The organism is Micromonospora sp. NPDC005686 (genome assembly GCF_042871665.1).
GTDB lineage: Bacteria > Actinomycetota > Actinomycetes > Mycobacteriales > Micromonosporaceae > Micromonospora.
In genome coordinates, this window is record NZ_JBIAIY010000002.1 from 111887 (window position 1) to 169557 (window position 57671).

A 57671-nucleotide genomic window follows, 5' to 3' on the forward strand; every position below is an offset into this window, starting at 1 on the left:
CTCGTCGGCCCGCGCCGTCTGAACAAGGCCAAGCTCGAGGCGTACGAGTGTGGCATCGAACCGAGCCCGCAGCCGGTCGGCGGCGGCCGGTTCCCGATCAAGTTCTACCTGACGGCGATGCTCTTCATCGTCTTCGACATCGAGATCATCTTCCTCTACCCCTGGGCGGTCTCCTTCGACGCCCTGCCGATCTTCGGCTTTGTGGAGATGGTCCTGTTCATCGTCGCGGTCTTCGTCGCATACGCCTATGTCTGGCGTCGCGGCGGCCTGGACTGGGACTGAGGAGGTAGCAGATGGGCATCGAGGAGAAGCTTCCCTCCGGCGTCCTGCTCACCAGCGTCGAGAAGCTGGTCAACTGGACGCGGAAGACCTCGGTCTGGGGCGCCACGTTCGGTCTGGCCTGCTGCGCCATCGAGATGATGGCGGCGGGCGGCCCGCACTACGACATGGGCCGCTGGGGCATGGAGGTCTTCCGGGCCTCGCCCCGGCAGGCGGACCTGATGATCGTGGCCGGCCGGGTCAGCCAGAAGATGGCCCCGGTCCTGCGCCAGATCTACGACCAGATGGCCGAGCCCCGCTGGGTCATCTCGATGGGCGTCTGCGCCAGCAGCGGCGGCATGTTCAACAACTACGCCATCGTGCAGGGCGTCGACCACGTCGTACCGGTCGACATGTACCTCCCCGGCTGCCCGCCCCGGCCGGAGATGCTCATCGACGCGGTGCTCAAGCTGCGCGAGAAGATCATGTACGAGCCGCTGGGCCCGAACGGCCGCAAGATGCTGGAGGCCCGCCAGGCGCGCGGTGACGTGCCGGCCGTGCCGTACGGCTCGATGCCCTCGTCGTACCGCAGCGACAAGGCCCGGCGTGCCGAGTGGACGAAGGCCGTCCGCGAGGGGCGCGAGGAGCAGCTGCGGATCGAGAACTGGATGAAGGCGCAGAACCACCTTCAGGCGTCGCATAGGGGCCCGAAATGACCGCACCGAACGACAAGACCAACGACGGCGGGGTGCCGGTACCCACCACCCCGGTCGGCGCCAGCTCCACCGCACCGGCGGAGTACCCCCCGGCCAGCCCGGCCGGCCGGGGCATGTTCGGCAACCAGGGCACCGGCGACGTCTCCGGCTACGGCGGCCTGGTCCGCCAGCGCAAGCCGATCGAGGAGGCGACCCGCCCGTACGGCAGCTACTTCGACGAGGTGCGGGACGCGCTGGAGGAGGCGTACCCGGACTTCGGCGACGCGATCGAGAAGGTCGTGGTCGACCGGGGCGAGCTGACCCTGCACATCCGCCCGGAGCGGATCGCCGAGGTCTGCCAGGTGATGCGCGACGACCTCGCGCTGCGCTTCGAGCTGCTCTCCTCGGTGTCCGGCGTGGACTACCTGGGCGCGGAGCGTCGCCTGCACGTGGTCTACCAGCTGACCTCGATGACCTACCGCCGCATGGTCCGGCTGGAGGTGGCCGTCTCCGCCGAGCAGCCGCACGTCCCGAGCGTCACCGCCGTCTACCCGACCGCCGACTGGCAGGAGCGGGAGGCGTACGACATGTTCGGCGTCGTCTTCGACGGCCACCCCAACCTGACCCGGATCCTCATGCCGGACGACTGGGAGGGCCACCCGCAGCGCAAGGACTACCCGCTCGGTGGCGTGCCGGTCGAGTACAAGGGTGCGGAGATCCCGCCGCCGGACAAGCGGCGGTCGTACCAGTGAGCGCGAGGAGTGCAGCGAAGCGGAGCCCCGCAGTCGCGAACGGAGGGTTGGCACTGTGACCACGTCGAACTACGCGACCGAGCGCGAGACGACCGAGGGCAAGGTCTTCACCGTCACCGGCGGGGACTGGGACGAGGTCGTCTCCGGCACGGACCCGATCAACGACGAGCGGATCGTCGTCAACATGGGTCCGCAGCACCCGTCCACCCACGGCGTGCTCCGGCTGGTCCTGGAGCTGGAGGGCGAGACGGTCCGCGAAGCCCGCTCGGTCGTCGGCTACCTGCACACCGGCATCGAGAAGAACCTGGAGTACCGCAACTGGGTCCAGGGCTCGACGTTCGTGACCAGGATGGACTACCTCGCCCCGCTGTTCAACGAGACGGCGTACGCGCTCGCGGTGGAGAAGCTGCTCGGGATCACCGACGACATCACCGAGCGCGCGAACACCATCCGCGTGCTGATGATGGAGCTCAACCGGATCTCGTCGCACCTGGTCTGGCTGGCGACCACCGCCATGGAGCTGGGCGCGATCAACATGATGCTGTACGGCTTCCGCGAGCGGGAGTACGTCCTCGACATCTTCGAGACCATCACCGGCCTGCGGATGAACCACGCGTACGTGCGGCCGGGCGGTGTCGCACAGGACGTGCCGGACGACGCGATCCGCAAGATCCGCGACTTCCTCGTGCTGATGCCGAAGCGGCTCAAGGAGTACGAGAACCTGCTCTCCGGCCAGCCGATCTGGCTGGAGCGCACGCAGCAGGTGGCGGTGCTCGACGTGAGCGCGTGCATGGCGCTCGGCGTCACCGGCCCGGTGCTGCGCAGCGCGGGCCTCGCCTGGGACCTGCGCAAGACCATGCCGTACTGCGGTTACGAGACGTACGAGTTCGACGTGCCGACCCACACCGACGGTGACGTGTGGGGCCGCTACCTGGTCCGGGTGGCGGAGATCCGCGAGTCGCTGAAGCTGGTCGAGCAGGCGCTGGACCGGCTCAAGCCGGGCCCGGTGATGGTCTCCGACAAGAAGATCGCCTGGCCGGCGCAGCTCGCCATCGGCGTGGACGGCATGGGTAACTCGCTGGAGCACGTCGCCAAGATCATGGGTCAGTCGATGGAATCGTTGATCCACCACTTCAAGCTCGTCACCGAGGGCTTCCGGGTTCCGCCGGGCCAGGTGTACGTCGGCATCGAGTCGCCCCGCGGCGAGCTGGGCGTGCACGCGGTGTCCGACGGCGGCACCCGGCCCTACCGGGTGCACTACCGGGAGCCGAGCTTCGTCAACCTCCAGGCCCTCCCGGCGATGGCCGAGGGCGGCCTGATCGCCGACGTGATCGCCGGCGGCGCCTCGCTGGACCCCGTGATGGGTGGTTGTGACCGATGAGCACGTTCACTGAAGAGACCCGGCTCCGGGCGCGGGAGATCATCGCCCGGTACCCGGCGGACCGGTCCCGCTCGGCGTTGCTGCCGCTGCTGCACCTGGTCCAGTCCGAGGAGGGCTACGTCTCCCCGGCCGGTGTCGAGTTCTGCGCCGAGGTGCTCGGGCTCAACAAGGCCCAGGTCGGCGCCGTCGCCACCTTCTACACCATGTACAAGCGCAAGCCCACCGGTGACTACCTGGTGAGCGTCTGCACCAACACGATGTGCGACGTGCTCGGCGGGCAGAAGGTCTACGACACCCTGGCCGAGCACCTCGGCGTCGGGCACGAGGAGACCACCGCCGACGGGAAGATCACCCTGGAGCACGCCGAGTGTCTGGCGGCGTGCGACTACGGCCCGGTGATGACCGTCAACTACGACTTCTTCGACAACGTGGAGCCGCAGGCCGCGCTCGACGTGGTCGAGGAACTGCGCGCGGGCGGCCGCCCGATGCCGACCCGTGGCGCGCGGCTGTGCACGCTCAAGGAGATGGCCGTCCAACTCGCCGGTTTCGCCGACGAGCGCGAGGGCGCGGTGGCCGACGGCGGACCGGGCGAGCCGAGCCTGCGCGGTCTGCGCCTGGCCGAGCAGCACGGCGTCTCGGTGCCGGGCTTCGACCCGAAGACTCCGATCCGCAGCAAGGCCGAGGCCGACCGGGCCGCCGCCGAGGCGAAGGCGAAGGCCGAGAAGCCGGCTCCCGCGCCCGAGCCGGCGAAGGCCGTCGAGCCGGCCAAGCCGGAGGCGGCCACCGGCAGCACCGCGCCGGACGTGAAGGCGCCGGACGACAAGTCGCCGCAGGTGCGTACCGCCGAGACCCGGCAGCCGGACGCGCACACGCCGGTGGCGGACGCGCCCGGCACCAAGGTCCCGGTGGACGGCCCGCCGCCGGCGTCGCGCGACGCGCAGGCGGCGGAAGCGGCCGGCGCGGCGGCGAACCCGCCGGCCGGCGACGGCAAGCCCGCCGGCGACGCGGCCGGCGCGCAGGAGCGCAACCTCAAGGAAGCTGAGGCCGGTACGGGCGCGGACGGCGCCGACCCGGCGGACGCGAACGGATCGGGGGTCCGCAAGTGACCACTCCTCGGCCGGAGACGCTGGCCAAGCTCACGCCGGTGCTCACCAAGCGCTGGCTCTCGCCGGACGCCTGGCGGCTCGGCACCTACGAGAAGCTGGACGGCTACGCCGCCCTGCGCAAGGCGCTCAAGGCGCACCCGGACGACCTGATCCAGCTGATCAAGGACTCCGGGCTGCGCGGCCGGGGCGGCGCGGGCTTCCCGACCGGCCTGAAGTGGGGGTTCATCCCGCAGGGCGACGGCAAGCCGCACTACCTGGTGGTGAACGCCGACGAGGGCGAGCCGGGCACCTGCAAGGACCTGCCGCTGATGACCTACGACCCGCACTCGCTGGTCGAGGGCGTCATCATCGCCTCGTACGCGATCCGGGCCAACCGGGCGTACATCTACATCCGCGGTGAGGCCGTGCACGCCGCCCGGCGGCTGCGGAGCGCGGTCGCCGAGGCGTACGCGAAGGGTTATCTCGGCCGGAACGTCCTCGGCTCGGGCTTCGACCTGGACCTGGTGGTGCACTCCGGCGCCGGGGCGTACATCTGCGGTGAGGAGACCGCGCTGCTGGACTCGCTGGAGGGCTTCCGGGGCCAGCCCCGGCTGCGCCCGCCGTTCCCGGCGACCCACGGCCTGTACGCCAGCCCGACGGTGGTCAACAACGTCGGCACCATCGCCAGCGTGCCGTACATCGTGCTCGGTGGCGCGGACTGGTGGAAGACGATGGGCACGGAGAAGTCGTCCGGCCCGATGATCTACTCGCTGTCCGGCCGGATCGCCAACCCCGGCCAGTACGAGTGCTCGATGGGCATCACGCTGCGCGAGCTGATCGAGCTGGCCGGCGGCATGACGCCCGGGCACAACCTGAAGTTCTGGACGCCGGGTGGCTCGTCGACGCCGCTGCTGACCGCCGAGCACCTGGACGTGCCGCTGGACTTCGAGGGGGTGGCGGGGGCCGGCTCGATCCTGGGCACCACCGCCACGCAGATCTTCTCCGACCAGGACTGCCCGGTGTACGCGACCTACCGGTGGCTGGAGTTCTACCACCACGAGTCGTGCGGCAAGTGCACCCCGTGCCGGGAGGGCAACTACTGGATGGTCCGGGTCTACCGGCGCATCCTGTCCGGCCAGGGCACCCACGAGGACCTGGACACCCTGCTCGACACCTGCGACAACATCCTCGGCCGCTCGTTCTGCGGTCTGGGTGACGGCGCGACCAGCTCGGTCACCTCGTCGCTGAAGTACTTCAAGCAGGACTACCTCGACTACATCGAGGGACGTACCGCGCCGAAGCTGTCGGACAAGCAGCTGGTGGGAGCCCACTAATGACCGACGTAGCCAAGCAGACCGAGACCGTCACGCTGACCATCGACGGCGTCGAGGTCACCGCGCCCAAGGGTGCGCTGCTGATCCGCGTCGCCGAGCAGCTCGGCACCGAGATCCCGCGTTTCTGCGACCACCCGCTGCTGGCCCCGGCCGGCGCCTGCCGGCAGTGCCTGGTGGAGGTGGAGGGCCAGCGCAAGCCGGTCGCCTCCTGCACCCAGACCGTCGCCGACGGCATGGTGGTGCGGACGCAGCTCACCTCCCCGGTCGCCAAGAAGGCCCAGGAGGGGGTGATGGAGCTGCTGCTCCTCAACCACCCCCTGGACTGCCCGATGTGCGACAAGGGCGGCGAGTGCCCGCTGCAGAACCAGGCGATGTCCACCGGCCGGACGGACTCGCGGTTCCACGAGCACAAGCGGGAGTACCCGAAGCCGCTGCCGATCAGCACCCAGGTGCTGCTCGACCGCGAGCGCTGCGTGCTCTGCCAGCGGTGCACCCGGTTCTCCGAGGAGATCGCCGGAGACAAGTTCATCGACCTGATGGGACGCTCCTCGCACGAGGAGATCAACATCTACCGGGACGAGGAGTACGGGGAGGACGGCGACGCCGGTGACGTCCCGTTCAACTCGTACTTCTCCGGCAACACCGTGCAGATCTGCCCGGTGGGCGCGCTGACCGGCGCCCAGTACCGGTTCCGGGCCCGCCCGTTCGACCTGGTCTCCACGCCCAGCGTCTGCGAGCACTGCTCGGCCGGCTGCGCCCAGCGCACCGACTGGCGGCGCGGCAAGGTGCTGCGCCGGCTGGCCGGCGACGACCCGGCGGTGAACGAGGAGTGGAACTGCGACAAGGGCCGCTGGGGCTTCCAGTACACCCGCGCGTTCGACCGGATCAGCACGCCGATGGTGCGCGACGAGAAGACCGGTGAGCTGCGCGAGGCGTCCTGGAGCGAGGCGCTGACCCGGGCCGCCGAAGGGCTGCGCGCGGCCCGCGACGGCGCGACCGGCACGGCGGTGCTGACCGGCGGCCGGCTCACCGTCGAGGACGCCTACGCGTACGCGAAGTTCGCCCGCATCGCGCTGCGTACGAACGACATCGACTTCCGGGCCCGCCCGGCCTCCCGCGAGGAGGCCGACTTCCTGGCCAGCAGCGTCGCCGGGGTCACCGACGTGACCTACACGGACGTGGAGAACGCGCCCGCGGTGGTGCTGGTCGGCCTGGAGCCGGAGGAGGAGTGCCCGATCCTCTTCCTGCGGCTGCGCAAGGCGTACCTGAAGAAGAAGCTCACCGTGTACGCGATCGCGCCGTTCGCGACCCGCGGCCTGGAGAAGCTCGGGGCGAAGCTGGCCCGCGTGGTGCCCGGCGAGGAGGCCGGCGTGCTGGCCGAGCACGCCACTGTGGCCGAGGCGCTGGGTCGGCCCGGCGCGATCCTGGTCGTCGGCGAGCGGCTGGCCGAGGTTCCCGGCGGGCTGTCGGCGGCGGCGGACGTCGCCCGGCGTACCGGCGCCCGGCTGGTCTGGGTGCCGCGGCGCGCGGGTGACCGCGGCGCCGTCGACGCGGGCTGCCTGCCCAACCTGCTCCCCGGCGGCCGGGTCGTCACCGAGCCGGCCGCGCGCGCGGAGCTGGGCGAGGCGTGGGACATCCCGGCCGGGGTGATCCCGAGCCAGGCCGGCCGCGACACCGACGGCATCCTCGCCGCCGCCGCGAACGGCCAGCTCGGCGCCCTGGTGGTGGCCGGCGTCGACCCGGCCGACCTGGCCGACCCGCGCCTGGCCGAGGCGGCCCTGGACGCGGTGCCGTTCCTGGTCAGCCTGGAACTGCGGATGAGCGCGGTGTCCCGCCGCGCCGACGTGGTCCTGCCGGTCGCGCCGGTGGTCGAGAAGGCCGGCAGTTTCCTGGACTGGGAGGGCCGGCTGCGCACGTTCGAGAAGGTGCTGGACACCGGCGCGATGACCGACGCACGGATCCTCGACGCGCTCGCCGCGCAGCTCGACGTGCGGCTGGGCACCGGCGACGTGCCGAGCATCCGGCGCGAGCTGGGCGCGCTGCCGCGTACCCGGGTCGAGCGGCCGTCGGCGCCCTCGGTCGAGCCGGCCGCCGTGCGGCAGCCCGGACCGGGCGAGGCGGTGCTCGCGACCTGGCACCAGTTGATCGACCTGGGCAGCCTCACCGACGGCGACGAGCACCTCGCCGGCACCGCCCGCCCGCCGGTGGTCCGGCTCGGCAAGGGCACCGCCGAGGCGCTGGGCGTGGCCGACGGCGACCCGGTCACGGTGGGCACCGACCGCGGCGCGATCACGCTGCCGGCGGCGATCACCGAGATGCCCGACGGCGTCGTCTGGCTGCCGACCAACTCACCCGGCTCCACCGTGCGGCGCGGCCTCGGCGCGACGTCCGGCGACGTGGTGAGCGTCTCCGCAGGAGGGAACGAAAGGTGGGTGCAGTGAACCCCGTCATCCTCGCGGCGCAGGACCCGACGCTTGCCGACTTCGGCAGGGACCCGTGGTGGCTGGTCCTCGGCAAGATCCTGTTCGCGTTCGTCGTCGCCGTGGCGGCCACGCTGCTCGGCGTCTGGTTCGAGCGCCGGGTGGTCGGCCGCATGGCGGTGCGGCCCGGCCCCAACCAGGCCGGCCCGTTCGGCCTGCTCCAGACGCTCGCCGACGGCGTGAAGCTGGCCTTCAAGGAGGACATCCTCCCGCGCAAGGCCGACAAGGTCGTCTACTTCTTCGCCCCGGTGATCTCGGTGGTCTGCGCGGTCACCGCGCTGTCGGTGATCCCGTTCGGGCCGATGGTGAGCATCTTCGGGCACCGGACGCCGCTGCAGGTCACCGACGTGTCGGTGGCGGTGCTGGTGGTGCTGGCCTTCTCCTCGCTCGCCGTGTACGGCATCGTGCTCGGCGGCTGGGCCAGCGGCTCCACCTACCCGCTGCTCGGCGGCCTGCGCTCGGCGGCCCAGCTGGTCTCGTACGAGGTCACCATGGGCCTGAGCGTGGTCGCGGTCTTCATGACCGCCGGCACCATGTCGACGAGCGGGATCGTCGCCGCACAGGGCGACGGCACGCGGCTGACCATCGGCGGCTTCGACCTCGCCGCGCCCGGCTGGTACGCGATCCTGCTGCTGCCCAGCTTCATCATGTTCTTCATCGCCATCGTCGGTGAGACGAACCGGGCGCCGTTCGACCTGCCCGAGGCGGAGTCGGAGCTGGTGGCCGGTTTCCAGACCGAGTACAGCTCGCTGAAGTTCGCGCTGTTCATGCTCAGCGAGTACGTCGCGATGGTGACCATGTCGGCGTTCACCGTGACGCTGTTCCTCGGCGGCTGGCACGCACCGTGGCCGATCACGATCTGGTCCGGCGCCAACGAGGGCTGGTGGCCGATGCTGTGGTTCTTCGGCAAGGTCATCATGCTGGTGTTCGTCTTCGTCTGGCTGCGCGGCACGCTGCCCCGGCTCCGGTACGACCAGTTCATGCGCTTCGGCTGGAAGGTGCTGCTGCCGCTGAACCTGGTCTGGATCATGGTGCTCGCCGGGCTGCGCTCGATCGAGGACTGGCAGACCCGGGACCGGCTGCTCGTCACCGCCGTCGGCGCGGGCGTGCTGCTGCTGGCCACGCTCTTCTGGCCGTCGCGCAAGAAGGAGCTGAAGCCGTCGCTCCAGGAGCAGGCGGACACCCGGCCGTACGGCAGCTTCCCGCTGCCGCCGATGGATCTTCAGGTTCCGCCGAGCCCGCGTACCAAGCGCGTGCTCGCCGAGCGGGAGCCGGCCAACGTCGTCGCCGGCCCGGACTCCAGGGAGGTGTGACGTGGGCGCGATCACCGGAACGTTCAAGGGCTTCGGTGTCACCTTCTCGCACATGTTCAAGAAGGTCGTCACCACCGACTACCCGTTCAAGCCGCCGGTCTCGGCGCCGCGCTACCACGGGCGGCACATCCTCAACCGGCACCCGGACGGGCTGGAGAAGTGCATCGGCTGCGAGCTGTGCGCCTGGGCCTGCCCGGCCGACGCGATCTATGTGGAGGGTGGCGACAACACCGAGGAGCAGCGCTTCTCCCCGGGTGAGCGGTACGCCAGCATCTACCAGATCAACTACGCCCGGTGCATCTTCTGCGGGCTCTGCATCGAGGCCTGCCCGACCCGTTCGCTCACCATGAGCAACGAGTACGAGCTGGCCCGGGACAACCGGCAGGACCTGATCTTCACCAAGGAGCAGCTGCTCGCGCCGCTGCTCGAAGGCATGGAGCAGCCGCCGCACCCGATGCGGCTGGGCGACAGCGAGAAGGACTACTACGTCGGCGCGCTCACCAACCCGGGCACCTCGGCCGGCGCCGAGCGCTCGCCGATGGGCCCCGGCCGGTACCAGGTGGACGAGCACCCGGGCGTGACCTTCCCCGGCGCCGAGCAGGCCGAGCAGCGGTCCGCCGCCGCGGCGGGCAAGGGAGGCAAGGCATGACCTCGGCTACGGTGCTCGCCGCCGCGGGCCAGGTGTCCGGCGGCGAGGAGGTCACCTTCTGGATCCTCGCCCCGCTGGCCCTGCTCGGTGCGGTCGGCATGGTGTGGGCCCGCAACGCGGTCCACTCGGCGCTCTGGCTGGTGCTGACCATGCTCTGCCTGGGCGTGTTCTACGTGCTCCAGGCCGGGCCGTTCATCGGCATGGTGCAGATCATCGTCTACACCGGCGCGATCATGATGCTGTTCCTGTTCGTGCTGATGCTGGTCGGCCGGGACGCGTCCGACTCGCTCATCGAGACGCTGCGCGGCCAGCGGGTCGCCGCCGTGGTCCTCGGGCTCGGCTTCGCCGGCCTGGTGGGCACCGGCCTGTACCGCGCGCTCGACGGCGTCCAGGCGGTCGGGCTCGACGAGGCCAACGGCGAGGGCAACGTGCAGGGCATCGCCCGGCTGCTGTTCACCAAGTACGTCTTCGCCTTCGAGCTGACCTCGGCGCTGCTGATCACCGCCGCGGTGGGCGCGATGGTGCTGGCGCACGTGGAGCGGCGCAAGGCGGACCGGATGGACCAGATCGCCACCATGAAGGCGCGGTTCCGCCCCGGCAACTACCCCGGACCGAAGCCCGGCCCGGGTGTCTACGCCACGTCCTCCTCGGTGGCCACCCCGGCCCGTCTGCCCGACGGCCGGCTGACCGACCGCAGCATTCCGGAGATCCTGCCGGTGCGCGAGTTGACGGCCGAGGAGACCGCACCGAAGGGGACTGACAAATGACCCCGGACTACTACCTCATTCTCGCGGCGGTGCTGTTCACCATCGGCGCCGTGGGCGTGCTGGTCCGGCGCAACGCGATCGTGCTGTTCATGTGCATCGAGCTGATGCTCAACGCGGCCAACCTGACCCTGGTCACGTTCAGCCGGATCAACGGCGACCTGAACGGCCAGATCATGGCGTTCTTCGTGATGGTGGTCGCGGCGGCCGAGGTCGTGGTCGGGCTCGCGATCATCATGGCGATCTTCCGGACCCGGCGCTCGGCCAGCGTCGACGACGCCAACCTGCTGAAGTACTGAGGGGCTCGTGGTGGAACAGATTCTGACGATCGCCCAGTCTGAGCCAGCCGAGGCCGTCACCTTCGCCACGGCGGACGGGATGCTGGGCAGCGTCTGGCTGCTGGTGGCGATCCCGCTGGTCAGCGCGGCGATCCTGCTGCTGCTCGGCAAGCGGGCCGACCGCTGGGGCCACTGGCTCGGCGTGGGCGCCATCGGCGCCGCCTTCGTGCTCGGGCTCACCTACTTCTTCCAGCTCCGCGGCTTGGAGAACAAGCAGGTCGAGCTGAGCCTCTGGGACTTCATCGCGGTCGGCGGCCTGCGGGTGGACTTCGGTCTGCTCTTCGACCCCCTGGCGGCGGTGTTCGTCCTGCTGATCACCGGGGTGGGCTTCCTGATCCACCTCTACGCCGTGGAGTACATGGCGCACGACAAGGGTCGGCGGCTGTTCTTCGCGTACTTCAACCTGTTCGTCGCCGCCATGCTGCTGCTGGTGCTCGGCAACAACTACGTGATGCTCTACTTCGGCTGGGAGGGCGTCGGTCTGGCGTCGTACCTGCTGATCTCCTTCTGGTACGGCCGGCCGAGCGCGGCCACCGCCGGCAAGAAGGCGTTCCTGATGAACCGGGTCGGCGACGCCGGCCTGGCCATCGGCATCTTCATCATGTTCGCCATGCTCGGCACCACCCAGTACGACGAGGTGTTCAACGGGGTCGGCTCGCTGACCTCGACCACCGTGCTGGTGCTCGGCCTGCTGCTCCTGCTCGGCGCGGCCGGCAAGTCCGGCCAGTTCCCGCTCCAGGCCTGGCTGCCGGACGCCATGGAGGGTCCGACCCCGGTGTCCGCGCTCATCCACGCGGCCACCATGGTCACCGCCGGCGTCTACCTGATCGCCCGCTCCAACGCGATCTTCTCGGCCAACGAGACGCTCCAGCTCGTGGTGGTCAGCGTCGGCGCGCTCACCCTGCTGATGGGCTGCATCATCGGTGCGGCCAAGGACGACATCAAGCGCGTCCTGGCCTGGTCGACGGTGAGCCAGATCGGCTACATGTTCCTCGGCGTCGGTCTCGGCGGCGGCGCGTACGCGCTGGCCATCGTGCACCTGCTGGCGCACGGCTTCTTCAAGGCCAACATGTTCCTCGGCGCCGGTTCGGTCATGCACGGCATGAACGACCAGGTGGACATCCGCCGCTTCGGCGGGCTGTCCAAGTACATGAAGGTCACCTGGCTGACGTTCATGATGGGCTGGCTCGCCATCATCGGCATGTTCCCGTTCTCCGGCTACTTCTCCAAGGAGCCGATCATCGTGGCCGCGTTCGAGCGGGAGGGCTGGACGGCCTGGCTGTTCGGGCTGGCCGCGCTGCTCGGCGCCGGGCTCACCGCGTTCTACATGACGCGGCTGTTCGTGCTCACGTTCCACGGCCCGAAGCGTTGGACCGAGGACATCGAGCACCCGCACGAGTCGCCGAAGCTGATGACCATCCCGCTGATCCTGCTGGCGATCGGCTCGGTCGGCGCGGGCTTCCTGCTCGCCACCTCCGTGCCGGACTGGCTCACCGCCACCAACGGGCTCGCGTCCGAGAGCGGGGAGCACGCGCCGGTGCTGGCGCACTGGCTGCTCACCGCGCTGTCGCTGCTGGTCACCGTGCTCGGTGCCGGGCTGGCCTGGTTCCTGTTCCGCGCCGGCACGGCCACCGAGCCGCAGCCGGCCGGCGTGGTGGTCACCGCCGCCCGCCGCAACCTCTACACGGACGCCTTCAACGAGGCGGTCTTCGAGAAGCCGGGCATCTTCCTCACCCGGGCGCTGGTGTTCCTCGACAACCGGGGCGTGGACGGGCTGGTGAACGGCCTGGCCGCCGCCGTGGGCGGGGGCTCGGGCCGGCTCCGGCGGCTCCAGACCGGCTTCGTGCGGTCGTACGCGACCTCGATCCTGACCGGCGCGCTGCTCGTGGTGGCGGCGTTCCTGGCGGTGCAGGCGGGGTGGTTGGCGTGATCGACCTCAACGCGGCCGCCCCCGCCGGCGGGCCACGCAGTCACGACGGAGGTAAGGCCGAATAATGTCCAACTTCCCGTTCCTCTCGGTGCTGACCGTGGCGCCGCTGGTCGGCGCCCTGGTGGTGGCACTGCTGCCCCGCAGCCGCCCCGACCTGGCCAAGCTGGTGGCGTTCGGCTGGTCGCTGCTGGTGCTGGTGCTCTCGGTGGTGATGTGGTTCGCCTTCTCCGCCGGTGGTGACCGGTTCCAGTTCCGCGAGTCGTACCCGTGGATCCCGAACTGGGGCGTGAAGTTCACCTTCGAGGTGGACGGCATCGCGCTGGTCATGCTGATGCTGATCGCGATCCTGGTGCCCCTGGTGATCCTGGCGTCCTGGCACGACGCCGAGGCGTCGAAGCGCTCCGTGCCCGCGTACTTCGCTCTGCTGCTCGTCCTCGAATGCACGATGATCGGCGTCTTCGCCGCCGCCGACGTCTTCCTGTTCTACGTGTTCTTCGAGGTCATGCTGGTGCCGATGTACTTCCTGATCGGCAGCTACGGCGGCCACCAGCGGCAGTACGCGGCGGTGAAGTTCTTCCTCTACTCGCTGGTCGGCGGTCTGTTCATGCTGGCCGCGGTGATCGGCCTCTGGGTCGTCGGCGGGAAGACCTTCGACTGGCAGACGCTGAGCCAGGCGGAGTTCGCCACCGACACGGCCCGCTGGCTGTTCCTCGGCTTCTTCGTGGCCTTCGCGATCAAGGCGCCGTTCTTCCCGTTCCACACCTGGCTGCCGGACGCCGGTGGCGCGGCCCCGGCCGGTGCCGCCGCGCTGCTGGTCGGCGTGCTGGACAAGGTCGGCACGTTCGGCATCCTGCGCTACTGCCTCCCGCTGTTCCCGGAGGCGTCGCGGTGGTTCGCGCCGTGGGCGCTGGCGCTGGGCGTCATCGGCATCATCTACGCCGCGCTGCTGGCGGTCGGCCAGAACGACCTGAAGCGTCTGGTGTCGTACACCTCGATCGCGCACTTCGGGTTCATCGGCGTCGGCATCTTCGCGTTCACCACCCAGGCCGGCACCGGCGCGGTGCTCTACATGCTCAACCACGGCCTGGCCACCGGCCTGCTGTTCCTGGTGGTCGGCATGCTGGTCGCCCGGCGCGGATCGGCGCTGATCAGCGACTTCGGCGGCGCGGGCAAACTGGTGCCGGTGCTGGCCGGTGTGCTGTTCTTCGCCGGTCTGGCCTCGCTGGCGCTGCCGGGCACCGCGCCGTTCGTCTCCGAGTTCCTGGTGCTGATCGGCACGTTCACCGTCAACAAACCGGTCGCGGTGATCGCCACGCTCGGCATCATCCTGGCGGCGGCGTACGTGCTGTGGATGGTGCAGCGCACCACGCAGGGCACCCTGAACCCGGCGCTGACCGAGGTCGAGGGCATGCGCCGTGACCTCACCCTGCGCGAGAAGGTGGTCGTCGCGCCGCTGATCGCGCTGATCGTGCTGCTCGGCTTCTACCCGAAGCCGGTCACCGATGTCATCAACCCCGCCGTCCAGGCGACCATGCAGGACGTCGGCAAGTCCGATCCCGCCCCTGAGGTCGGCAGCGTCCAGGAGGCCGCGAAGTGAGTGAACTGAAGCTGCCGTCGATCGACTACGCGGCGCTCGCTCCCATCCTGATCATGCTGGGCGCGGCCCTGCTCGGGGTCCTTGTCGAGGCGTTCGTGCCGCGCCGCCTGCGCAACGCGGTGCAGCTCGGGCTCGCCCTGGTGGCGCTGCTCGCCGCGATCGTCATGGTGATCCTGAACGCCGACGACCGGCTGATCACCATCGGCGGTGCCATCGCGATCGACGGCCCGACGCTGTTCCTCCAGGGCGCCATCCTGGTGCTCGCGGTGATGGCGCTGCTGCTCGTCGGCGACCGGACGGTGGAGCGGGGCGGCGCGTTCGTGGCGCACGCCGCGGTCACCGCCGAGTCGCCGGAGGACCGCCGGCAGGCCGAGGGCGTCGGTGGCGCCACCGAGGTCTACCCGCTGATGTCGTTCGCGATCGGCGGCATGCTGATCTTCGTGGCGGCGAACGACCTGCTGACGATGTTCGTCGCGCTGGAGGTCTTCTCGCTCCCGCTCTACCTGCTCTGCGCGCTGGCCCGCCGCCGGCGTCTGCTGAGCCAGGAGGCGGCGCTGAAGTACTTCATGCTCGGCGCGTACGCCTCGGCGTTCTTCCTGTTCGGGGTGGCCCTGATCTACGGCTTCACCTCCGGGATCCCGGGCCGTGCGGCGGGCGTCGACTTCGCCACCGTGCACGCCGCGGTCACCGACTCCCCGTCCAGCCCGGTGCTGCTGTTCGCCGGCATGGCGCTGCTCTCCATCGGCCTGCTGTTCAAGGCCGCCGCCGCGCCGTTCCACGTCTGGACGCCGGACGTCTACCAGGGCGCGCCGACCCCGGTCACCGGCTTCATGGCGGCCTGCACCAAGGTCGCCGCGTTCGGCGCGCTGCTGCGCGTCTTCCACGTGGCGTTCGCCGGGGCCTCCTGGGACTTCACCCCGGTGCTCGGCGCGATCGCGGTGCTGACCATGCTGGTCGGCGCCGTGCTGGCGGTCACCCAGACCGACATCAAGCGCCTGCTGGCGTACTCGTCGATCGCGAACGCCGGCTACCTGCTCGTCGGTGTGCTGGCGCCGAGCCGCGAAGGGCTCTCCGGCACCATGTTCTACCTGGCCGCGTACGGCTTCTCGGTGCTCGCCGCGTTCGCCGTGGTGACGCTGGTGCGCGACGCCGACGGGGAGGCCACCCACCTGTCCCGCTGGGCCGGGCTGGGCCGCCGCTCGCCGTTCTTCGCGGCGATCTTCACGTTTATCCTGCTGGCCTTCGCCGGTATCCCGTTGACCAGCGGGTTCACCAGCAAGTTCGCGGTCTTCGGTCCGGCCCTGGAGGCGGACCAGGCGTGGCTGGTGATCGCGGGCGTGCTGACCAGCATGGTGCTGGCGTTCCCGTACCTGCGGGTCGTGGTGATGATGTGGCTGTCCGAGCCGGGTGAGTCCACCCCGACGGTGACCGTGCCGGGTGCGCTCACCTCGGCCGCCCTGGTCATCGGCGTGGTGGCCACGCTGGTGCTGGGCGTGGTGCCCGGCCCGCTGCTCGACCTGACGACCGGTGCCGCCGAATTCGTCAGATGACAGAGGTGATCACACCGGGGGCCGGTACGCCGTGGCGTGCCGGCCCTCGGCGTATCCCCGTCGGCGAGCAGGTCGAACGGGTGTGGCATGGTTGAGGATGTGGCGAACCCGGCTGGCGAGCGTTCAGGTCAGTTCGGCGCGCTCGGCCTGCACCTCGCCGACCCGCGCGCCGAAGCCTCAGTGCTGGGCGTACTCGACCGGGTAGAGGCGAGCCTGCGGGCGAGCGTGGCGAGCGCCGATCCGCTGGTCACCGAGGCGTCCCGGCACCTGGTGGAGGCCGGCGGCAAGCGGTTCCGTCCGTTGCTGGTGGCGCTCGGCGCCCAGTTCGGCGAGCCGGACGCACCCCAGGTCGTACCCGCCGCCGTGGTGATGGAGCTCACCCACCTGGCAACGCTCTACCACGACGACGTGATGGACGAGGCGGCCGTGCGGCGTGGCGCCCCGAGCGCCAACTCCCGCTGGACCAACTCGGTCGCCATCCTGGTCGGCGACTACCTCTTCGCCCGGGCCGCGGACATCGCCGCCGACCTGGGTCCCGAGGCGGTACGCCTCCAGGCCCGCACGTTCGCCCGGCTGGTGCACGGCCAGATCGCCGAGACGGTCGGCCCGCGCGACACCGACCCGGTCGCGCACTACCTGCACGTGATCGCCGAGAAGACCGGCTCGCTGATCGCCACGTCGGCCCGCTTCGGCGGCATGTTCGGCGGCGCGTCCCCGGAGCACATCGAGGCCCTGGCCGAGTACGGCGAGATCATCGGCGTCGCGTTCCAGCTCTCCGACGACCTGCTGGACATCGCCAGCGAGTCGGTTCAGTCCGGCAAGACCCCCGGCACGGACCTGCGCGAGGGCGTGCCCACCCTGCCGGTGCTGTACGCGCTGGCCGCCGACGACGCGGACGCGGCGAGCGTACGGCTGCGCGAGATCCTGTCCACCGGCCCGCTGGTGGACGACGCGCTGCACGCCGAGGCGCTCGGCCTGCTGCGGGAGTCCCCGGCGCTCAAGCGCGCCCGGGAGACGGTGCGCAGCTACGCCGAGGACGCGCGCGCCCGGCTGGCCCCGCTCCCCGAGGGTCCGGCCCGCCGCGCGCTGGAGTCGCTCTGCGACTACATCGCCGACCGCACCAGCTGACCTACCCACTGCACTCTCGCCCTCACCCGGCTCACCCCGCCGCCCTGGCCTCGTCGATCACGAGGTTGGCTTGCCGCGTAGCCGGGTGCAGGAGGCGGGCGCCGAGCAGCATCAGGAGGGCGGCGAGGAGCATCGCGGTAGCCGCCGTCAGCCACATCGCCGGGTAGCCGGCCGCGCCGGCCAGCGCGCCCAGGCCGAGCGGGCCCAGGCAGCCGCCCGCGTACACCCCGGTCTGGGTGATCGAGGTGGCGGCGGCCGGCGCCTGCGGGTGGAGCCGGACCACGGCGAAGTTCATCAGCCCCGGCCATGCCCAGCCGAGCCCGAAGCCGAGAACCACGCCCGCGACCAGCGGCGTCGAGCCGGCCACCGCGAGCAGGATCAGGCCGACGGAGCCGGTCAGCAGCATCCCGGCGATCAGCCCGACGTGCCCGCTGGTGCGCCGGTCGGCCAGCCAGCCGACGCCCACCCGGGCGAGCACGCACACCACGCTGCCCAGCGTCAGCGTCAGGCCGGCCAGCCCGGGGGAGAGCCCGCGCGCCGCGGCCGAGTCGACGAGGAACGTGCCGAGGGCGTTCGCGGCGGCCGCGGCGAGCGTCGCGGCCAGCCCGATCACCACGAGCGGGCCTCTGCCGCCGGGACGGCGACCGGAGGCGCTCCGGGCCCGCCCGTCCCGTCCGGCCCGCGGTACGGCCGGCAGCGCGGCCACGGCGGCCACGGCGGCCGCCACGAAGGCCCAGCGCCAGCCGGCGGTGAGCGCGACAGTGGGGACCGCCAGACCGGCCAGCAGCGTGGCGGCGGGTACGGCGGCCTGCTTCACGCCGAACGAGAGGCCCTGCCGGTGGGCGGGCACGTGCTCGGCCAGCGCGGCGTTGCTGGCGAGCTGCCCGAGGGCGTTGGCGGCGGCGCTCAGGGCCAGCAGCGCGACCAGGACCGGGTACGACCGGGCCAGACCGGCCACGGCGAGCAGCGAGGCGGCGGAGAGCACGACGGCGGCCCGGGCGACCGGGGCCGGGCCGAAGCGCTCGACCAGGGCGCCGGAGGGCACCGAGGCGAGCGCGCTCACACCGAAGTAGATCGAGACGGCCAGGCCCAGGCCGGCCGGGCTGAAGCGGAGTTCGTCAGCGAGCTGGACGGCGAGCCCGCCCACCAGGAACACCGGTAGGACGCACACGATCGTGGTGAGGGTGGCGCCCGCGCCGACCGTGACCGCGCGCCGGGACGTCGCAGGGGTGGCACGCGAAACTGTTTCAGTCATCGCGAGCACACCTTACGCCTGCGCGTTTCGGCTGCTCATCGTGTCGGTGGACGTACCGTCTGTGTCCGGTCTTCTGGCATCCTCCATCCGAACAGGCATTTCGCACTCGGCCGGTTTTTCATATGGTGTAAGTCCCCGGCGGCGGAGGTGGTTGTGCGCGACCCCTTGGCGGAACCTTCGGACCTGATCCGTAGCGTCTCCCGCGCGCTTCGCGTGCTCGAGTCGGTCGGCCGTGCGCCGAGAGGGCTCACCGTGAAGCAGATCGCGCGGCGCTGCGAGCTGACCGTCGCCACCACCTACCACCTGGTGCGCACCCTCGCGTACGAGGGCTACGTGATCCGGCGCGAGGACGGGACGTACATCGTGGGGTTGGAGGTGGCCGACCGCTACCGCGAGCTGGTCACCGCGTTCCGTGGGCCGCCCGCGGTCGGTGAGGCGCTGCGCCGCGCGGCGTCGGACACCGGCTGGAGCCACTACCTCGGCCGTTTCGTCGGCGGCCAGGTGGCGGTGACCGCGTCCGCCGAGGGGCCGCGCTCGCCCTACCTGGAAGACCTGGTGCCCGGCTTCGACGAGGGCGCGCACGCCACCGCGCTCGGCAAGAGCCTGCTCGCCACGCTCACCACCGAACAGCGCTTCCGTTACCTGCGCGAGTACGGCATGCGCCCGTTCACGAACGCCACCCTCACCACGGTCGAGGCCTTCGAGGCGGACCTGGCCGCCGGTGACCGGCGCGGCATGCAGCTGGAACTCGGGCAGTTCCGGCAGGGCGTGGCGTGCGCCGCCGTGCTCGTCACCCCGGACAAGGACATGGAGCGCCGGGTGGTGCTGGCGTGCGCGCTGCCGGCCGGGGAGATGATGACCTCGGCCCGGGTGGTCCGAGCCAAGCTGCTCACCGCCGCGCGGGCCATCGCCGACGGGATCGCCTCGGAGAACTGACGAAGGGCCGCCGACCTGGTGGGTCGACGGGCGGATCGGCCCGGATCTGAACCGGACGTGAACAGCTCCGCACTGACCTGCGGATGAACCGTTCGGCGTCACGGCACGTATGGACAGGCGAACGCATCGCCCGTTTCCCGCTGCCGGAAGCGAGGTACCGCCATCAGCGACCATGACGCCCAACTGCTGCGCGCGCTGCACGACGAGCACGCCGACGCGCTGTACGCGCACGCCCTGCGGCTCGTGAACGGCGATCGGCCCCGAGCCGAGGACCTGGTGCAGGAGACGCTGCTGCGCGCCTGGCGGCACCCCGAGTCGCTGGACCCGCGACGCGGCTCGGTACGCGCCTGGCTGTTCACCACCGCGCGGAACCTGGCCATCGACGCTTGGCGGCGACGCTCGGCCCGGGTCGGCGAGGTGTACACGGACGAGTTGCCCGAGACTGCCGAGACGGTCGACGAGACCGAGCGCGCGGTAGAGGCGTGGACCGTCGCCGAGGCGCTCAACCGGCTCAGCCCGACCCACCGGGAGGTGCTGGTCGAGTGCTTCTACCAAGGGCGTTCGGTGGCCGAGGCGGCGGCGCGGCTGGGCGTGCCACCGGGGACGGTGAAGTCGCGTACCCACTACGCGCTGCGCTCACTACGGTTGGCGCTGGCCGAGATGGGGGTGACCGGATGACACGCTGCGAGTTCGCACACGACGACGGGGCGTACGTGCTCGGCGCCCTCGCGCCCGCGGACCGGGTCGCCTACGAGCGGCACCTGGCCGGCTGCGCGCAGTGCCGGGAGGCGGTGGCCGAGATCGCCGTGCTGCCCGGTCTGCTGGGCCGGCTCGACCCGGCCGGGCTGGAGCAGTTCCTGGAGGTCGGGCCGGAGACGTCGCGGGTGCCCGCGCTGCTCGACGCCGCGCGCGAGCGCAAGCGCCGCGAGCGGTCGCGCTCCCGCCGACGGTACGCGCTGACAGCGCTCGCCGCCGCCGCGCTCGCGGCGCTGGTCGGCGTCGGGGTGGGGCTCGTGCGGTCGCCGGCCGGCCCGGCCGAGCCGCCGGTGGCGCTGGCCTCCGTGCGGCCGGTGGCGTTGGCCTCCATGCGGCCGGTGGCCGGGACGGTGCCGGTGCACGCCGAGGTGGGGCTGACCGAGACGCCGTGGGGCACCGAGGTCACCATGCGCTGCGGGTACGACAGGCGGGCCGGGCACCGGGAGGCGTACACCTTCCGGCTGGTGGCGCACGGTCCGGACGGCGCGACGGAGCAGATCGGCTCGTGGCTCGCCGCCCCCGGCGACGACCTGCGCTTCTCCGGCGTCACCCGCTTCACCAAGGGCGAACTGGTCCGTCTGGAACTACTCCGAGGCAGCAATTCCCCCGTCCTCGCCTACGACCTCCGCTGACCCCGCGGCCCTCTCCGGCCTCCCACCCTCGCATGGTTGATCTTGCAGTTTCGGCCCTCGGTGCGGGTCTTTCGCCCCTTTCGCGGGGGCGGAAAGTGCAAGATCAGCGGGAGGGGGTGGGGGTCGAGGCCGGGGGCGGGGTGGGGGTCGCGGTGCGGGCGGCCAGGCGGGTGCGGTGGGAGTGGCGCAGCGCGTCGGCGGTGAAGACCACCAGGGCGAGCCAGACCAGGGCGAAGCCGGCCAGCCGGGCAGGCGGCATCGGCTCGTGGAAGATCAGCACGCCGCAGCCGAGCTGGAGGATCGGCGCGAGGTACTGCAACATCCCGACAGTGGACAGCGGCAGCCGGTTCGCCGCCCCGGCGAAGAGCAGCAACGGGATCGCGGTGGCGGCGCCGGCCAGCACCAGCAGCGCGGTGTGCCCGGCCGAGACGTGCCCGAACGTCGAGTCGCCGCGCGCCGACAGCCACCCCAGGTACGCCAGCGCGGGCAGCGCCAGCACCGCCGACTCGACGAACAGCCCCTCCGTGGCCGGCAGCGCGAGTTGCTTCTTGACCAGCCCGTACCCGGCGAAGCTGAACGCCAGGGTGAGTGCCAGCCAGGGCAGTCGGCCGTAGTCGACGGTGAGCACCGCCACCGCCAGCGCGCCGACGCCCAGTGCCGTCCACTGCGCCCGACGCAGCCGTTCCCGCAGCACCAGGACACCGAAGAGCACCGACACCAGCGGGTTGATGAAGTAGCCGAGCGCCGTCTCCACGACCCGGTCGGAGTTCACGCCGTAGATGTACGTACCCCAGTTGACGGCGATCAGCGCGGCGGCGAGCCCGATGCCGGCCAGCGTCCGGGGGCGCCGGGCCAGCTTGCGCAGGAAGCGGGCGTGCCGCGTGGCGGCCAGCAGCAGCGCCACGAACGCCACCGACCAGAGGATCCGGTGCGCGAGGATCTCCACCGGCCCGGCCGGGCGCAGCAGCTTCAGGTAGATCGGGAAGAAGCCCCAGATCAGGTATGCGCCGATGCCGTACAGGTAGCCGAGCCGGAGCTGGTTCACGGCTCCACCGTAAGTGGCGGATCGCGCGGCTGGTCCTTATCGGTGACCGCTGTCACCCGCTGATCCAGCTCCATCCACCGATCCGGCGCGATCGGCCGGAAGCCGATCTTCGCGTAGACACCGTGCGCGTCGAGAGTGGCCAGCAGGATCCGGCCCACGCCCATCTCGGCCAGGTGGTCGCGGACCGCGCCGGCCAGCCAGGAGCCCAGCCCGCGACCCCGCTCGGCCGGGTCCACGTACACGTCGCAGAGCCAGGCGAACGTGGCCCGGTCGGTGACCACACGGGCGACAGCCACCTGCGCGCCGTCGCCCGGCCGGTAGACGCCGAAGCCGATCGAGCCGACGAACGCGCGCGCCACCGTCTCCCGCGCCCGCCCCAGCGCCCAGTACGCGTCGGTGGAGAGCCAGAGGTGCACCCGGTCCAGGTCGAGCCGGTCCGGGTCGGTGCTGATCTCGTAGCCGTCCGCGCGGGTCAGGGTGAGCACCCGGCCGAGGCTAGTACCACCGCCCGGCCTCCTCGCCAGCCAATTCCCTCCTGCTGGCCTGGTGGCCCCGGCCGGCCGACGTGACGACGGCCGGCCGGGGACCGGCGTCAGTCGCGGTCGAGGACGGCGCCGAGGATCCAGGTGACGATGCCGACGAACAGCGCGCCCAGCACCGCCTCCGGCCAGAACCCGTCCACGTGGAAGGGCAGCCCGGCCTCACCGGCGATCCAACTGGTGAGCAGGAAGAGCAAGCCGTTCACCACGAGCGCGATCAGGCCGAGGGTCAGCAGGTAGAAGCCGCACCCCACGGTCTTGATGATCGGTTGGAGCACCGCGTTCACCACGCCGAAGATGACCGCGACGAGCACCAGCGTGATCACCGTCTCGACGGTCGAGCCGGAGTCGAGCGAGATGCCGGGGATGAGCAGCGTGGCGAGCCAGAACGCCACAGCCGTCGAGCCCACGCGAATCAGAAGACCCTTCAGGAAATCCATGGCCGGGATCGTGCCACGGCCGTACCACCAGCGGAAGCTGCCATGCCGGGCCTGCCGCGTCTGTCGGACCGTCCGGGCCGCCGGCCTGCCGGGACCGCGCCTCAGTGCCGGGCCGGGCGGCCGACGAGTTGCGACTCGACGGGTGTGGGCGAGAGCAGCGCCCAGCGCAGGGCCCGCCGATTGATCACCGCCACCATGTCGTCGCGGATCCGGGTCAGCCACTCGGCGGAGCCGCCCAGACCCAGCGCCGCGCCCGCCAACGCGGCCTCGTCCGGGTCGAGCGGCTGGAGGATCGCCAGGTCCGCGCGGGCCAACGCGAGCGCGTCGGCCGGCGTCAGCTCGTCGCGGACCACCAGAACCGACTGCCAGGCGGCGGCTGGTCCGGCCTCCGGCGGCACCGGGCCGGCGTCCACCACCACCAGCAGCGGGTGCAGCGGCGAGCCGGGGACGTCGCCGACCGGACGTCCCGGCGGAAGCAGCGGTACGCCACCACCGAGCGTCCCGACGCCGCGCGCGAACGGCTCCCAGAACCGGGGACGGCCGGTCTGCACCACCACGCGCGCGCCGAGCGCCAGCGCCCGCAGCAGGAGAAGTTGCGCCGCGGGCACGCCGCCGACGAGCAGCGCCCGGGTCGGGGCCGGCCGGAACAGCCGCACGGTGAGCGCGGTGCCGTGCCGGTTGGCACCCACCATCAGGCCGGCGGTGGCCGAGGGCAGGTCCAGTGCGGGCGGAGGTGATCCGGCCGCCGGGGTGGCCCCATCGGAGGCCGCCAACGGCAGCGTGGCGGCCAGCCCGGCCAGGTGTTCACCATCGAGCCGGCGCAGCTCACCGCCGACGTCTCCGGCGACCCGGCGCAGCGTACGTTCCGCGGCCGACAACTCGGCCGCGCTCCCGGCCGCCACCCGTACCGCCAGTTCGGCCGGGACCGGTGCCGGACCGGTGCGCGGACCGGCAGTGAGTGCGACGGTGGTGGCGGTGGCCGGCAGCGCGAGCAGCCGTCCGACCAGCCCGCGGGCCGCCTCGCCGCGCGGATCCGGCCACCGGCGCAGGCGCCAGGTCGCCTGGGTCAAGCCACCCACCGCGAGCAGCGGCCAGGTCTCCCGCACCGGCGCGCCGGGCTCGTGGTGGGCCAGCTCGGCGATCACCCGCAACGCCGCGTCGCCGCCCAGCGGCCGGGCGGTGAGCGGACCGAGCCGGCGGACGAGCCGCCGAACGGTGCCGGACAACACACGCAACAGGTCCTCGTCCGGCCGGCCGTCGGCGCGCAGCACCTGGACGGCCAGCACCACGCGCGCCCGCCCGGCCACCCGCCCGTCGGTGAGCTGGCGGTACGACGTCCCGGCCGGGCCGCCGGCGATCGCGGGCGCGGGCGCCGGCGACGACGAGAACACCAGTTGCAGCCGGATCGCGGGCGCGTCCGGACCGGTCGGCGGCAACAGGTCGAACGGCGTCGGCAACTCGCCGGCGTGATCGCCGAGCAGGTCGTCCGGGTCGCCCAGCTCCAGCAGCGCGGTCAGGCCGGCGGCGTCGTGCAGCACGGCAGCGCCACCGGACGCCTCCGTGGCGTCGATCACCGAACCCGGCCGGAGCAGTTCCAGCAGCGCCGCCGGGTCGGCCGCCGGTGGCAGGGCGCGGCGCCGGGTCAGGTACGCGGCGGCGGTGGCGAGCCACTCGTGCAGCCATCGGCCACGCACCCGTACCCACGTGGCCGGCAGCAGCAGGGCGGCCGACAGCAGCGCGACGGCCGTCGGCACCACGCCCCGCCCGGCGGCCGCGATCACCACCGCCGCCGCGACCTGGGTCGCCACGATCTGGCCGGCACGCAGCCGGGCTGCCGGACGTGTCGTCCACTGTGGTGTGCGGACCGGAGCGGGCATGGGCCGCTCGGACGTGCTCGCGGTCACCGCACCTCCTCGCCGGCCTCCGCGTGACGCTGCCGTGGCTCATCGTAGTGGCGCTGTTGTCCACAGGGGAGCCCGCAGGGGTAGCAGAACCGGAGTCGGACGGCTACCGTCAGCGACGAAATCGTCGAGTCGCGTGCCCGCCGCCGCCAGACTTCCCTCCACCGCCCCGGGCGCCCGCCGACGAGTCCACGGTGGTCACGCAGTGGCCAGCCACGACCGAGGAGACGAGGTGACGTCCGGGATGTCCCAGACCCAGGCAGAAGCCGCGGTGATGCAGCAGACCGCCGCGAAGTTCGAGCAGGTCGACCAGTCGCTCCAGAGCATGCTCAGCGGCCTGATGGCCGAGCTGGAGGTGCTGCAACAGGCCTGGCGGGGTGCTGGCGGGCGCTCGTTCGCGCAGGTCAAGCAGCAGTGGGCGGAGGATCAGGCCACCCTTCAGCGAGCGCTGCGCGAGACCGCCACCGCGATCCGCACCGCCGGCCGGCAGTACGACGTCTCCGACACCGAGGCCGCCGGCCGGGTGGCGGGCACCAACCGCGGCATCCAGCTGCCCCTCTGACAACCGGAAGGATCGAACTCATGGAGCACGGTGTGCTGGTCGTCAACTTCGCCGCCCTGCAACAGGCCGGCGCCGACATCCAACGGGCGCTGTCCACGCTGGAGAGCCAGCTCGGTCAGCTCGAACGCGACGCCGCCCCGCTGGTGGCGAGTTGGAACGGCGAGGCTCGCGAGGCGTACGAGGTGCGGCAGTCCCGGTGGCGGGCCGCCTCGCAGGATCTCCAGGCGATGCTCCGCGACATCAAGCTCGCGGTGGAGGACTCCGCAGCCGACTACCTCGACACCGAGAAGCGCAACGCCAACCTGTTCCAGTGAACCGACACCGCGCGGCCCGGGCAGGTGAACCGGGCCGCGCGGCCGCGTCTGTGGCCGGCGGTCATTCCTGCGCTGCCGTCCCGGCCGGGTCGGCCGCCCGCCATCGCCTGCGCGCGCCGCGCGGCAGCACCAGGGCGAGCGCCGCCACGAGTGCCACCGCCCCGCCCGCGACGGCGACGGCCGGCAGCGCCCGGTCGCGGGCCGCGTCCCGGCGCGACCGGCGGGCGAGCGCGGCCGGATCGGGACGGTCGGCGGGCAGCACGGCACCCGGCCGGTTACGGGGACCCGCCGCGCCGGCCGACTCGGTCACCGCCCGGTACGGGTTCAGCACCCCCGCCCCGTAGCCCGCGTCGCGGCCCGGTGCCGGGTCGGCGGCGGCCATGATCCGCCCGGCCACCTCGTCGGCGCTCAGCCCGGGCCGGTACTGGCGCAGCAACGCCGCGGTGCCCGACACGAACGGGGTGGCGTAGCTGGTTCCCTCCGCCCGCTGGTGTCCCGCCCGGGGCGCCGCCATCAGCACCTCGCTGCCCGGGGCGACCACGTCCACGTACGAGCCGGTCTGGGAGAACGCCGCACGCGTCCCGTCCCGCCCGATCGCACCGACGCCGAGCACCCCGTCGTACGCCGCCGGATAGGGCCGGGGATCTCCGTTGTCGTGCAGGTTCCCGGCGGCGGCCACCACTACCACGTCACGCCGCACCGCGTAGGCGACGGCGGCACGTACGGCCGGATCGTCCGCGTACAGCACGACCGAGAGGTTGAGCACGTCGGCGTCGTGGTCCACGGCCCAGCGGATGGCCCGGGCGAATCCGGCCGCGTCGACCGTACGCCCCGACTCCCGCCCCTCGACCACCTGCTGCTCGCTCACCCGTACCGGCAGGATGCGCGCGCCCGGCGCGAGGCCGCGGAACGCGACGCCGGGCTGCGGCGCGGCGGCGATGATGCTCGCCACCCCGGTGCCGTGCCCGGCGCAGTCCCGGGTGCCGTCCCCGCCCCGGTCGAGGAAGTCGGCGCCGTCGAGAACGCGGCCGGCCAACTGCGGATGGGACCGGTCCACTCCCGAGTCGACGACCGCGACCACGACTCCGGCGCCGGTCGCGAGCGGGGTGAGCCGGTCCGGGGCGTACCGCTGCTGTGTCCATGGCTGGTCCGCCACCGGACGGACGGGCGCGAGTGGCTCGGCGCAACCGGCCGGCGCGGCGGCCGTCGCCGGGGCGGCCGGAGACGCGGTGGCGAGGAGCGTCGCCAGGGCGGCCACGGCGGGGTACGCGACTGGCCGAGACATCGACGACCTCCGTAATGTGTCGACTCCGGAACGGGATGTTAGCGCCTCGGTCAGGTCGGGGCCGACCGTCGATGGGCGGAAGTCCTGATGTCGCCGCGACCTTGTAGGTTGTAGGCGATGCCTGTGGCCTGTTCGCGGAAGGAGAGGTGGCCGTGACCGGATGGGAGCCGGCCACCGAGGCCGAGGTGGCGATGCGGGACGCGCTGGGTGCGCAGGACCAGCAGCAGTATTTCCGCGTGCTGACCCGCGTCGATCTCTTGCTTCCGGTCACGGGCGGGCCGGGCGCCGGGTGGGGCACCTGGACCGCCGAGGGCCGCACCCACGTGCTGGCCTTCACCTCCGCCGCGGCGCTGCGCGCGAGCCTGGGCGAGAACGCGGGGCCCACCCGCCGCCTCGCCTACCCGGATCTGGCGGCCGACTGGCCCAACCCCGAGTGGTGGTTGGCGGTCAATCCCGGCCTGCCGATCGAGGGCTACCTGCCCGCCTGGTACGTGGCTCAGCTCTCCCGGGGTGACATCCGGCTGCCTGGCCGCACCATGGGCGCCCGCGCCCGGCTGGAGCGCGTGGAGAGCGCCACCCGGGCGGCCCGGAACGCGGTGCCCGAGGCCGCGCCTCGTCCGCCGGCCGTTCCCGTCCCGCCTGCCGCTGTTCCGCCTGCCGCTGTTCCGCCGCCGAGCGTGCCGTCCGCCGCGATGCCGCAGCCGGCCGCACCGTCCGCCGCCGTTCCGCCGCCGGTCGCGCCGCTACCTGCGACGCCGCCACCGACCGTGCCGCCGACCGCCGTGCCGCCGACCGCCGGGGCGCGGGGCCGGGACGAGCGGCTGAGGAAAACCGGCGAGCCGCCCACGGTGCCGATGCGTGCCGCCTCAGTCCTGGGGCGCCGGCTGCCCACCGTGCCGCCACGCCGCCGGGCAGCGGACAGCGACGTCCCGGGCCGTGCCGCCGCCGAGCCGGATACGGACGCCCTCGACGGCTGGCTCACCGACCTGCGCCGCCGCCCGGACGAGCCGGACCCCTTCGCGGCCGCCCCGGCGGTGGCCACCGACGAGCCGTCGGCGGCCACCGCAGCGCCGCCGTCCCGTTCCTTCTTCGAACCCTCGTCCGGTGGCCGCTCGGCCCGGCGCCCATCGCCGCTGGACCCGTCACGCCGGGCCGGTGACCGGGCCACCCCACCGACCCGGTTCGCCGGTGGGCAGCCGTTTCCGCGTCGACGGCCGCTGAACGAGCCGGTACGCGAAGGCCCCACCCACCCGTTCCCGGCGCGTACGGACGAGCCGCCGCCCGCGTCCCGCCCGGAGGAGGCGACCCGGGCGTTCCGGCCCACCCGCCCGCCCGAGGACGCGACCGAAGCGCTGCCCCGGCGGCACGCCGAACCCGCTCCGGCGGCGCACGCCGACCCGGTCACGGCCGAACCTCCGGCCACGGCTGACGGGTGGGGGGCCGCACCGGGCGGAAGCGGGGCCGAGACCAGGTGGGAGACGGTCGACGAGCCGGCGGAGGAACTGCCCCCGTCGATCGCCGAACCGGTCTCCGCGCCGCCCGCGCCGCGCCGCGACTTCACACCCATCGTCATCGAGGGCACCGTCATCGAGGCCCGCGACCTGACCGAGCCCGCGCCGTTCTGGTCCGCGCAGCAGGCCGGCCCGGCGCGTCCGGAACCGGCCGGGGGCGCAACCACGCCGTGGGCCGGCGCCGTCGACCCGACCGTGTCGTTCCCGGTGGATCCGCCGACCGACGACACGGTGAACCTCGTCGACCCGGCGCCGACCCACCTCGGCGCCACCGGCACGCCGGACCGGAGCACGCCGCTTGACGATCCGACGGTGTCGCTCGGATCGGGTTCCGAGCCCACCACGTCGCTGTTCGAGTCGTCGGCCTCGGTAGCGGAGGCCACCGCGCCGCTCTTCGCGCCGTCGGCCGAGCCGACGGTGTCGTTGTTCGACCGGGTGTCGGCTGAGCCGACCGAGCCGCTGACCGGCCCGGCGTCGGCCGAGCCGACGGTGTCGTTGTTCGACCGGGTGTCGGCTGAGCCGACCGAGCCGCTGACCGGCCCGGCGTCGGCCGAGCCGACCGTGTCGTTGTTCGACCCGGCACCGACCGCGCCGCTGTCCGGTGCAGCTGAGGCCGAGCCGACGGTGTCGTTGTTCGACCGGGTGTCGGCTGAGCCGACCGAGCCGCTGACCAGCCCGGCGTCGGCCGAGCCCGTGCCGGCGGAACAGCCGCCCGTGTCCCTCTTCGAGCCGGCGACCGACGAGCCGGTCACCACGGCGCTGTTCGCGCCCGGTGACCCGACCGTGGCGTTGTCCACGCCGGCCCCGGCGACTCCCGCGACTCCCGCGACGCCCGTCGATCCGCCGCCCGACGCCGGATCGAGCACCGCACACGGCTCGGCCGACTTCGTACCAGCGAACGACGTGGAGGAGGACCTGCTGGCCGCCGCGGGCAGCGGGAGCACGGACGGCTTCCTCACCACCCTGCTGCTGGCCCGGGTGCTGCTGCCGGTCGCGCCCGATTCAGCCGCCGGCAGCCGGCCGGGTGACCCCGGCTTCGTCTGGCACGCCGAGCCGGTCGACGGCGAGACGTGCGTCTCGGTCTACACCTCGCCGGAACGCCTGGCCGAGCACACCGAGGGCCAGGTCGAGACGGTACGGGTGAAATTCGTCCAGCTCATCCGCAGGTGGCCGGACGCGGCCTGGTCGTTCCGGGTCAACCCGGGCAGCCCGGTGGGCGCGTCGTACCCCGGGGAGCAGGTCCTCGCGCTGGCCAACTGGGCGGCCGAGGTGGGCCTCGGCGACGACCCGGAGCCGGCCGCCGCGCCGCAGCCGGCGGAGCGACCGCGTCCGCAGGGGTACTCGGTCACCGACAACCGGCCGGTGACCATGCAGAAGGTGATCGCGGTGAGCCAGCTCGCCTACTACCTGGAGCGGGGCTACGACCGCGTCTCCGGATTCGTGCACCGGGCCGGGGAACTGGCGCACCTGCGTACGCCGGTGGAGCTGTACCGCGCGCTCGGCCTCGGCCACCCGGGTTCGCCGTTTTCCCCCGACGACGAGGAGATCTACCTGCTGCGGTGGCCCGCCTACCGGCCGAGCCTCTACCGGATCCCGTACGGCGGCCCGAACGAGGCGGCGATGCGGGCGATGGAGGGCTGGGTGATCGAGCGGCCCCCGTTCCGTGGCAACGGTTTCGCGCCGGGGGAGAGCAGCGACGTGATCGCGGAGTTCAAGGTGGACAGTGCGCGGCTTCCGCACGGCGCCGAGCTGTGGCGGGCCGGCGCGGACGGTGACAGCAGGCTGGTCGCGGTCCTGGACACCGACGAGCTGCTGTGGCGTAAGGCGGGCGAGGCGTGACCCGCGACGGCTACGTGGCCCGCTGGCGAGGGCGGGAGTACCAGGCCAGCCCCGACGGGGACGACATCCGCCTGTACCAGCCCGGCCCCGACGAGGGATTCACGGAGGTGCGTCCCGGCCGGTACGTCCGGGTGGTGCCGGCCGCCGAGGTCGACGATCTGGCGTACGTTCGGACCACCTGTACCTGGCAGGGGCAGCCGTTCATCGTGCTGGCCGAGCACGAGGGCTGGCTGCGGCTGGAGTACACCGGTGGGCGCTGGCCGGTCGCCGAGGCGATGGGGCTGGAGGCGTTCGACTTCGGCGTCTACCAGGGCTGGGCGCCCGCGGCCGAGGTGGCCGACCTGGGCGAGCAGCGGGCCTGAGTCAGGACTTCGCCCAGCGCAGGACCTCGCCGAGCACCACGTCTCGCGCCTCCACGTGCGGGAAGTGCCCCACGTCGTCGAGCAGCCGCCACTCGTACGGGGCGGTGACGTAGCGGCCGGAGCCCTGCGCGGTGCGGGGGAGCGAGGCCTGGTCGAGCGCGCCGTGCAGTTGCAGGGTCGGCGTGACCAGCGGCTTCTGCATCAACTTCACGAAGCGGTAGCCGTGCAGCCGCAGCGCCGAGCGGAACGCCCAGCGGTAGCCCTCCATCGCGCAGAACGCGGCCTGCGGGATCTGCATCGCCACCCGGCAGCAGTGGGCGTAGTCGGCGAAGTCGGGGCCGGACACCCAGCGCGGCCCGCCCCAGCGGCGCAGCGTCTCCTCCACCTCGGCGGCGCCGTCCCGGGTCAGCACGTGCTCGTAGCGGGGGAGCTGAAACTTCAGTGTCGCGGTGGCCGAGGCGAACTGGCCGCGCGGGTCGGCGAAGATGGCCGCCCGCAGCCGTAGCGGATGCGGCGCGCCGAGCACCACGAGCCGCCGGACCAGGGTCGGGTGGAAGGAGGCGGCGGTCCAGCCGATCAGCCCGCCCGCGCCGGTGCCGACCACCGTGGCCGACCGCTCGCCGAGCGCCCGGATCAGGCCGGCGACGTCGGCGGCGAGCGTGAAGCCGTCGTACCCCCGGGGTGGTTTGTCGCTCGCACCGTAACCGCGCAGGTCGACAGCGACCGCCCGGAAGCCCGCGTCGGCGACCGCCGGCAGCATCTCGCGCCAGGCGTACCAGTATTCGGGGAAGCCGTGCAGGAAGAGCACCATCGGCCCGGTGCCCGCCTCGACGACGTGGAACCGGCTGCCGTTGGCGCCGACGAACCGGTGCGTCCACGGCCCCTCGGGCAGGACGCAGGACTCGTCGACGGGTCCGCCGCGCTGGTCGGTCATGGCGCACAGCCTAGGGCCGTCTGTGACCCACCGGCCCCGCAGGTGACCAGGATCAGGGATTTCTCCGGGCGGGCACCCGGGGTCGCGTACGCCGTCCGCTCATCGACGGGTGAGCACGCCGCTACCGGACGTCATTGGATGATCCGCATCGGGATGCCGGGCCCGCAGTCGACGGAGCGATCCCGCGCGGTGAGCCGCAGCGTGACCAGGTCGCCCTTGCGCAGCTCGCCGGCGTTCGGGCCGTACACCGCGTACTCCGTGCCGTTCTCGTCCATCAGCCCGTAGCACGGCCCGGACCCACCCCGGGTGATCCAGCCGACGACGACGCCGGTGGGCCGGTTGTCGGTCGGCTTCTTCGGCGGGCCGGCGGGCCGGCGCAGCGTCGGCAGGTCGGTGGCGGACAGCGGGGTGGGGCGATCTGCGGGCGTGCCGGCGCCGCTCGCGGCCGGCTGGTGGTCGTCGGGCACGGATCCTCCGTCTCCGCCGCACCCGCGCCGGCGAGCAGCACCAGCGCGAGGGCGGCCGGCAGCGTGGCACGGGCGTCACCCGGATGGGACGCGGGCGGGGTCCGCCGGGTTCCCGGAAAGGGCGATGCCCGGACGGTTCACCGCCCGGGCATCGCGTGGTGCGTCGATCAGTGGATCAGGAGAAGCGGACCTTCAGCGAGGTGCCGTTCTGCTCCAGAACCTTGATCTTGGTGCCGGTGGCCGGGAGCTTGACGCCGTGGTTCGGCAGCTCCGGGTACCAGTACTGCTTGGTGTCGTCGAACAGCGGCTGCGCCGCCTGGCCACGGATGTACTGCGGCTGGCTGTTGAGGTGCAGCGTGAACGAGTCGGCCTTCTTCAGGCTGAACGGCGCGTCGTAGACCTGGACGCGGGCCCGCCAGGGCGCCCCGGTCAGGTTGTAGATCGGCCGCGGGTGCGCGTCGATGATCATGTTCCGACCCTCACCCGGGTGCGCGAACGTGTCGTTGTCCGCGAACCGGAGGTTCCAGTAGGAGATCAGCAGACCCTCCTGGTACGCGTAGTGGTCCACGTAGTCCGGGCGGGTGTTCGCGTAGCCGAAGAAGTACGGGCCGGTCTTGAGGTACTTGTCGTACGAGACGTACGACCGGTTGCCGGCGATGTAGTAGTTGTCGAACTTACGGGTGTAGGTCTCCTCGACGATGCTGAAGCCGCTGAGGGTCCAGCCGCTCGCGCCGGCCTCGGCGCCGTCGGTGAGAAGCGTCTGACCGTCGGCGGTCACGGTGATCGCGTCACCGTAGAAGCCGCCCTCGGAGACACCGCCGTCCGTCTGGTAGCGGAGCCGGAACTGCACGACCTTGCCGGCGACCGCGTCCATCGGGATGTTGACGTCGACCCACTGGCCGTTGCTGGAGCCGTCCAGGGCGTAGCGCCCGGGGGAGATCTCCTTCAGCGGGGTGCCGTTGGCCGTACCGGGCAGCGAGGCCCAGGTCTGGCCACCGTCGGTGGACGCCTCGAAGAACAGGTAGTCGTAGTCCGCCTCGATGCTGTAGCGACCCTTCATCGACAGCGCGGCGCTGGTCTTCCCGGTGAGGTCGACAGTGCGCGTCATCGTGGTGTTCAGGTCGTCGTCGTTGCCCGAGAAGAACTGCTTCGTACCCTCGAACGGCTTGCCGTTCTGGAACGTGTACTCCCGCTGCGGCAGCACCACCACGGCGCCCTGGGCCTTGTTGGAGTTGTACTCCTGCGGCCCGAGTTCCAGGGTGCGCTTCTGTCCGGCCACTACGACCTCGTAGTCGAGCCAGCCGAGCTGGAGCTTGTTCCACGCGCCGAGGTCGCCGCCGCGATCGCCGATGCCGCCGTCGTTCTTGGCGCCGAGCCGGCTCTGGGCCATCAGGGTCCAGTGCTCGTTGTTGTTGTCCCCGCCGCTGACCACGTTGTAGTCGTCCGGCAGACCGAGGTCGTGGCCGTACTCGTGGTAGAAGACGCTGCGGCCACCGTTCTCCGGCTGGATCGTGTAGTCACCGATCCAGACGCCGGTGTTGCCGATCTGGGTGCCGCCGGCCGGGAAGTTCTCCGGGCCGGTGTTGCCCTGGTCGCTGGCGAAGGCGTACCACCGGTGGCTCCAGATGGCGTCCTCACCCTGGTACGGGTCACCGTCGGCCTGGTCGCCGCCGGCGTGGACGATCTGGAAGTGGTCGATGTAGCCGTCCGGCTCGTTGAAGTCGCCGTCGCCGTCGAAGTCGTACCGGTCCCACTCGTCCATCGCCTTGACGTCCGCGGCGATCTCCGCGTCGGAGCGGCCCTGCGCCTTCTGGTCGGCGACCCACTGGTTGGCGGCGTCGCGGACCAGGGCCCAGGTGTTGGTGCAGACGTTCGAGGCGCACGGGTAGCCGTCGGAACGGCCGTAGCGGGCCTCGTTGTACCGCACCTTCACCCAGTTGGTGACCTCGCCGTCGACGCTGTACCGACCCGAGGACTGGGCCTCGTAGTACTGCTTCAGCGACTCTTCGCCCGGGTTGGTGCCGAAGTACAGCTGCCGGTAGTGGTCGGCGCTGTAGTCCGCCTGCCAGACCGTGGAGTTGTCCACCGCCCGGTTGGGCTGCGGGATCTGGTTGACGCGCGGACCGTCGAACCGGGTCGGGCCCGGGGTGTCCGGGTCGGTGTCCTGGTCCGGGTAGCTCGGGTGCCGCTCGTCGCCGAACTCCGCGAGGATGACGAAGATCTTGTCGGTCCGCTCGCGGGAGAGTTCGACGTACTGGTCCTTGGTCGGACCCTTGCCTGCCTTGGTGCTCTTGGCTGCCTTACCCGCCGCGGGACCGGCGACAGCCTGCTCGCCGACCTTGACGACCTTGCTGCCGTTGATCTTCTGGGCCTTCGCCCTGCCGGACAGGACCTCGCTGAGGCCCTCCTGGCGCAGCGCGCGCCGCTTCTCCTCCAGCGGGTTGGGCAGGTCGTGCTCAGCCTGCGCAGGCTCGGCCACCGACGGAGCGGCGGCCGGCAGCTTCGGCGTCGGCGCGGCGCTGGCGGCCGTGCCTGCCATCAGCCCCGTCGCGGTCAGCGAAAGCCCGAGCAGACCCACTGCGACTTTGCGCACGTGGTACCTCCGGTGTGAGGGAACCGGCCCAACTGGGGGTACGGGCCGGTGGAACGTCCCACTAGTGGGACCAAAGGTGAACATAGACACTGCTGCGACTGGTGGGAAGATGTGTGCGTCGATTTGTGGCAACTTTTTGTTGGGGATGCTTTTCACCGTCACACGTCGGCCCGTCACCTAGCCGGTGACCAGCGGCGATGTCTGGATCATGAAGTGCAGTGACAGTCATGGATTAACTGCCTACGCGGAAGGGCCGGGAGCACTCGCGCTCCCGGCCCTTCCCTCATCGAGCCCGTTCAGCTCATTTTTCGGTCATTCCGGTTCCGGTTTGAACGTACGGTTCAGCGCCGCGGCGGAACCACGTACACGGTGGCGTACGAGTTGTCCTTCGCGGCCCACTTGATGATGATCGAGACGCCGTACTGGACGCCCGAGTCGCGCGGGTTGCCGGTGCCGAGCACGATCGCCCCGCCACCCAGCGTCGAACCGTAGTAGTCCGTCGCCGGGGTGCCGTCCGGGTTGACCACCCGGGTCGTGTACTGCTGGTTGCCCCGCGAGGGGACGACCACCGAGGCGTCGTTGTCCCGCGAGTACGCGGCGCCGTCGCGGATCTCGATGCCCGGGTACCAGCCCTTGGCGTCGGTGAAGCCGCGCACCGGCGCCTGCGGGCCGAACTTCGTGCAGTACTCGCTGTACGGCTCGTCCGCCGCCTCCAGGCACTCCTTGAACGGGTACGTCGGCTTCAGGCCGAACGCGGCGTTGGAGGACTGCGGCCGGCTGGGCAGGTTCTTCAGCACCGACGGGTCCTTCTCGGCCGCGACGCCCTTGCGGCGCAGCGGGTCGTTGTGCGAGTCGACGATCAGCAGACCGCCCTTGGCGCCGTAGCTGGGCAGCGCGGTCATCTGCGCGGTGACGTGGTTGACGTCGCCGAGCTGCGTGTCCCGGTACCAGACCAGCATGCCCGGCGCGTTGTACGCGATCCGGTCGACCTTCCACGCCTCGTGCGAGTAGACGGTGTCGTAGGTGTACTTCAGGCCCTTGTCGAAGCCGTCGAAGTTACGCCACTCGGCGAGGTAGTAGTGCGCCTTCACCTGCGTGCCCGAGTCGATGTACCAACCCGCGCCGCTGGTGTCGGTGAAGGTGCCGCCGGTCTGGGTCCAGCCCGCCGCGCCGCCCTCCACGTCGTCGCTCCAGGTGGTCGCGCCGCCGCCGGTCACCGAGAAGTCGTCGGCGAACCAGCCGCGCTCCTGGAACGCCTCGTCGGTGGCGTAGCGCAGCCGCACCTGCACGGTCTGCCCGGCGTACGACGACAGGTCGGCGTAGTCGTGCCGCCAGCCGTTCGTGCTGCCGGTCAGGCCGTACTTCTTGTTGCCGAAGTCGACCATGCGGCCGTTCGGATCGGCGTAGCCGTCGTTCGTGGAGACCAGCGCGCCGCCCTCGGCGTACACCTTCTGCTCGGTCCAGGTGGCGCCGCCGTCCGTGGAGACCTCGACGAAGCCGTAGTCCCAGTCCGCCTCGATGACGTAGTTGTTCCACATCCAGAACTTCGCGTCCGCGGCGTTCGGGACGGACACCGAACGGCTGATCTTGACGTCCGCCCACCCCTGGTCGGCGCCCGAGTACCACATGTTCGAGCCGCTGTGCGGCGTGGCCAGTGAGATCACCTTGTCCGGCAGGTCGATCTTGATGCCGTCCTCGGTACCGACCGGCGTACGCGACGTCTGCCCGAGTTTGACCAACTTGGACCGGTCACCCGGCCCGAACGTCTTCGGCTCGGCCCAGCCCAGCACCCACTTGTCCCAGAGGCCCATGTGGGTGGGGAGCGCCTGGAAGATCTCGCCGGAGTGCGAGCCGGACGCCATCAGGTCCCAGAAGTCCACGTCCGAGTCGGCGTTGCCCGAGGTGTCGTAGAGGTCCGGCAGGCCCAGGTCGTGCCCGAACTCGTGGGCGAAGACGCCGACGCCGGCGTCCTCCGGCTGCACGATGTAGTTCGACACCTTCAGGTTGGTGCCCGGGATCGTGTAGCCACCGGTCACGGTCGAGGAGTGCGCCCAGACCGAGTAGATGCCGATGTCGCCGCCACCACGGGACTTGCCCTGGTTGGCGTGCACCAGCACCAGGTGGTCGATCACGCCGTCCGGCTCGTGGTAGTTGCCGTCGCCGTCGCGGTCGCTCTGGTCCTCGATGTCGTAGTCGGCCCACGGGAAGTTCGGGTCCTTGGCGGCCAGCGCGTCGATCGCGTCGGTGGCGAGGCGCCCGGCGCCCTGCGGGTTGTCCGGGTGGCCGTTCATCGACTGCTCACGCCCGGCGACCCAGTTGCCGTTCTCGTCCTGGAAGCAGCGCGAGGCGGCGTACCAGCCCTCCGAGTGCGGCACCGTGATCCACGGGCTGGCCTGCCCGTCCACCGTGTACGCGTTCTTGGACATCTCCAGGTACATGTTGTGCATGGTCCGCCCGGCGAGGCTGATGCCCGGCTTGCCGTCCGGCCCCTTCAGGTCCTTGCGGACCCGCTCGGTGATGCCCTTCTTGCTGTACAGCATCTTGTCGTAGTGGGCCGGGGAGAAGTCCGGCACCCACATCGAGTTGTTGTCCTTGTGCGGCAGCGTGGCCGGGTTCGGGATGGTGTTGTGGCGCGGGCCGTTCTGCACCGTTCCGGGCACGCAGGTGCGGTCCTCGAACACCGTCTTCGGGACCATCACGTTCGTGAAGTCGTCGTTGGCCTTGTCGTTGAACTCGACGAGCAGCGTCAGCAGCTTGGCGGTCTGCGTGCTCTTGGCCTTCTTGATCTTCCGAGGGCTCTGGCCGCTCCGGATGGACTTGGCCTCCAGCCTGGCCAGCTCGCGGGCGGCGATCGGGTTGCCGCCGGCGTACTTGCGGTCGTAGGCGCGGGCCTCGTCCGCCGGCGCGGAGAAGATCCCGTCCCGGCCCTTGACCTCCTTGCCGCCGGTGTCCGGCTGCACCTCGGGCTCGGCGTAGTTGATGTAGTGCTCGTCCGCCCCGATCGTGACCGGTGCGGACCGGGACGGCTGGGCCGCCGCGCTGCCGGTCACGGTCAGCGACGTGGCCGCGAGCGCGATGACGGGCAGCGCGACGAGTAGGCGTCGCCGTGCCCTGTGCTGCGACATGGGGAGCATGCCACTCCGTTCGTAGGGAATGGTGAGGGACCGGCCGTCTCACTGACGCACGTCGAAATCTGCCGGTGCGGCTGAACGTAACCGACAGGCAGCGACATCGACAGAGGTGAAAAGGCCCTCTGGCCGATCAGGTCAGTCACGGGTCAACCGATCGACCGGCGCGGATCGCGGACGCGAGGAGGGGCGGACCGCCCGCGGCCCGCCCCTCCTCGTACGTCGACGTCAGTCCTCGTCGGACTTCCCGCCGCTCATCCCCGACGAGATCAGCTCCATCACCGAGGAGTCCTGGAGTGTGGTCACGTCGCCGAGCGACCGGTTCTCCGCCACGTCCCGCAGCAGCCGGCGCATGATCTTCCCGGATCGGGTTTTCGGCAGCTCCGCCACCAGCATGATCTGCCGCGGCTTGGCGATCGGGCCGAGCGTCTTCGCCACGTGGTTGCGCAGCTCGGCGATGAGCCGCTCGCCCGCGTCGCCCGTGGTCTCCGCGCTGCCGCGCGGGATGGCGAACGCCACGATCGCCTGGCCGGTCGTCGGGTCGGTCGCGCCGACCACCGCCGCCTCCGCCACCGACGGGTGGCTGACCAGCGCCGACTCCACCTCGGTGGTGGAGATGTTGTGGCCGGACACCAGCATCACGTCGTCCACCCGGCCGAGCAGCCAGATGTGCCCGTCGTCGTCCTTCTTCGCACCGTCACCGGCGAAGTAGACCCACTCGTCGCCGGTGTTCGCGCCGGCGCCGAACCGGGACCAGTACGTCTCCAGGAACCGGTTGTCGTCGCCCCAGATCGTCCGCAGCATCGACGGCCACGGCTCCTTCAGCACCAGGTATCCGCCGCCGCCGTTCGGCACCGACTGGCCCTGGTCGTCGACCACGTCGGCGACGATGCCGGGCAGCGGGCCCATCGCCGAGCCCGGCTTCGCCTCGGTCACGCCCGGCAGCGGCGAGATCATGATGGCGCCGGTCTCGGTCTGCCACCAGGTGTCCACCACCGGCAGCTCACCGCGGCCGACGTGCTGCCGGTACCAGATCCACGCCTCCGGGTTGATCGGCTCACCGACGCTGCCGAGCAGACGCAGCGACGACAGGTCGTACCCGGCCGGGATGTCCTCGCCCCACTTCATCATGGTGCGGATCAGCGTCGGCGCGGTGTACAGGATGGTCACCTTGTACTTGTCGACGACCTCCCAGAACCGGCCCTTGTGCGGGGTGTCCGGGGTGCCCTCGTACATGACCTGGGTGGCGCCGTTGGAGAGCGGGCCGTACACGATGTAGGAGTGCCCGGTCACCCAGCCGATGTCGGCGGTGCACCAGTAGACGTCCGTCTCCGGCTTCAGGTCGAACACCGCGTGCGTGGTGTACGACGCCTGGGTCAGGTAGCCGCCGGTGGTGTGCAGGATGCCCTTCGGGCGGGCGGTCGTGCCGCTGGTGTAGAGGATGAACAGCGGGTGCTCGGCGTCGAACGCCTGCGCCTCGTGCTCCGGGGAGGCGGTCTCCACCGTCTCGTGCCACCAGTGGTCCTTCGCCGACCAGGCGACCTCCTCACCGGTACGCCGGACCACCAGCACGTGCTCCACCGACGGGCAGTTCGCCACCGCCTCGTCCACCGTCGGCTTGAGCGCCGACGGCTTGCCCCGGCGGAAGCCGCCGTCCGCGGTGATCACCACCTTGGCGCTGGCGTCCTGGATCCGGTTGGTCAGCGCGTCGGCGGAGAAGCCGCCGAACACCACGCTGTGCGTGGCGCCGATCCGGGCGCAGGCGAGCATCGCCACCGCCGCCTCCGGGATCATCGGCAGGTAGATCGCCACCCGGTCACCGGCGGTCACGCCCAGCTCGGTCAGCGCGTTCGCCGCCTGGCAGGTGAGCCGGTGCAGGTCGGCGTAGGTGACGGTGCGGGTGTCGCCGGGCTCGCCCTCCCAGTGGATCGCCACCTTGTCCCCGAGGCCCGCCTCGACGTGCCGGTCCAGGCAGTTGTACGCCACGTTGAGCCGGCCCCCGGTGAACCACTTCGCGAACGGGGCGTTCGACCAGTCGAGCACCTGCTCCCACGGCTGGGCCCAGGCCAGCCGGCCGGCCTGGCGCTCCCAGAAGGCCAGCCGGTCGCCGGCCGCCTCCTCGTACGCCTCGGCGGTCACGTTGGCGTTCGCGGCGAGTTCAGCAGGCGGCGGGAACTGGCGCGTCTCGTTCAGCAGATTGGCCAATGCCTCGCTCATGCGGTGACTCCTTCGTCGCGTGACCTGCGTCTCCTGATGCGGGGAAGGTTAGCCCCGGCGTACCGCGCCCGCGACCGTCCGGTCCTCCACCGCGCGCCCAGCGGCCCTCCCCTCGCGCCGAGGTGTAAGGAAGGGCCCTTATTGACAACCCCGGGCATGGGTGGAGCCCAGCGGTCGCTAGCGTGACGGGGTGACCACCGATCCGCTCGCCCCGCTGCTCGCGCTCGCCGACGTCGCCTCCGCCGTCGAGCAGGCCCGCGAGCGGGTCGACCTGGCCCACCGGCACCGCGCGCTGCGCCGCCAGGGCGGCCAGGTCGCCGCCGAGGTCAGCCTCCGCTCCGCCGTGGCCAGCGCCGCGCTGGAGGGCCGCGTCCACGACCGCGAGGAGGTACGCGCCGGCACCGTCACCGACCCGGTGCTCCAGGGCGCGCTGCGGGTCGCCGGGGCGCTGCCCGGGCTGAGCGACCTCTGGCCCAAGGCGCCCCGGCAGGTGCTCGCCCGGCTGCACGTGCTCGCCGCCCGCGACGTGGTCACCGAGGAGGAACTGGGACGGCCCGTCGCCGACCCCGTGGTCGCGGCCCGTCTCGACGGCCTGGCCGCCCTGGCCGCAGGCGGCACGAAGGTGCCACCGCTGGTGCTGGCCGCCGTCGTACACGGCGAGCTGCTGAACCTGCGCCCGTTCCCCGGCCCGTCCGGCGTGGTGGCCCGCGCCGCCGCCCGGCTGGTGCTGATCTCCACCGGGTTCGACCCCCGCGGGCTGGTCGCGGTGGACGTCGGTCACCGCGAGCGCGAACCGGAGTACGTCGGCGCGGCCGGCGCGTTCGCCACCGGCACGCCCGACGGCCTGCGCTCCTGGCTGCGGCACTACATGAGCGCGGTGGAGGTCGGCGCCGACCAGATCACGCTGATCGGCGACGAGATCCTCGCCGCGTCCTGAGAGGGCGCGGGTGTCAGGCGATGGGTGCGGCGGTGCGGGTGCGGCGGTGCCGGCCGTACCAGGCGATGCCGATGGCCACCCCGACGCCCACGCCCAGTGCCGCCGCCGCGACCGGCACCGCAGGCCGTTCGCGCAGCCGGCGGCCCAGCGGGATCGGGTGCCGGAACTCCAGCACCGGCCACGAGTTCTCCACCGCCAGCTTGCGCAGCGCCCGGTCCGGGTTGACCACCGTCGGATGCCCCACGCACTCCAGCAACGGGCGATCGGAGTACGAGTCGGAGTACGCGTACGAGTCGGCCAGGTCGTAGTCGCGCTCCAGAGCCAGTTCGCTCACCGCCTCGACCTTGCTCGGACCGGCCGCGTAGAACTCGACCTCGCCGCTGTAACGGCCGTCCACCACGCCCATGCGGGTGGCGATCACATCGGTGATCCCGAGCAGCTCACCGATCGGCCGGACCATCTCGTCGCCCGACGCGGAGACCAGCACCACGTCCCGCCCGGCGGCCTGGTGCTCCTCGATCAGAGCGGCCGCCTCGGCGTACACATAGGGGTTGATCAGCTCGTGCAGCGTCTCCGCGACGATCTGGCGGACCTGTTCCACCGGCCAGCCCTTGCAGAGCGTGGCCAGGTAGTCCCGGGTGCGGGCCATGGTCTGCTCGTCGGTGCCGCCCAGCCGGAACATCAACTGCGCGTACGCCGACTTGACCACGTCACGCCGGGTGATCAGCCCGTCCCGGTAGAACGGCCGACCGAACGCCAGTGCGCTCGACTTGGCGATGACGGTCTTGTCGAGATCGAAGAAAGCGGCGCTACGGCCCACGGCGCGAAAGTCTAGCCCGACGGGCGACGTCCGGGCGTCCGCCCGGGTGGCGAAAGCTGATGAGCACCCGGAGGAGTGATGGCGGTCACAGGTAGTTATCGATGAATTTAGCTTTGCGTGGAGTGAACAACACTCGACGTATAAGGGTCGACTGCGGCATGCTTATGCTCGCGACGGGAGTTCGCATACCCGGCGCCGCTCGGCCCTCGGCGGTTGCACCCCCCGTAACCGCTGAGTCGGTTCGGCTCGACCCCCCCGGAGCCGAACCACAGACGACCCCCGTCTCCCCCCGACGGGGGTCGTCCCTTTGCACCGTGAGCGCTCCGCCGCAGATCACAGGTCATCTCCTTCCCCGTCGAGCAGGCTCCCCGAGGGCGTTTCTCCGGTCGGAGGCAGCAGAGAGGCAGCAGAGCCGTTGAACGCCTCCAGGACGCGGGCGGCGTAGTCGTCCGGGGTGTGGGTGTAGCGGTTGAGCGTCGTCGACGCCTGTTCGTGGCCCATCACCCGCTGCACCAGGTTGATCGGAACGCCGTCGGTGACCAGCCAGGTGGCGTAGGCGTGCCGCAGATCGTGGAACCGCATCCCGCCGGACGCCTTGCCCGCACGCAGGCGACAGCCTCCCGCTTGGTGGTGAACTCGGCCGACCACTCGATGCCCTCCCGGTCCGGCCAGGTCGCGCGGTACCGGTGCGGGCCGGTGTTGACGACCTGCCCGAGCAGCCCGGCGCGGACCAGCGACGGCAGCCACACCCGGCGCCGGAAGTTCGATCGGCGCAGCGGCCGGCCGACCCGGTCGCGGAAGACCAGGACTCGCGGGTCCGGATCGTCGGCGGCGTTGTGCAGCTCGCGGAGCGCGGCCAGGAGGAACGCTCTCGATTCGCTGGCGGGGATTAGCTCGATCGGGATCTGGGAATGCCAGGGCCATGGATCGTCGGCGGAGAGTAGCGGCCACCATCCTTGGCGCAGTCATCGGTGGTCTGCTGTCCGCGCTGTTGACCGGCTGGAAACATCCGGTGGTGACCCTCGTTGTCTGGTTGGTCATCTGGGCGCCTCTTGAGCTACCCCCGCTTTCATGGAGCTTCTTGATCATGGTCTGATGGCCGTGGGGAGGAAGTTGTCCGTGGCAGCACCGAAGAAGTACCCCGATGAGCTACGTCAGCGCGCTGTGCGTTTGTACCGCGAGTCGGATCCGAAGCCGGTGATCCGGCGCCTGGCCGAGCAGCTTGGTGTGCATCACGAGGCGCTCAGGAACTGGATCCGTCAGGCTGAGGCCGACGCCGACGAGCGTCACGACCGGCCGACCAGCGAGATGGCGGAGGAGAACCGCCGGCTGCGCAGGGAAGTCACCGAGTTGCGGCGGGCGAACGAGATTCTGAAGGCTGCGAGCGCGTATTTCGCGGCGGAGCTCGACCCGACCCGGCGACGGTCATGAGGTTCATCCACGAACACCGTGACCAGTTCGCGGTCGCGCTCCTGCTACGGGTCCTGAACATCGGTGCTTCGACCTACTACGCGTGGGTGAAGCAGGTCGAGCAGCCCTGCGACCGTGACGTGGTCGACCTGGGTCTGGTCTCCAACATCCACGAGATCTGGGAGACATCGGGGCGCACCTACGGCGCGGACCGGGTCCACCGGCAGCTACGCCGTGACGGCATCTACGTGGGCCGTAAGCGGATCGAGCGGTTGATGGCGCAGCAGGGCTGGCAGGGGGCGTTCCTGCGTCGAGGCTGGCGCGGCGGCTCCACGAAGCAGGATCCACGGCACACACCGGCACCGGATCTGGTCAACCGGCCGTTCACCGCCGACGGGCCGAACCGGCTCTGGGTCGCCGACGCCACCCGCATCCCCTGCGGTGAGGGCGTGTTCTGGTTGGCTGCGGTCCGCGACGTGTTCTCCCGCCGGATCGTCGGCTGGAAGACCTCCGACCGCTGCGACACCGACCTGATCCTCGCCGCCCTCGAATACGGCATCTGGTCGCGTGATGTCCGCGACGGCCAGTTGATCCACCACTCGGACAGGGGATCGAACTACACGTCGTTTTGCTTCGCGGAACGCTTGCAGGACAACGGGATCCTGCCCTCGATGGGATCCGTCGGCGACAGCTACGACAACGCCCTGATGGAGAACTTCTGGTCGACGTTGAAGATCGAACTCGTCTACCGCACGAGCTGGCGGACCCGGGATGAGGCCGAGAACGCGATCTTCGCCTACATCGACGGCTGGTACAACACCCGCCGCATCCAGAAGGAACTGGGCTACCTCAGCCCAAACGAGTACGAGACCGCCTGGCACAGCCACCGAACCGAGCCAGCCGAGCCACCTATCGCCACCCCTGCACCAGCCGGCAGCAGGTAACCACCGCTCCATCAAAGCGGGGGGAACTCATCCCGCCTCTCACGCTCCTCGCGGTCGATCTGCTCGTAGATTTCCTGTTGTCAGCCAAGGCTGCCTCATAGGCGGCGACGAAGGCGGGCGGCGCGGGAGAGGGGTTGCCTGCACGTAGTTCCCCGAGCGTTCGCAGCCGCTCGCCCGCGGTCGACCGGTAGGTCTCCACCGGCAGGACAGCGGCGAGTTCGGCGCTCGGCGGGACCTGGTGCAGCTGGCCCAGGAAGTCGCCGTACTCGATCCCCGTAGTCAGTGGCTGACCGTGCGCTCAGTGCTCCGCCCTCGCGGCACATAGCAGATCCACTACTCCGCCGAGGTCTGTCCACATCACACTTCGTCGTCCACAGGCGAGCGGTCATCCCCCTCGCTCGCCTCGTCGGCTCGGCAGGCTACCGGGGACGTCCGAGTCCGACCGATGGAGGCCGCCATGCCGCCGCGCACCCCTCTCCCGCCGTACCGTCGCCTGCCTCTGCTCGTCACCTCCGACGGCGACCTTCTCGACGAGCTGCTGCGGCTCGCGGCGGCCGGTGGCACCGAGGTCGAGCTGGCCGCCGATCCGGCGGCCGCCCGGGCCCGCTGGGCGCCGGCGCCGCTGGTGCTGGTCGGCGCCGACCAGGCGGCGGCCTGCCTGCGGGCCCGCCTTCCCCGCCGTCCCCGCACGGTCCTGGTCGGTCGCTCCGGCCAGCTCGATCCGGGTACGGAGTTGGCCGAGCTGATCGGCGCGGAGCACGTCGCGACGCTGCCGGCCGCCGAGCCCTGGCTGATCGACCGGTTCGCCGAATGCGGGGCCGGCCCGGCGGGACCGGCGTCGGGGCGGGTGGTGGCGGTGCTCGGCGGGCGGGGCGGCGCCGGGGCCAGCGTGCTGGCCGGCGGGCTCGCCGTCACCGCGGCCCGGTCCCGGCTGCGCACGCTGCTGGTCGACGCCGACCCGCTCGGCGGCGGTCTCGACCTGGTGCTCGGGTGGGAGCAGCTCGACGGGTTGCGCTGGCCCGAGCTGGCCGGCACGGACGGGCGCGTCGACCCGCCGTCGCTGATCCGCGCGCTGCCCAGCCGAGGCGACCTGGTGGTGCTCTCCTGGGACCGGGGCGACCTGCGGCACCTGCCGGCGGAGGCGATGGCCGCGACAGTCGACGCCGGACGGCGAGGGCGGGATCTGGTCGTGCTCGATCTACCCCGGCACCTCGACGACGCGGCGGTGATCGCGCTCCAGGCCGCCGACCGCGCACTTCTCGTCGTACCGGCCGAGCTGCGGGCGGCGGCCGCGGCGGCCCGGGTCGCCGCCGTCGCCGCGCCGCACTGCGTCGACCTCTCGGTCATCGTGCGCGGCCCGGCGCCCGGCCGGCTCCGCGCGGCCGAGGTGTCCCGGGCGCTGGGCCTGCCGCTCGCCGGCACGCTGCGACCCGAGCCGGGACTGTGCCGTGGGCTGGAACGGGGCGAGGCGCCGGGCGCGAGCGGGAAGGGGCCGCTCGCCGCGCTCTGCCAGCGGCTCGTGGACGAGATGGCCGGCTCGTCGGCCGCTGGTGCGGCGTGACCACGCCGGCTGACCCGGGGGAACTGGCCGCCCGGGTCCGGCACCGGTTCGCCGCCGAGGCCACCCCGGTCACGCCGGCGGCGATCGTCTCCGCGGTACGCGCCGAACCGGCGGCGGCGGTGCTCGGTGACACCACGCTGCTGCGGATCGCCGACCGGGTGCACGACGACCTGGTCGGCGCCGGCCCACTGGCGCCGCTGCTCGCCGATCCGCAGGTCACCGACGTGCTGGTGAACGGGGTCCGCGTCTGGGTCGACAGAGGGCGAGGGCTGCATCAGGTCGCCGTGCCACTGGGCACGCTCGACGACGTACGCCGCCTGGCGCAGCGCCTCACGTCGGCGGCCGGGCGGCGGCTGGACGACGCCTCCCCGTACGCGGACGCGCGGCTGCCCGACGGCACCCGGCTGCACGCGGTGCTGCCTCCGGTGGCGACCGACGGGCCCTACCTGTCGCTGCGTACCTTCCGGCAGCGGCCGTTCACACTCGACGAACTGGTCGAGCGGGGCACCGTGCCCCGGCCGGTCGCCCCGCTGCTCGCCGCCCTCGTGGCGGCCCGCCTCGCGTACCTGGTCAGTGGCGGCACCGGCTCCGGCAAGACCACGCTGCTCAACACGTTGCTCGGGCTGGTGCCCGGCACCGAGCGGATCGTGCTCGTGGAGGACGCCGCCGAGTTGCGCCCGGTGCACCCGCACGTGATCGGGTTGCAGGCGCGGACGGCGAACGTCGAGGGCGCCGGTGCCGTCGGGCTCGGCGACCTGGTACGGCAGGCGCTGCGGATGCGGCCGGACCGGCTGGTCGTGGGCGAGTGCCGGGGCGCCGAGGTGGTCGACCTGCTCGCCGCGTTGAACACCGGCCACGACGGCGGGGCGGGAACGCTGCACGCGAACACCCCTGCCGACGTTCCGGCCCGGCTGGAGGCGCTCGGGATGCTCGGCGGCCTGCCCCGGCTCGCGTTGCACGCCCAGGTCGCCGCCGCGTTGCAGGTCGTCCTCCAGCTCCGCCGCACCGGCGAGGGACGCGTGCTGGACTCCATCGGCCTGCTGTTGCCCGAAGGGCCCGACCGGGTGGTGACCGTGGTCCCGGCCTGGGTACGCGGCCGGGGTCTCGGTCCGGCGGCCCGGGCGCTCGCCGACCTGGTGCGGGAGCGGGGAGCGCCGGTGCCGCCGATCCTCCAGGCCGCGTGGCCCACCCCGGCGGAACCGTCGTGACCGGCCACCTCTGGCCGGCGGTCCTGCTCCTGGTCGCCGCGGCGGTCGCCGTCGCCTGGCCGGTACGTGCCGGTCGGGCCCGGAGGCTGGCGGTGCTGGGTGAGCCGGGCATCCCGGTGGAGCGGGCGGAGGGAGCGCGTTCCGCCCCGCCGGACCCACCACGACGTCCACTCGACTCCAGGCCGAAGGCGTCCGCCGGTCCGCCCGGCCGCGACCGGGAGCGGACTCGACCCGGTGCCGGGCGCCACGTTTCGGTGTCACCTTCCGCACTGGCCCGCCGGATCCGGCGGTGGGCCGCCGCCCCCGGGTCTTCCGCCGGACGCCTGCTGCCCGCTGCGGCACTGTGTGGCGCCGTGACCGGGGCGCTGCTCGGCGGCCCGGTGGCCGCCCTGGTGCTCGCCACCTATGGCGTGCTCGCGGCCCGGGCGGTGCTGCGCCGGCGTACCAACCGGGCGGCCGCCCTCGCGCACCGCCGCGATCTCGACCGGCTGGCCGCCGTCGCCGCCGACCTGCGGGCCGGGCTACCTGCCGACGGCGCTGTCGACGACGGCCCGGGACGCGTCGCGCGGCTGGCCCGCGCCGCGGGCAGGCTGGCTGACCGGACCGGTGCGCCGCTGGCCGATCTGCTGGAACGGATCGAGGCCGACGCCCGCGCCGCCGATCGGGGCCTTGCGGCTGCCGCCGCCCAGGCCGCCGGGGCGCGGGCGACCGCCTGGCTGCTGGCCGCGTTGCCGCTCGGCGGGATCGGTCTCGGCTACGGCATCGGGGTGGACCCGGTGGCAGTGCTCCTGCACACGCCGGTGGGCGCCGGAAGCGCGGTCGCGGCGGTCGTGTTGCAGGTCGTCGGGTTGCTGTGGGCCGAGCGGCTCGGCGTCGCGCCCGGACGGGCCGCCTGATGGCACGGCAGGTGCTGGCCGCCGCCTGCCTGGGCGGCGCCGCATCGCTGCTGGTCGTCGCCGGTCCGGTGGTCCGTCCGGCGCGGCGGCTGCGCCGGCTCGCCCCGGCGACGACGCCGGCCCGCCCGGCGTGGTGGCCGGATCGGGTACGCCTCGGCGCAGCGCTGGCCGGGATCGCCGTGGCGGTCGTGGTCGGCGGCGTGACGGGCGTGTTCCTCGGGCTGCCGGCCGGTGTCGCCGCCGACCGTCTGCTGCGCCGGATCGAGCCGCGCGCCGCCCGGGAACGGCGACTGCGCGAGGCAGTCGACCTGCCACTGGCCGCGGATCTGCTGGCGGCCGCGCTGCGGGCGGGCGCACCGGTCGACCGCTCGGTGCTCGCCGTCGCCGAGGCGCTCGGTGGACCGCTCGCGGACCGGCTCGGCCGGGTCGGCCGCACGCTGCAGCTCGGTGGCGACCCCGGCGAGGCGTGGGCGCACCTGAGCGGCGTCACCGGGGCCGAACCCGTGGTCGCGGCGGCGGTCCGCTCGTCGAACAGCGGCGCCGCACTGGCTCGCGCGCTGACCCGGCTGGCCGACGACCTGCGTGCCGAACGGTCGACAGCGGCCGAGGCGGCGGCCCGCCGGGCGGGCGTGCTCATCGTGCTGCCGCTCGGGCTGTGCTTCCTGCCCGCCTTCATTCTCGCCGGTCTGGTGCCGGTGATCGCCGCCGTCCTCGGCGACGTGCTGTGAACCATCGAGAAGGGACGTACGACATGCGCAAGCTCCTCACCCGCCTGCGGGGTGACGCCGGCATGAACACCGCCGAGTACGCGGTGGGCACCCTCGCCGCGGTCGCCTTCGCCGGGATCCTGCTGAAGGTGCTCACCTCCGGAAACGTGCAGTCCGCGCTGACCGCCGTCATCGACCGGGCCCTGAAGTGATCGGGCGCCGGCGGGCCGGCCGTCGTGGTCGGTGGCTGACCTCAGCGGTCCCGCTGGGCGTATCAACCGGGCCCGGCCCGCTCCGGGACGCCGGCAGCGGCCGGGCCGGGGTGGCGTGGCGGCGGTGGCGCTCGTCGATCGCGTGCGAGCGGGGCTCCTTCACCGCCGAGTTCGCGGCCGGCCTGCCGGCGCTCATGCTGCTCCTCGTCGCCGGTCTGACCTCCGTGAACGCGGTGGGCACCCGGCTCGCGTGTGTCGACGCCGCCCGGGAGGCGGCTGTCGCCGCGGCCCGGGGTGAGTCCGGCGCGGTCGCCGGAAGCCGGTACGCCCCGGACGGCGCCCAGGTGGCCGTGACGGTCGCCGGTGATCGGGTGACGGCGACGGTCCGGGCGCCGGTCCGGACCTTCGGGACGCGGCTGCCTCGCCTGGTCGTGTCGGGGGAGGCGGTGGCCGCCGTGGAACCCGGTGCACCGGTGCCGTGAGAGCTGAAGGATTCCCGGCTGACTCGTCGTCCCGCCGGCCCGCCGCAGGAAGACCGCCGATCACGGGCGGTCCATGGAAGAGCGGGGAACGCGGGCAGTCCGCCGGCGGTAGGTCCTCGGCGGACCGGGGCGGCGCCACCGTATGCCTGCTCGCGGTAGGGCTCGTGTTCGTGTTGGTCGGGGTGTTCGGTGCCGCGCTCGGGGCGGCCCGGTGCGCGCGGCATCAGGCCCGCAACGCGGCGGACTTCGGGGCGCTGGCCGGTGCCGCGCAGGTGCTCGACGGAACCGGCGCCGCCTGCGGTCGTGCCGCCGACCTGGTCTCGGCAAACGGTGGCCGGATGACCGGGTGCCGGGTGGACGGACTGGACCTGATCGTCACGGCGCGGGTACGTGTCGCACCGCTGCCGGGACTGACCCGGGACGCCACCGCGACGTCCCGGGCCGGCCCGGCCCGGTCCTGACGGGTGGACGCCAGTGCCGGAACCGGGAGCCAGCCGGGGGCCGCAGGTCAGCGGGACTGCAGGGCGTCCAGTCCGACCGCCATGGCGATGACCAGTCGACGGTCGATCTGCGGGTGCTGGATCTCCACGGAGTACCGGTCCCGCAGGCCCCACTTCCGGTCGACCGAGAACACCGGCTGTCCGCCGGTCACGAAATCGAAGTGGTACGGCAGCCAGGAGAGCGAGTCGACGAACCGGCGCAGCAGCGCCACCGGCATGCTGCGCTCCTGCCCGGTGGCGGGCGGCAGCCCGGGCTGCTCGACGTGCCACGTCGAGCGCAGCAGTGACTGGGCGAAGTCCTTGCGGAACAGCCCGATGGGGTTGCCCGCGTGGTCCGTCACGTCGTAGGTGGCGCCGAGGTCGAGCCGCTGACGGGCCTTGAAACCGAGAAGGGGGTACTGCTTGGTGTCATCGGTGTAGATGGTCACCTGCTCCTTGAAGGCGAGCCGCTTCTGCTGCGCGAACGCGAGCAGCCCTCCTTCGGAGCCGTCGGGCGCCACCGAGTGCACCTCGTACTGGTTGACCATCATCCGGATCCGCTGACGGATGATGAACCGCTGCTGGGCCTGCAAATTATCGGGCGACATCTGATCTCCTTCGAGGGGTCGCCGGAGTCTCGCACAGCAGGCCCAACGCCGTTGGCCCGACCGCATCCCGCTGCCTGGACGAGCGCCTCCCGCATGCCGAACGGCCAGCAACGGTCGACACGCCGCCATGGCCGGCGAACCGCGCCGGCCAGCACACCGCGCCGGTCAGCACGCCGCAGTCCAGCACACCGCGGTCCAGCACGCAGCGCCGGGCGGGGCGCACGGTGACCGGCACGCCGCGACGGGCGCGTCCGGGCGAGGCGCAAGGTCAGCGACCGCCGTCGAGGGTGGCCTTCATCGCCCAGGTGTTCAGCACCTGATGGATGCCGCGCAGACGCTCGTTAATCTGCTCCAGCCGCTCCGCCTGGGCGAGGGTGGCCATCGCGGTGCCCAGCGCTATCTGCTGGTCGGGGGTGAGGTGTTCCTGGTCGATGGTGTAGAGCAGTTCGACGGTCTCGGCGATCGTGTCGGCCACGGCGGCACCTCCGGCGGGACGGGTCTCGGGTCACCTGCGCTACCGGAAATGATGCATGGAAGCGCTCCCATGTATCAATGCCCTGACCGCCCCCTGCTCATGCCTTTTCCACACCGGTACGGCGAAGGGGTGGGCTCAGCGCCTCCCGATACCGCAACCTCCCGACGTGGCCGGCGAGCCCTCCGGCGGGCCGGTCGAGCCATCCGGCGGCGCGACCTGCCGGCGGTCGAGGAGGTCAGGCGGGTGTGCCGCCGGTCGCCGGAGCCGGGTGGGCCACTCGGTCGCCCTGCCGGGGCAGCGCCTCACCGCGCCGCGCCTCCGAGCCCGGGCCGCCGCCCACCTCCGGGCCGCCCACCTCCGGGCCGTCCGCGTGCGGGCCGGCAAACGCGTCCGCGCGACCGGCCGCGGCCAGGTTGGTCAGCACCACGTCGAGGACCTTCACCGCCTCCGCCTTGGCCAGCGGGTTGTTGCCGTTGCCGCACTTCGGGGACTGGACGCAGGACGGGCACCCGGTCTCGCACCCGCATTCGGCGATCGCGTCCCGGGTGGCGCGCAGCCACGCGGCGGCGGTGCCGTACGCCCGTTCGGCGAAACCCGCGCCGCCGGGATGGCCGTCGTAGACGAAGACGGTGGGCGCCTCGGTGTCCGGGTGCAGGGCGGTGGACAGCCCGCCGATGTCCCACCTGTCGCAGGTCGCCATCAACGGCAGCAGGCCGATGGCGGCGTGCTCGGCGGCGTGCAGCGCGCCCGGCACGTCCGGCGCCTCGACACCGGCGCCGGTCAGCGACTCGGGGGACAGCGTGAACCACACCGCGACGGTGCGCAGTTCGCGGGCCGGCAGGTCCAGCGGGCGGGTGTCGATCACCTCGCCGGTGGCGATGCGCCGCCGCTGGTACGACACCACCTGGCTGGTCACGTCCACCTCGCCGAGGAACAGGCCGACCGGTCCGGCGTCCACGTACGAGCGGACCGACACCACAGACAGCGAGGTGACGTCGCGGGCGTGGGTGGACCAGTCCGGCTCCTCGGCGTGCACGAGCGCGCACCCGTCGGCCAGGTCGAGCGAGTCGACCACGTACGAGACGCCCTGGTGCAGGTAGACAGCGCCGGTGTGCAGCAGGAAGTGCGCCGATCCGCCGTCAACGGTGCCGAGCAGCCGGCCGGTGGACTCCTCCACCACGCACACCGGTGCGCCGCCCTCGCCGCGCAGGTCGACCTCGGGGCGTTCCCGGTGCCGCCAGTACCAGCCGGTGGGCCGCTGCCGCAGCGCCCCCGCCTCGACCAGCGAGTCCACCGCCTCCTTGGCGCCCTCCCCGAACAGATCCAGGTCGGCCGGGGTGAGCGGGGACTCGTGGGCGGCGCAGGCGAGCTGCGGTGCGAGCACGTACGGGTTGGCCGGGTCGAGCACAGTCGCCTCGACCGGCCGCCCGAACAGCGCCTCCGGGTGGTGCACCAGGTAGGTGTCGAGCGGGTCGTCCCGGGCCACCAGCACGGCGAGCGCCTCGTCGCCGGAGCGCCCGGCCCGCCCGGCCTGCTGCCACAGCGACGCGCGGGTGCCGGGCCAGCCGCAGATCAGCACCGCGTCCAGCCCGACCAGGTCGACGCCGAGTTCGAGCGCGTTGGTGGAGGCGAGCCCGAGCAGGTCGCCGTGCAGCAGCGCCCGTTCCAGCTCGCGGCGTTCCTCGCGCAGGTAGCCGGCCCGGTAGGCGGCCACCCGGTCGCCCAGCCCGGGCACCGCCTCGTCGAGCGCCCGCCGGGTGTTCGCGGCGACCACCTCGGCGCCCCGGCGGGACCGCACGAACGCGAGCGTGCGTACCCCCTCGACCACGCTGTCGGCGAGCAGGTCGGCGGTCTCGCGCAGTGCGGAGCGCCGGACCTGGACGAGGTCGGCGCCGGGAGCCGAGTCGGCGGGAGGCAGCAGTGGCGGTTCCCAGAGCGCGAACGTCACTCCGCCGCGCGGCGAGGTGTCCTCGGTGACGGCGGTGACGGGCAGGCCGGTGAGCCGCCCGGCCGCCGTCGCCGGGTCACCCGACGTGGCCGACGCCAGCAGGAAGACGGGGGTACGCCCGAAGCGGGCGCACTGCCGGCGCAGCCGCCGCAGGACGTGCGCGACGTGTGAGCCGAAGACGCCCCGGTAGGTGTGGCACTCGTCGACGACCACGTACGCGAGGCGGCGCAGGAACCCGGACCAGTGGGCGTGCCCGGGCAGGATGCCGTGGTGCAGCATGTCCGGGTTGGTCAGCACGAACCGGGAGTGCCGGCGGATCCACTCCCGCTCGGCGCGCGGCGTGTCTCCGTCGTAGGTGGCGGGGCGTACCCCGTCGAGTTCGAGAGCGGCGACGGCGCGGAGCTGGTCGGCGGCGAGCGCCTTGGTCGGCGCCAGGTAGAGCACGGTGGCGCGCGGGTCGGCGAGCAGCGTGCTCAGCGCGGGTAACTGGTACGCCAGGGATTTGCCGGACGCCGTGCCGGTGGCGACGACCACGTGCTGTCCCGCGTACGCCAGCTCGGCGGCCTCGGCCTGGTGCCGCCAGGGGGCGGTGACGCCGCGTCGCGCGAACGCCGCCCGCAGTTCCTCCGGTGCCCAGCCGGGCCACGCGACGGGCTCGCCGGCGCGGGCCGGGACGCGTTCGACGTGGGTGACCGGGTCGGTGGCGTGACGCAGCCGCAGCCGGTGCAGCAGCTCGCCCGGAGCACGTCGCGGGCCGGGGCTGTGGTCGGTCACGTCCTGCACTCTCGCACTGGTGTTCGGAATTGGGAACCGCAGGGTGGGGTAAGGGGAGAGCCCTGGCGGTGACCCGAGGGGTCGCACGGGGAGATGGTTAGATGCCCTGGAGAGTTTACCGAGGAGGGGCCGATGGAGCTGTCGCTGGCGACCCGTGCCGTGGGTGAGCACACGGTGCTCGAGGTCGGCGGTGAGGTGGATGTCTACACCGCCCCCCGCCTACGGGAACGGCTTCTGGAGCTGATCGACGGCGGGGCCCACCACGTGGTGGTCGACCTCGGCCGGGTGGACTTCCTCGACTCGACCGGGCTGGGTGTGCTCGTCGGCGCGCTCAAGCGGCTGCGCTCGGCCGGGGGTTCCTTCGCGCTGGTCTGCGACAAGGAGCCGCTGCTCAAGATCTTCCGGATCACCGCCCTGGACCAGGTCTTCCCGCTGCATCCGACGGTCGACGCGGCCATCGCCGCCGACTCCACCGGCGCGTGATGGCCACCGTCAAGCTGTCCTTCTCTCCGGCCCCGGTGCACGTGCGTACCGCCCGCCTCGTCGGCGTCGCGGTGGCCCGGCGGGCCGGCGTACGCGAGGACCTGCTGGACGAGGTGCGCCTGGCCATCGGTGAGGCGTGCACGCGGGCGGTCGCGCTGCACCGGCAGTACGGCCTGGCCGACCCGGTGTACGTGGAGATGTCCGACGGCGGCGGCTACACGGTCCGGGTGGTGGACCGGGCCCCGATCGAGGCGGGTCTCGGCCTGGCCGCGCTCGGCCCGGACGAGCTGGCGAAGGAGTCGCTCAGCGAGGACGCGCTGACCACCGGCGTGGGCTTCGCGCTGCTCGCCGGTTTCGTGGAGGATCTCCAGGTCCGCCCGGTCGACGACGGTGTCGGCACCGAGGTGCGGATGTCCTGGCCGGCCGGCCGCGCCTGACCCGTTTCGCACACGCAGGCCGCGTTCCCTTCAGGGGAGCGCGGCCTGGTCGTATTGGTCGCGCCATATATCAGATTTTTTCACATAACACAGTTACGAAGATCATCGAGACACGGTGCCCCCTGCCTGTGACCCTCGCCACGCCGGAGGGCTACAGTACGCGGGTTGTCAGCAAGTGATCCCATCCCGTAGCCGGCGGGAACGGGAGTTCATCGCTGGTCCGCCGAGGTGGGTCGGCGCGCGCTTGCGAATCCGCATCCAGGCGTCGGCCCGTGCGTCTCCACGGGTCGGCGCGAGTTGTTCGGTACAGGAGGACATAGATGTCCGGGACCTTGGCCGCCGACGGCGGCGCACTGTCCCTTACCGGAGCCAACGTGACGTACGTCGTCATCGCCGCGGTCATCGCGCTGGTGGCGCTCGTCTTCGCGGCCGCCCTCACCAGGGCGGTCCTGGCGGCCGGTACGGGAACCCCCAAGATGCAGGAGATCTCCGGCGCGGTGCAGGAGGGCGCGTCGGCGTACCTGCTGCGGCAGTTCCGCACCCTGGCGATCTTCGTGGTGATCGCCGTCGTGTTGCTGTTCCTGCTGCCGGTGCACGACACCGACGGCAACGAAACCCTGGTGAAGGTCGGCCGCTCGGCGTTCTTCGTGGTGGGTGCGCTGTTCAGCGCGTTCATCGGCGGCGCCGGCATGTGGCTGGCCACCCGCGCCAACCTGCGGGTGGCGGCGGCCGCGCGGGAGCGGGAAGGCGGGCGCGAGGGCGCCATGAAGATCGCCTTCCGTACCGGCGGCGTGGTCGGCTTCCTCACCGTCGGTCTCGGCCTGTTCGGTGCGGCGCTGGTCGTGCTGATCTTCCGGGGCGACGCCCCGACCGTGCTGGAGGGCTTCGGCTTCGGCGCCGCGCTGCTCGCCATGTTCATGCGGGTCGGCGGCGGCATCTTCACCAAGGCCGCCGACGTCGGCGCCGACCTGGTCGGCAAGGTCGAGCAGGGTATCCCGGAGGACGACCCGCGCAACGCCGCCACCATCGCCGACAACGTGGGCGACAACGTCGGCGACTGCGCCGGCATGGCCGCCGACCTGTTCGAGTCGTACGCGGTCACGCTCGTCGCGGCGCTGATCCTCGGCCGGGCCGCGTTCGGCGAGACCGGCCTGGTCTTCCCGCTGATCATCTCCACCATCGGCGTGCTGGTCGCGATCGTCGGCGTCTTCATCACCCGGCTGCGCGCCAGCGACCGCAACGGTCTGACCGCGATCAACCGGGCCTTCTACCTGTCCGCGCTGCTCGCCGCGGTGCTCGTCGCGATCGCCGCGTTCGCGTACCTGCCGGCCACGTTCGCCGAGCTGGAGGGCGGGCTGACCGACGTCGACCGCAACCCGCGGCTGGTGGCCATCGGCGCGGTCGTGATCGGCATCGTGCTGGCCGCCGCGATCCAGGCGCTCACCGGCTACTTCACCGAGACCAACAGGCGCCCGGTGCAGGACATCGGCAAGAGCTCCCAGACCGGTGCGGCCACCGTCATCCTCGCCGGCATCAGCGTCGGCCTGGAGTCGGCCGTCTACTCGGCGCTGCTGATCGGCGCCGGCGTCTTCGGCGCGTTCCTGCTCGGCGGCAGCTCGATCACGCTGTCGCTGTTCGCCGTCGCGCTGGCCGGCACCGGCCTGCTCACCACAGTCGGCGTCATCGTCGCGATGGACACGTTCGGCCCGATCTCCGACAACGCGCAGGGCGTGGCGGAGATGTCCGGCGACATCGACGAGCACGGCGCGCGGACGCTCACCGAGCTGGACGCCGTCGGCAACACCACCAAGGCGATCACCAAGGGCATCGCGATCGCCACGGCGGTGCTGGCCGCGACCGCGCTGTTCGGCTCGTACACCGACACGCTGCGCTCGGCGTACGAGGACGCGGGCGTGGGCGACGTCGGCACCGAGATCCTCAACTCGCTCAACGTGTCCAACCCGCGCAACCTGGTCGGCCTGATCATCGGCGCGGCTGTGGTCTTCCTCTTCTCCGGCCTGGCCATCAACGCGGTCTCCCGCTCGGCCGGCGCCGTGGTGATGGAGGTGCGCCGCCAGTTCCGCGAACTGCCCGGCATCATGGACGGCACCCAGCGGCCCGAGTACGGCAAGGTTGTGGACATCTGCACCCGGGACGCGCAGCGTGAGCTGATGACCCCCGGCCTGCTGGCCATCCTGGCCCCGATCGCTGTCGGCTTCGGCCTCGGCCCGGGCGCGCTGGCCGCGTACCTGGCCGGCGCGATCGGTGCGGGCACGCTGATGGCGGTGTTCCTGTCCAACTCCGGTGGCGCCTGGGACAACGCCAAGAAGCTGGTGGAAGACGGCGCGTACGGCGGCAAGGGCTCCGAGGCGCACTCCGCCACCGTCATCGGCGACACCGTCGGCGACCCGTTCAAGGACACCGCCGGCCCGGCGATCAACCCGCTGCTCAAGGTGATGAACCTGGTCTCGCTGCTGATCGCGCCGGCCGTCGTCGCCTGGAGCGTGGGCGACGACAAGAACAATCCGCTGCGCATCACGATCGCCGTGGTCGCCGCGCTGATCATCGCGGGGGCAGTGGTGTTCAGCAAGCGCAAGGGCGTGGTGATGACCGACTCGGACAGCGACGCCGGCACCCCGGACCAGCGTCCGGAGACGGTGAACGCCTGATCGCACGCGACGGTTCCCGGCCGGCCCCGGCCGGCCGGGAACCCCGCACCCGGCAAACCTGACCGGTGGCGGTTCGCCCCGGAGGTCGTACGCTGCATCGCATGCGTACGCGCCGGGCGGCAACCGCCGGAAAGCTCACGGTGGTCCTGGCCACGCTGGTCCTCGTCGTCACCGGTTGCGGTGGCGGTCCCAGCCCTCGGGTCTGGGCCGCGTCGGTGTGTCAGGCGCTCACCCCGTGGCGCGCGGAGATCTCCAAGCTGACCAGCAGCACGCAGCAGCAGATGACCGCGCAGACCACCCCGGCGCAGGCCAAGGAGAACCTGGTCCGGCTGTTCGCCGGGGCCGAGCAGGCCAGCGAGGACGCCCGGCGCAAGGTCGAGGAGGCGGGCGTGCCCGAGGCCGACCGTGGCGCCGAGGTGTCCGCCGGGTTCCTGGGGTCGCTGAGCAAGATGCGCGACGCGTACGGCCAGGCCCGGGACTCCATCGACCGGCTCGACACCGCCCAGGCCGGCCCCTTCTACGACGGCGTGCGCGCCGCCGTGGACACGCTCAACAAGGAGTACGACGCGAGCGCGCTGGACACCAGCAAGCTCAACTCGACAGAGCTGAAAGAGGCCTTCGACGAGGTCCCGGAGTGTCGCTGACCCCTCC

At 72.2% G+C, this 57671-nt stretch carries 53 protein-coding genes (2 of these 53 running past the window's edge); 37 read left to right on the top strand and 16 right to left on the bottom strand.

The window, feature by feature from the left end; translation table 11 throughout:
• From ACFYON_RS04550 to ACFYON_RS04620, 15 genes are all read left to right on the top strand, one after another.
• Positions 1–282, top strand: the 3' portion of a protein-coding gene (locus ACFYON_RS04550) for an NADH-quinone oxidoreductase subunit A (RefSeq protein WP_354867826.1). 84 nt of this gene lie to the left of the window's left edge; the window shows 282 of its 366 coding nt (coding positions 85–366); its start codon lies off the left edge, out of view; the stop codon is at positions 280–282.
• An 11-nt stretch (positions 283–293) separates the two neighbouring features.
• Positions 294–974 (top strand): NADH-quinone oxidoreductase subunit B family protein, encoded by a 681-nt coding sequence (locus ACFYON_RS04555; RefSeq protein ID WP_354867828.1) that lies wholly within the window; start codon positions 294–296, stop codon positions 972–974.
• On the top strand, positions 971–1705 hold the full coding sequence (locus ACFYON_RS04560; protein WP_354867830.1) for an NADH-quinone oxidoreductase subunit C: 735 nt from the start codon (positions 971–973) through the stop codon (positions 1703–1705). The genes ACFYON_RS04555 and ACFYON_RS04560 overlap by 4 nt, the downstream gene beginning before the upstream one ends.
• Before the next feature lie 55 nt (positions 1706–1760).
• Positions 1761–3086, top strand: coding sequence for an NADH-quinone oxidoreductase subunit D (locus ACFYON_RS04565; RefSeq protein WP_354867833.1), 1326 nt, complete (start codon positions 1761–1763; stop codon positions 3084–3086).
• A complete protein-coding gene (gene nuoE / locus ACFYON_RS04570) occupies positions 3083–4192 on the top strand; it encodes an NADH-quinone oxidoreductase subunit NuoE (RefSeq protein WP_354867835.1) in 1110 nt (369 codons plus the stop codon). Before ACFYON_RS04565 ends, nuoE begins: the two co-directional genes overlap by 4 nt.
• The gene (gene nuoF, locus ACFYON_RS04575; protein WP_354867838.1) at positions 4189–5505 is read left to right on the top strand and encodes an NADH-quinone oxidoreductase subunit NuoF; all 1317 of its coding nucleotides are present in this window, start codon (positions 4189–4191) and stop codon (positions 5503–5505) included. Before nuoE ends, nuoF begins: the two co-directional genes overlap by 4 nt.
• Positions 5505–7946, top strand: coding sequence for an NADH-quinone oxidoreductase subunit G (locus tag ACFYON_RS04580; protein ID WP_355047341.1), 2442 nt, complete (start codon positions 5505–5507; stop codon positions 7944–7946). Before nuoF ends, ACFYON_RS04580 begins: the two co-directional genes overlap by 1 nt.
• Positions 7943–9298, top strand: coding sequence for an NADH-quinone oxidoreductase subunit NuoH (nuoH, locus tag ACFYON_RS04585; RefSeq protein ID WP_354867843.1), 1356 nt, complete (start codon positions 7943–7945; stop codon positions 9296–9298). Before ACFYON_RS04580 ends, nuoH begins: the two co-directional genes overlap by 4 nt.
• Before the next feature lies 1 nt (position 9299).
• On the top strand, positions 9300–9947 hold the full coding sequence (gene nuoI, locus ACFYON_RS04590) for an NADH-quinone oxidoreductase subunit NuoI (protein WP_354867844.1): 648 nt from the start codon (positions 9300–9302) through the stop codon (positions 9945–9947).
• Positions 9944–10714 carry an NADH-quinone oxidoreductase subunit J gene (locus tag ACFYON_RS04595; protein WP_354867847.1) on the top strand — a complete coding sequence of 257 codons (771 nt, stop codon included), beginning with the start codon at positions 9944–9946 and terminating at the stop codon, positions 10712–10714. The genes nuoI and ACFYON_RS04595 overlap by 4 nt, the downstream gene beginning before the upstream one ends.
• Positions 10711–11010 carry an NADH-quinone oxidoreductase subunit NuoK gene (nuoK, locus tag ACFYON_RS04600; protein WP_013283611.1) on the top strand — a complete coding sequence of 100 codons (300 nt, stop codon included), beginning with the start codon at positions 10711–10713 and terminating at the stop codon, positions 11008–11010. Before ACFYON_RS04595 ends, nuoK begins: the two co-directional genes overlap by 4 nt.
• A gap of 7 nt (positions 11011–11017) precedes the next feature.
• On the top strand, positions 11018–12979 hold the full coding sequence (gene nuoL, locus ACFYON_RS04605) for an NADH-quinone oxidoreductase subunit L (RefSeq protein ID WP_387187722.1): 1962 nt from the start codon (positions 11018–11020) through the stop codon (positions 12977–12979).
• A gap of 64 nt (positions 12980–13043) precedes the next feature.
• Positions 13044–14576 carry an NADH-quinone oxidoreductase subunit M gene (locus tag ACFYON_RS04610; protein ID WP_354867850.1) on the top strand — a complete coding sequence of 511 codons (1533 nt, stop codon included), beginning with the start codon at positions 13044–13046 and terminating at the stop codon, positions 14574–14576.
• Positions 14573–16126 (top strand): NADH-quinone oxidoreductase subunit NuoN, encoded by a 1554-nt coding sequence (gene nuoN, locus ACFYON_RS04615; RefSeq protein ID WP_354867852.1) that lies wholly within the window; start codon positions 14573–14575, stop codon positions 16124–16126. The genes ACFYON_RS04610 and nuoN overlap by 4 nt, the downstream gene beginning before the upstream one ends.
• An 87-nt stretch (positions 16127–16213) precedes the next feature.
• Positions 16214–17254, top strand: a complete 1041-nt coding sequence (locus ACFYON_RS04620; protein ID WP_354867854.1) for a polyprenyl synthetase family protein — start codon at positions 16214–16216, stop codon at positions 17252–17254.
• 31 nt (positions 17255–17285) lie between these two features.
• Here ACFYON_RS04620 and ACFYON_RS04625 read toward each other — a convergent pair whose 3' ends face one another.
• The gene (locus ACFYON_RS04625) at positions 17286–18509 is read right to left on the bottom strand and encodes an MFS transporter (RefSeq protein ID WP_354867857.1); all 1224 of its coding nucleotides are present in this window, start codon (positions 18507–18509) and stop codon (positions 17286–17288) included.
• 153 nt (positions 18510–18662) lie between these two features.
• Between ACFYON_RS04625 and ACFYON_RS04630 the strand changes: the two genes are divergently transcribed.
• The 3 genes from ACFYON_RS04630 (at position 18663) to ACFYON_RS04640 (ending at position 20833) form a co-directional block, all read left to right on the top strand.
• Positions 18663–19445 carry a helix-turn-helix domain-containing protein gene (locus tag ACFYON_RS04630; protein ID WP_354867859.1) on the top strand — a complete coding sequence of 261 codons (783 nt, stop codon included), beginning with the start codon at positions 18663–18665 and terminating at the stop codon, positions 19443–19445.
• 183 nt (positions 19446–19628) lie between these two features.
• The gene (locus tag ACFYON_RS04635; protein ID WP_030274508.1) at positions 19629–20123 is read left to right on the top strand and encodes a sigma-70 family RNA polymerase sigma factor; all 495 of its coding nucleotides are present in this window, start codon (positions 19629–19631) and stop codon (positions 20121–20123) included.
• Positions 20120–20833, top strand: coding sequence for a zf-HC2 domain-containing protein (locus ACFYON_RS04640; protein WP_355094401.1), 714 nt, complete (start codon positions 20120–20122; stop codon positions 20831–20833). Before ACFYON_RS04635 ends, ACFYON_RS04640 begins: the two co-directional genes overlap by 4 nt.
• A 103-nt stretch (positions 20834–20936) precedes the next feature.
• On the opposite strand, the gene rarD is transcribed toward ACFYON_RS04640, so the two are convergent.
• The 4 genes from rarD to eccE form a co-directional block, all read right to left on the bottom strand.
• Complete coding sequence (gene rarD / locus ACFYON_RS04645; RefSeq protein WP_355094403.1) at positions 20937–21878, bottom strand: EamA family transporter RarD; 942 nt, start codon at positions 21876–21878, stop codon at positions 20937–20939.
• Complete coding sequence (locus ACFYON_RS04650) at positions 21875–22363, bottom strand: GNAT family N-acetyltransferase (protein WP_355094405.1); 489 nt, start codon at positions 22361–22363, stop codon at positions 21875–21877. Before ACFYON_RS04650 ends, rarD begins: the two co-directional genes overlap by 4 nt.
• A 107-nt stretch (positions 22364–22470) precedes the next feature.
• Entirely contained in the window at positions 22471–22857 is a 387-nt protein-coding gene (locus ACFYON_RS04655; protein ID WP_354867867.1) for a phage holin family protein, read from the bottom strand.
• 101 nt (positions 22858–22958) lie between these two features.
• A complete protein-coding gene (gene eccE, locus ACFYON_RS04660; RefSeq protein WP_355094409.1) occupies positions 22959–24761 on the bottom strand; it encodes a type VII secretion protein EccE in 1803 nt (600 codons plus the stop codon).
• Between the two features lie 241 nt (positions 24762–25002).
• On the opposite strand from eccE, the gene ACFYON_RS04665 reads away from it, so the two are divergent.
• Together ACFYON_RS04665 and ACFYON_RS04670 are read left to right on the top strand one after the other, a co-directional pair.
• Positions 25003–25320, top strand: coding sequence for a WXG100 family type VII secretion target (locus tag ACFYON_RS04665; protein ID WP_354868426.1), 318 nt, complete (start codon positions 25003–25005; stop codon positions 25318–25320).
• A 20-nt stretch (positions 25321–25340) separates the two neighbouring features.
• Entirely contained in the window at positions 25341–25634 is a 294-nt protein-coding gene (locus ACFYON_RS04670; RefSeq protein WP_135242906.1) for a WXG100 family type VII secretion target, read from the top strand.
• 61 nt (positions 25635–25695) lie between these two features.
• Here the strand turns inward: ACFYON_RS04670 and mycP are convergent, their stop codons facing one another.
• Entirely contained in the window at positions 25696–26919 is a 1224-nt protein-coding gene (gene mycP, locus ACFYON_RS04675; protein WP_357708769.1) for a type VII secretion-associated serine protease mycosin, read from the bottom strand.
• 152 nt (positions 26920–27071) lie between these two features.
• Between mycP and ACFYON_RS04680 the strand changes: the two genes are divergently transcribed.
• Together ACFYON_RS04680 and ACFYON_RS04685 are read left to right on the top strand one after the other, a co-directional pair.
• The gene (locus ACFYON_RS04680) at positions 27072–30269 is read left to right on the top strand and encodes an SseB family protein (protein ID WP_387187716.1); all 3198 of its coding nucleotides are present in this window, start codon (positions 27072–27074) and stop codon (positions 30267–30269) included.
• A complete protein-coding gene (locus ACFYON_RS04685; RefSeq protein WP_387320600.1) occupies positions 30266–30631 on the top strand; it encodes a hypothetical protein in 366 nt (121 codons plus the stop codon). Before ACFYON_RS04680 ends, ACFYON_RS04685 begins: the two co-directional genes overlap by 4 nt.
• A 1-nt stretch (position 30632) precedes the next feature.
• On the opposite strand, the gene ACFYON_RS04690 is transcribed toward ACFYON_RS04685, so the two are convergent.
• The 5 genes from ACFYON_RS04690 to acs form a co-directional block, all read right to left on the bottom strand.
• Positions 30633–31565, bottom strand: coding sequence for an alpha/beta fold hydrolase (locus ACFYON_RS04690; protein WP_387256848.1), 933 nt, complete (start codon positions 31563–31565; stop codon positions 30633–30635).
• Between the two features lie 131 nt (positions 31566–31696).
• Positions 31697–32032: a hypothetical protein gene (locus ACFYON_RS04695; protein ID WP_354867880.1), complete on the bottom strand. Its 336-nt coding sequence runs from the start codon at positions 32030–32032 to the stop codon at positions 31697–31699.
• Between the two features lie 175 nt (positions 32033–32207).
• Positions 32208–34610 carry an immune inhibitor A domain-containing protein gene (locus tag ACFYON_RS04700; RefSeq protein ID WP_354868429.1) on the bottom strand — a complete coding sequence of 801 codons (2403 nt, stop codon included), beginning with the start codon at positions 34608–34610 and terminating at the stop codon, positions 32208–32210.
• A 356-nt stretch (positions 34611–34966) separates the two neighbouring features.
• Positions 34967–37750, bottom strand: a complete 2784-nt coding sequence (locus ACFYON_RS04705) for an immune inhibitor A domain-containing protein (protein WP_355094836.1) — start codon at positions 37748–37750, stop codon at positions 34967–34969.
• Between the two features lie 231 nt (positions 37751–37981).
• On the bottom strand, positions 37982–39970 hold the full coding sequence (acs, locus tag ACFYON_RS04710) for an acetate--CoA ligase (protein ID WP_354867886.1): 1989 nt from the start codon (positions 39968–39970) through the stop codon (positions 37982–37984).
• 190 nt (positions 39971–40160) lie between these two features.
• Here acs and ACFYON_RS04715 point away from each other — a divergent pair, with 190 nt between their 5' ends.
• Entirely contained in the window at positions 40161–40907 is a 747-nt protein-coding gene (locus ACFYON_RS04715) for an oxidoreductase (RefSeq protein ID WP_354867888.1), read from the top strand.
• A gap of 13 nt (positions 40908–40920) precedes the next feature.
• Here the strand turns inward: ACFYON_RS04715 and ACFYON_RS04720 are convergent, their stop codons facing one another.
• Positions 40921–41727, bottom strand: coding sequence for an HAD-IB family hydrolase (locus tag ACFYON_RS04720; protein ID WP_354867891.1), 807 nt, complete (start codon positions 41725–41727; stop codon positions 40921–40923).
• Positions 41728–42060: 333 nt separating this feature from the next.
• On the bottom strand, positions 42061–42309 hold the full coding sequence (locus ACFYON_RS04725; protein WP_354867894.1) for a tyrosine-type recombinase/integrase: 249 nt from the start codon (positions 42307–42309) through the stop codon (positions 42061–42063).
• Positions 42310–42846: 537 nt separating this feature from the next.
• Between ACFYON_RS04725 and ACFYON_RS04730 the strand changes: the two genes are divergently transcribed.
• The 9 genes from ACFYON_RS04730 to ACFYON_RS04770 all read left to right on the top strand — a co-directional run bounded on the left by ACFYON_RS04730 (position 42847) and on the right by ACFYON_RS04770 (position 49608).
• Complete coding sequence (locus ACFYON_RS04730) at positions 42847–43158, top strand: transposase (protein ID WP_067308719.1); 312 nt, start codon at positions 42847–42849, stop codon at positions 43156–43158.
• Positions 43155–44081 (top strand): IS3 family transposase, encoded by a 927-nt coding sequence (locus tag ACFYON_RS04735; RefSeq protein ID WP_387188847.1) that lies wholly within the window; start codon positions 43155–43157, stop codon positions 44079–44081. The genes ACFYON_RS04730 and ACFYON_RS04735 overlap by 4 nt, the downstream gene beginning before the upstream one ends.
• A gap of 457 nt (positions 44082–44538) precedes the next feature.
• Positions 44539–45642 (top strand): septum site-determining protein Ssd, encoded by a 1104-nt coding sequence (ssd, locus tag ACFYON_RS04740; RefSeq protein ID WP_354867902.1) that lies wholly within the window; start codon positions 44539–44541, stop codon positions 45640–45642.
• Positions 45639–46850, top strand: coding sequence for a TadA family conjugal transfer-associated ATPase (locus ACFYON_RS04745; RefSeq protein WP_354867905.1), 1212 nt, complete (start codon positions 45639–45641; stop codon positions 46848–46850). The genes ssd and ACFYON_RS04745 overlap by 4 nt, the downstream gene beginning before the upstream one ends.
• Positions 46847–47746, top strand: a complete 900-nt coding sequence (locus ACFYON_RS04750; protein ID WP_387256846.1) for a hypothetical protein — start codon at positions 46847–46849, stop codon at positions 47744–47746. The genes ACFYON_RS04745 and ACFYON_RS04750 overlap by 4 nt, the downstream gene beginning before the upstream one ends.
• Complete coding sequence (locus ACFYON_RS04755; protein WP_387188844.1) at positions 47746–48474, top strand: type II secretion system F family protein; 729 nt, start codon at positions 47746–47748, stop codon at positions 48472–48474. Before ACFYON_RS04750 ends, ACFYON_RS04755 begins: the two co-directional genes overlap by 1 nt.
• 23 nt (positions 48475–48497) lie before the next feature.
• On the top strand, positions 48498–48665 hold the full coding sequence (locus ACFYON_RS04760) for a DUF4244 domain-containing protein (RefSeq protein ID WP_013283643.1): 168 nt from the start codon (positions 48498–48500) through the stop codon (positions 48663–48665).
• A gap of 110 nt (positions 48666–48775) precedes the next feature.
• The gene (locus tag ACFYON_RS04765) at positions 48776–49147 is read left to right on the top strand and encodes a TadE family type IV pilus minor pilin (RefSeq protein WP_387188843.1); all 372 of its coding nucleotides are present in this window, start codon (positions 48776–48778) and stop codon (positions 49145–49147) included.
• A complete protein-coding gene (locus tag ACFYON_RS04770; protein ID WP_387188842.1) occupies positions 49144–49608 on the top strand; it encodes an Rv3654c family TadE-like protein in 465 nt (154 codons plus the stop codon). Before ACFYON_RS04765 ends, ACFYON_RS04770 begins: the two co-directional genes overlap by 4 nt.
• A gap of 47 nt (positions 49609–49655) precedes the next feature.
• Here the strand turns inward: ACFYON_RS04770 and ACFYON_RS04775 are convergent, their stop codons facing one another.
• The 3 genes from ACFYON_RS04775 to ACFYON_RS04785 form a co-directional block, all read right to left on the bottom strand.
• A complete protein-coding gene (locus ACFYON_RS04775; protein ID WP_387188841.1) occupies positions 49656–50234 on the bottom strand; it encodes a hypothetical protein in 579 nt (192 codons plus the stop codon).
• Between the two features lie 268 nt (positions 50235–50502).
• Entirely contained in the window at positions 50503–50709 is a 207-nt protein-coding gene (locus tag ACFYON_RS04780) for a hypothetical protein (protein WP_354867920.1), read from the bottom strand.
• A gap of 235 nt (positions 50710–50944) precedes the next feature.
• On the bottom strand, positions 50945–53431 hold the full coding sequence (locus ACFYON_RS04785) for a DEAD/DEAH box helicase (RefSeq protein ID WP_387188840.1): 2487 nt from the start codon (positions 53429–53431) through the stop codon (positions 50945–50947).
• A gap of 132 nt (positions 53432–53563) precedes the next feature.
• On the opposite strand from ACFYON_RS04785, the gene ACFYON_RS04790 reads away from it, so the two are divergent.
• The 5 genes from ACFYON_RS04790 to ACFYON_RS04810 form a co-directional block, all read left to right on the top strand.
• Positions 53564–53914, top strand: a complete 351-nt coding sequence (locus ACFYON_RS04790; protein WP_354867925.1) for an STAS domain-containing protein — start codon at positions 53564–53566, stop codon at positions 53912–53914.
• Complete coding sequence (locus ACFYON_RS04795; RefSeq protein WP_013283650.1) at positions 53914–54351, top strand: ATP-binding protein; 438 nt, start codon at positions 53914–53916, stop codon at positions 54349–54351. Before ACFYON_RS04790 ends, ACFYON_RS04795 begins: the two co-directional genes overlap by 1 nt.
• Positions 54352–54671: 320 nt before the next feature.
• Positions 54672–57020 (top strand): sodium-translocating pyrophosphatase, encoded by a 2349-nt coding sequence (locus ACFYON_RS04800; RefSeq protein ID WP_354867928.1) that lies wholly within the window; start codon positions 54672–54674, stop codon positions 57018–57020.
• A 101-nt stretch (positions 57021–57121) separates the two neighbouring features.
• Entirely contained in the window at positions 57122–57664 is a 543-nt protein-coding gene (locus tag ACFYON_RS04805) for a hypothetical protein (RefSeq protein WP_354867931.1), read from the top strand.
• Positions 57655–57671, top strand: partial view of a hypothetical protein gene (locus ACFYON_RS04810; RefSeq protein ID WP_354867934.1) — the 5' portion only. 592 nt of this gene lie beyond the right edge of the window; 17 of the gene's 609 nt are visible here — the first part of the coding sequence; its start codon is at positions 57655–57657; its stop codon lies off the right edge, out of view. Before ACFYON_RS04805 ends, ACFYON_RS04810 begins: the two co-directional genes overlap by 10 nt.

Bases quoted from the DNA above. Each gene is read 5' to 3' on its own strand.
- mycP (WP_357708769.1), bottom strand. From the start codon at position 26,919: ATGTCTCGGCCAGTCGCGTACCCCGCCGTGGCCGCCCTGGCGACGCTC.
- ACFYON_RS04655 (WP_354867867.1), bottom strand. From the start codon at position 22,857: ATGGATTTCCTGAAGGGTCTTCTGATTCGCGTGGGCTCGACGGCTGTG.
- ACFYON_RS04560 (WP_354867830.1), top strand. From the start codon at position 971: ATGACCGCACCGAACGACAAGACCAACGACGGCGGGGTGCCGGTACCC.
- ACFYON_RS04725 (WP_354867894.1), bottom strand. From the start codon at position 42,309: ATGCGGTTCCACGATCTGCGGCACGCCTACGCCACCTGGCTGGTCACC.
- ACFYON_RS04755 (WP_387188844.1), top strand. From the start codon at position 47,746: ATGGCACGGCAGGTGCTGGCCGCCGCCTGCCTGGGCGGCGCCGCATCG.
- ACFYON_RS04555 (WP_354867828.1), top strand. From the start codon at position 294: ATGGGCATCGAGGAGAAGCTTCCCTCCGGCGTCCTGCTCACCAGCGTC.
- ACFYON_RS04790 (WP_354867925.1), top strand. From the start codon at position 53,564: ATGGAGCTGTCGCTGGCGACCCGTGCCGTGGGTGAGCACACGGTGCTC.
- ACFYON_RS04610 (WP_354867850.1), top strand. From the start codon at position 13,044: ATGTCCAACTTCCCGTTCCTCTCGGTGCTGACCGTGGCGCCGCTGGTC.
- ACFYON_RS04640 (WP_355094401.1), top strand. From the start codon at position 20,120: ATGACACGCTGCGAGTTCGCACACGACGACGGGGCGTACGTGCTCGGC.
- ACFYON_RS04625 (WP_354867857.1), bottom strand. From the start codon at position 18,509: ATGACTGAAACAGTTTCGCGTGCCACCCCTGCGACGTCCCGGCGCGCG.
- ACFYON_RS04690 (WP_387256848.1), bottom strand. From the start codon at position 31,565: ATGACCGACCAGCGCGGCGGACCCGTCGACGAGTCCTGCGTCCTGCCC.
- ACFYON_RS04795 (WP_013283650.1), top strand. From the start codon at position 53,914: ATGGCCACCGTCAAGCTGTCCTTCTCTCCGGCCCCGGTGCACGTGCGT.
- ACFYON_RS04580 (WP_355047341.1), top strand. From the start codon at position 5,505: ATGACCGACGTAGCCAAGCAGACCGAGACCGTCACGCTGACCATCGAC.
- ACFYON_RS04735 (WP_387188847.1), top strand. From the start codon at position 43,155: ATGAGGTTCATCCACGAACACCGTGACCAGTTCGCGGTCGCGCTCCTG.
- ACFYON_RS04595 (WP_354867847.1), top strand. From the start codon at position 9,944: ATGACCTCGGCTACGGTGCTCGCCGCCGCGGGCCAGGTGTCCGGCGGC.
- ACFYON_RS04665 (WP_354868426.1), top strand. From the start codon at position 25,003: ATGTCCCAGACCCAGGCAGAAGCCGCGGTGATGCAGCAGACCGCCGCG.
- nuoK (WP_013283611.1), top strand. From the start codon at position 10,711: ATGACCCCGGACTACTACCTCATTCTCGCGGCGGTGCTGTTCACCATC.
- acs (WP_354867886.1), bottom strand. From the start codon at position 39,970: ATGAGCGAGGCATTGGCCAATCTGCTGAACGAGACGCGCCAGTTCCCG.
- ssd (WP_354867902.1), top strand. From the start codon at position 44,539: ATGCCGCCGCGCACCCCTCTCCCGCCGTACCGTCGCCTGCCTCTGCTC.
- ACFYON_RS04775 (WP_387188841.1), bottom strand. From the start codon at position 50,234: ATGTCGCCCGATAATTTGCAGGCCCAGCAGCGGTTCATCATCCGTCAG.
- ACFYON_RS04805 (WP_354867931.1), top strand. From the start codon at position 57,122: ATGCGTACGCGCCGGGCGGCAACCGCCGGAAAGCTCACGGTGGTCCTG.
- ACFYON_RS04760 (WP_013283643.1), top strand. From the start codon at position 48,498: ATGCGCAAGCTCCTCACCCGCCTGCGGGGTGACGCCGGCATGAACACC.
- ACFYON_RS04705 (WP_355094836.1), bottom strand. From the start codon at position 37,750: ATGTCGCAGCACAGGGCACGGCGACGCCTACTCGTCGCGCTGCCCGTC.
- nuoE (WP_354867835.1), top strand. From the start codon at position 3,083: ATGAGCACGTTCACTGAAGAGACCCGGCTCCGGGCGCGGGAGATCATC.
- ACFYON_RS04800 (WP_354867928.1), top strand. From the start codon at position 54,672: ATGTCCGGGACCTTGGCCGCCGACGGCGGCGCACTGTCCCTTACCGGA.
- ACFYON_RS04670 (WP_135242906.1), top strand. From the start codon at position 25,341: ATGGAGCACGGTGTGCTGGTCGTCAACTTCGCCGCCCTGCAACAGGCC.
- ACFYON_RS04620 (WP_354867854.1), top strand. From the start codon at position 16,214: ATGGTTGAGGATGTGGCGAACCCGGCTGGCGAGCGTTCAGGTCAGTTC.